Source organism: Brachybacterium sp. AG952, assembly GCF_004362645.1.
Taxonomy (GTDB): domain Bacteria; phylum Actinomycetota; class Actinomycetes; order Actinomycetales; family Dermabacteraceae; genus Brachybacterium; species Brachybacterium conglomeratum.
Genome location: NZ_SNXV01000006.1, coordinates 110905 through 168575 on the forward strand (window position 1 = coordinate 110905; position 57671 = coordinate 168575).

Genomic DNA, 57671 nt, shown 5'->3' on the forward strand with positions numbered 1-57671 from the left:
TTCACGGCCCCGGCGACCTCGACCCCGACCACGTCGGTCGAGGTATAGGCGCGCAGGTAGGGCGCGGAGCACCAGGAGGCGAAGGTCTCGGCGAGCTCCTCGTCCGGGGCGGCGACGACACTCGCGCAGGGTCGCCGCTCGGCGATCTCGCCGGAGAGGTTCGGGCCGGAGAGCACGCCCACGAGGGAGGGGTCCGCTCCCCCGGCCCGGGCGAGGATCTCGCTGATCCGGGCGTCGGTGCCGCGCTCGATGCCCTTGGTGAGGGAGAGCACCGGGACGGCGGGGAGGGCGGGCCAGGGGGCGAGGGTCGCGCGCATCGACTGGGCGGGGATCGCGACGACGACGCCGTCGGCGCCCTCGAGCGCGGCGGCGACATCGGCGGTGGCGCGGAGGGTCGCGGGGAGCTCGCGGTCGCCGAGATAGGCGCTGTTGCGGTGCTGCGTCCCGATCTCGCGGGCGACCTCCTCGCGGCGCGCCCAGAGGGTCACCTCGGCGCCGCCGTCGGCGAGGACCTGCGCGAAGGTGGTCCCCCAGCTGCCGGCGCCGAGGACGGTGAGGCGCGGGGCCCTGCGCGGCGCGCTCATCGTCGCGGCTCCGTCGGGGCGCGGAAGCCGGGATCGGTGCGGCCGATCTCGGGGCGGTGGGCGTCCGTGCGCGGGTCGTGGAGGTGATCGGGCGGGGTGAGGCCGCGCAGCTCGCCGAGCAGCGCGGCGATGCGCGCCATCAGCTCCTCGGTGACGCGCAGGGCGGCTTCGTGCTCCGTCTCGCCCTCGCCGACGGCTGCGGTGAAGGGCGCGCCGACGCGCATGCGCACGCGCCGTCCGCGCCCGGGGCGCGGGAGCGGGGAGCCGACGGGCCACAGCCCGCGTCCGCCCCAGGTCGCGATCGGCAGCAGCGGCGCGCCGGTGGACAGGGCGAGGCGGGCCGCGCCGAGCCGGGCCTGCATCGGCCAGAGCTCCGGATCGCGGGTGTAGGTGCCCTCGGGGAAGACCATCAGCAGCTCGCCCCGGGCGAGCGCCTCCCGGGCGGCGTCCAGGGCGTCCCCGGAGCGGCTCGTACCGCGCAGCACCGGGATCTGCCGGGCCGAGCGCAGCAGGGCGCCGAGCACCGGCACGCGGAACAGCGACTCCTTGGCCAGGAAGCGGGGCGCGATCCCGGAGGCCTGCAGGAGGTGACCGTAGCCGAAGGGGTCGAAGGCGCTGAGATGGTTGCCGCAGGCGATCACGGCGCCGGTGGCCGGGAAGTTCTCGGCGCCCTGCCACTGCGGGCGGGAGAGCAGCGTGACCAGGGGGCGCAGCGGGAGCTGCGCGAGGCCGATCACGAGCCCGGCACGACGGGCGGGCTCGCGGGCGGTGCCCACGTCCCAGCTGCGCAGGAGCGGCATCAGCGCGTCGAGGACGGACCGCGACCCAGGGCGCGGCGGGAGACCTGGGAGGTGAGGGAGGCCGCGCGCCGGTCGCCGGACAGCGCCCGGCGGCGGACCGTCGTCGGCGCCCGACGGGCGAGCGTGTTCACGGCCGCGGCGTGCATCAGGCGGCGCGGCGCGAAGGCGAGCCGTCCCCGCACGGTCTTGTACTTCACCGCCGTGGTCACCTGCAGCAGCTCCCCGCCAGGCAGGAGCGCCACGCCGATGCGGACGGCGAGCTTGTCGTCGTCGTCCACGATGAGGGCCTCCGAGCCCACCACCTCGTCGGCCACGAACTCCTTCTGCGGCGGCGGGACCATGTCGAACAGCCGCACCGCCTCGTCGCGCAGGGCGCGCAGGCCGCGGGAGCCGAGCGGGATGTTCTCGTGGGCGAAGATCGCCTCGGCCCACACCCGCGGATCCGACTCCTCGACCCCGCCGGTCGGGACGATCACGACGTCGCAGTAGTCCGGGATCGGGATGTCCCGCAGGGCGAGGGAGCCGGCCGCGCCGGCGATCGGGGTGCCCCCGGTCCCGAGCTCCGCGCGCTCCTCGCTCACTCCTCCCCCTCCCAGTACTCGGCCCCGAGGGCGGTGAGCTTGTCGCGGAAGGACTCGTAGCCGCGATCGATCAGGCCGATGCCGCGGATCGTGGAGACCCCCTCGGCACCGAGCGCCGCGATGAGGTACGAGAAGCCGCCTCGCAGGTCCGGGACGGTGATGTCCGCGGCGTGCAGCGACATCGGGCCCGAGACGACGGCGGAGTGGTTGTAGTTGGAGCGGCCGAAGCGGCAGGAGGAGCCGCCGAGGCACTCGCGGTAGACCTGGATGCGGGCGCCCATGTCGTTGAGCGCGCGGGTGAAGCCCAGGCGGTTCTCGTAGACCGTCTCGTGGAGGATCGAGATGCCGTCGGCCTGGGTGAGGGCGACCACGAGCGGCTGCTGCCAGTCGGTCATGAAGCCGGGGTGCACGTCGGTCTCGAGCGCGATCGCCTTCAGCGGGGTGCCGGGGTGGTAGAAGCGGATGCCGTCCTCGCGGATCTCGATCCCGCCGCCGACCTTGCGGTAGATGTTCAGGAAGGTCGACATCGGCTTCTGCTGCGCTCCGCGCACGAAGACCGAGCCCTTGGTGACCAGTGCCGCGCAGGCCCAGGAGCCCGCCTCGATCCGGTCCGCGAGGGCGACGTGCTCGTAGCCGCCGAGCTCGTCGACGCCCTCGATGGTGATGGTGCGGTCGGTCTGCAGGGAGATGATCGCGCCCATCTTCTGCAGCACCGCGATGAGGTCCTCGATCTCCGGCTCGACCGCGGCGTTGACCAGCTCGGTGACGCCCTGGGCGCGCACCGCGGTGAGCAGCACCTGCTCGGTCGCGCCGACGCTCGGGTACTCGAGGTGGATCTTCGTGCCCTTCAGGCCGTTCGGCGCGGTGATGTGGATGCCCATCTCGCGCTTGTCGACGTGGGCGCCGAAGCTGCGTAGCACGTCGAGGTGGTAGTTGATCGGCCGGTCGCCGATGCGGCAGCCGCCGAGGTCGGGGATGATCGCCTCGCCCAGGCGGTGCAGCAGCGGGCCGCAGAAGAGGATCGGGATGCGGGAGCTGCCGGCGTGGGCGTCGATGTCGGCCACGTGGGCCCGCTCGACGTTCGAGGGGTCCAGGCGCAGCTCGCCGCCGGCGACATCGTGCTCGATCTTCACGCCGTGGATCGACAGCAGGTTCGAGACGATCCGGACGTCGGAGATGTCGGGGACGGAGCGGAGCACGCTCGGCGAGGTGCCCAGCAGCGCGGCGACCATCGCCTTGGAGACCAGGTTCTTGGCGCCGCGGACGGTGATCTCGCCGTCGAGCGGGCGCCCGCCGCGCACGTGGAATGTGGAGCTCATGGTGTCCTTGCCTGGAGGGACGGACGTCAGCACGCCCATATCTGACCGGCTCACCATACCGGAGCGGCCTGCCCGCCCCGTGGGAGGGGCGGGCAGGCCGCGAGGATGAGGTGGGACCTCAGTGCGTATCGGCGGTGCGGGCCGGCAGCGTCTTCGGCATCCAGGAGGGGCGCTTCTGCTCGAAGGCGGTGATGTCCTCCTCGTGGCGGAGGGTGAGGCCGATGTCGTCCAGGCCCTCCATCAGACGCCAGCGGGTGTAATCGTCGATCTCGAAGCGGAACGTCGAGTCGCCCGCGCTGACCTGACGGTTCTCGAGGTCCACGGTCACCTCGGTGCCCGGGGTCTCCTCGAGGATCTTCCACAGCTGCTCGATGTCGTCCTGGGCGAGGATCCCGGCGACCAGGCCCTGCTTGCCGGAGTTGCCGCGGAAGATCTCCGCGAAGCGGGTCGAGAGCACCGCCTTGAAGCCGTAGTCGCGCAGCGCCCACACGGCGTGCTCGCGGGAGGAGCCGGTACCGAAGTCGGGGCCGGCCACGAGCACGGAGCCCTGCGCGTAGGCGGGCTTGTTCAGCACGAACTCGGGGTCGTTGGTGCGCCAGGCGTGGAACAGGCCGTCGTCGAAGCCGGTCTTGGTGACGCGCTTGAGGTAGACGGCGGGGATGATCTGGTCGGTGTCGACGTTGCTGCGACGCAGCGGGACGCCGATGCCGGTGTGCGTGGTGAAGGCTTCCATGGCGGGGCTCCTCAGGCGTGGGTCAGCAGGTCGGACGGGGAGGACAGGGTGCCGCGCACAGCGGTGGCGGCGGCGACGACGGGCGAGACGAGGTGGGTGCGCCCGCCCTTGCCCTGCCGGCCCTCGAAGTTGCGGTTGGAGGTGGAGGCGGCCCGCTCGCCCGGGGCGAGCTGGTCGGGGTTCATGCCCAGGCACATCGAGCAGCCGGCCTGGCGCCACTCGGCGCCGAAGTCGAGGAACACCTTGTCCAGGCCCTCCTGCTCGGCCTGGAGGCGCACGCGGGCGGAGCCCGGCACGACCAGGACGCGCACGTCGGGGTGCTTGGTGCGACCCTCGAGCACGGAGGCGAAGGCGCGCAGGTCCTCGATGCGGCCGTTGGTGCACGAGCCCATGAAGACGGTGTCGACCTTGATGTCCTTCAGCGCCGTGCCGGGGACGAGATCCATGTACTCCAGCGCCCGCTCGGCGGCGTAGCGGTCGGTCTCGTCGACGAAGTCCTCCGGGGCGGGGACCGCGGCGGACAGCGGCAGGCCCTGGCCGGGGTTGGTGCCCCAGGTGACGAAGGGCTCGAGCTCGTCGGCGTCGATGACGACCTCGGCGTCGAAGGTCGCGTCGTCGTCGGTGCGCAGGGTCCTCCAGTACTCGACGGCCTCGTCCCAGTCCTTCCCCTGCGGGGCGTGGGGACGGCCCTTGACGTACTCGAAGGTGGTCTCGTCCGGGGCGATCATGCCGGCGCGGGCGCCGGCCTCGATGGACATGTTGCAGATCGTCATGCGGCCCTCCATGGAGAGCTCGCGGATCGCCTCGCCGCGGTACTCGAGCACGTAGCCCGCGCCGCCGCCGGTGCCGATCTTCGCGATCACGGCGAGGATGATGTCCTTCGCGGTGACGCCCGGCTTCAGGGAGCCGGTGACGGTGACCGCCATGGTCTTGAAGGGGGTCAGCGGCAGGGTCTGGGTGGCCAGCACGTGCTCCACCTCGGAGGTGCCGATGCCGAAGGCCAGCGCGCCGAACGCGCCGTGGGTCGAGGTGTGCGAGTCGCCGCACACGACGGTGATGCCGGGCATGGTCAGCCCCAGCTGCGGTCCCACGACGTGGACGATGCCCTGATCCTTGTCACCGAGGGAGTGGATGCGCACGCCGAACTCCTCGGCGTTGCGGCGCAGCGTGTCGATCTGGGTGCGCGAGGTGATGTCCGCGATCGGCTTGTCGATGTCGATCGTGGGGGTGTTGTGGTCCTCGGTCGCGAGGGTCTGATCGATGCGGCGGGGCTCGCGCCCCTCCTGGCGCAGGCCGTCGAAGGCCTGCGGGCTCGTGACCTCGTGCAGGAGCTGGAGGTCGATGTAGAGCAGATCCGGCTCGCCGTTCTCACCGCGGCGGACCACGTGATCCGCCCACACCTTCTCCGCGAGGGTCCCCGCCATGTCGATCCTTCCCTGCATCCTTCGTGGGGATGCGTGCTGATGCGCCGTCGCACCCGGTCTCGGGCGCTGCACTCATCGTGGGCGGGTCCACGATCCGATGCACTTGCGTCTCACTCAATAAGACGGCAATATCGGAGCATGGACAACACCCCGGAGGAGAACGGAAGCGGCGTCGGCGTGCTCGACAAGGCCGCCGTCGTGCTCGGCGCCCTCGAGGCCGGCCCTGCCACCCTCGCCCAGCTCGTGCAGTCGACGGGACTGGCCCGCCCCACCGCGCACCGCCTCGCGGTGGCGCTCGAGTACCACCATCTGGTGGCCCGTGACATGCAGGGCCGCTTCATCCTCGGTCCGCGCCTCGGCGAGCTCGCCGCGGCCGCCGGCGAGGACCGGCTGCTGGCCTCGGCCGGGCCCGTGCTCGCGGCCCTGCGGGACCACACCGGGGAGTCCGCGCAGCTGTACCGCCGCCAGGGCGACCACCGCATCTGCGTGGCCGCCGCCGAGCGGCCGATCGGCCTGCGCGACTCGGTCCCGCTCGGGGCGGCGCTGACGATGCGGGCGGGCTCCGCCGCGCAGATCCTGCTGGCCTGGGAGGAGCCGGACCGGCTCCACCGGGGCCTGCTCGGGGCGCGCTTCACCGCGACCCAGCTCTCGGCGGTGCGCCGTCGCGGCTGGGCGCAGTCGATCGGTGAGCGCGAGCCGGGCGTCGGCTCCGTCTCCGCGCCGGTGCGCGGGCCGAACGGACGCGTGGTCGCGGCGCTGAGCATCTCCGGGCCGATCGAGCGGATCACCCGTCAGCCGGGCCGGCTCCATGCCCCGTCCGTGATGAGTTCGGCGAACCATCTCACCGAGCTGCTGCGCCGAGCCGGCGCCTGATCACCCGCGCCTCACTCCCGCTCGATCCACACGGGCGTGTTGGCGTAGCGCAGCACGTTCACGAGCTGGCGCGGCGCGGCGATCTTCCCGGAGCCGCCCTCGTCCCGCTCCCCCGCCACGACCATGACGCTCGCGTTCTCGCTGGCCTCGACCAGCTGCTTGGCGTTGTCGGAGGTCGCCACGGCCACGTCCTTCACGAAGACCGAGGGGTGGCTGAGCGCGATCCGCTGCGCCGTGGCGGCAAGGATCTCCTGGGCCTGCTCGGGCGAGGTGCCCGGCCGCACCACGAGGTGGATGTCCCGTCCGTAGGCCTCCGCGAGGTCGGCGGCGCGGGCCACCACCTCGGTCGAGCTCTCATGGTGCACGAGGCCGACGGGGCCGTCGCCGTCGATGTTCCCCCGCACCACCACGACGGGGCAGTGGGCGCGGGCGGCGAGGGCGAGACTCTTGGAGCCGACGATGAGGGTCATCAGCCGGCCCAGTCCCCGCCCGCCGAGGACCAGCAGGTCCGAGCCCTGGCTCGCGTGGACCAGGACCGGCACGGAGTTGCCGTCGATCACCTCGGTGGTGATCTCGACCTCGGGGGCCCGCTCCCGCGCGAGTTCGGCGGCCTCGCGCAGCAGGGTGTCGGCCGCACTGCGGAAGCCGGAGCCCGGCATCCCGGAGATCGGGTCGACGTTGACGTCGAGCTCGGTCCACACGAAGGCGTGGACGAGATGGAGGGCGCCGCCGACGGTGGCGGCATGGCGTGCGGCCCAGCGGACCGCCTGATCGGACTCGTCCGCGTCGAAGACGCCGACCGTGATCTTCGGAGCTTCTGTGTGCGTCATGTCACGACGATACTCTGTCGGGGCCGCCCGCCGACAGGACCTCGGAATGCAGAAGGAGCCGGCACCAGTGGTGCCGGCTCCTGCTCGTACCCCGTACCGGATTTGAACCGGTGTTACCGCCGTGAGAGGGCGACGTCCTGGGCCGCTAGACGAACGGGGCGGGTGCGAGATCCAGTGGATCTCGCCTCGTACCCCGTACCGGATTTGAACCGGTGTTACCGCCGTGAGAGGGCGACGTCCTAGGCCGCTAGACGAACGGGGCGCGGACCGCGCAGCGGATGATCGCTGCGAAGCGCTGGGGTACCAGGACTCGAACCTAGAATGACGGTACCAGAAACCGTTGTGTTGCCAATTACACCATACCCCATGGTAAGAAGCACTTTCCGCAGCCCTTCACGTTCCGTTCCCCGGTGGTTCCCGTGGACTTCCCGCGCTGTTCTGCGTGCCGTACCGAGTGAAGACTCTACCGGCTTCTCCCGCGGAGCACAAAGCGAGAGGGCCCTTTCGGGCTGTGAGGCTCGGCACGCTGTCCTGCCGGGCCCCACAGCCCTGCCGCTCAGGCCTCCGCCGCGAGGCGCTCGCGCAGGGCGCGCAGGCGCACGAGGCTCGAGGAGCGGCCCAGCAGCTCCATGGACTCGAACAGGGGCGGGGAGATGCGCCGGCCGGAGATCGCGGCGCGCAGCGGCCCGAAGGCGAGCCGGGGCTTGATGCCCATGTCGTCCACGATCGCGCCGCGCAGGGCCGGCTCGAGCGCCGCGGCCGTGAACGCGTCCTCCGCGATCGCCTCGACCTCCAAGATCGCGCGGTCGAGCACCGCGACGGGGTCGTCGCCGAGCTTCTTGGTCGCGTCGTCCTGGACCACGAGGTCCTCGTCGGCCACGAAGAGGAAGCCCATCAGGTCGCTCGCCTCGCCGAGGAGGTTCATGCGGGTCTGCACCAGCGGCGCCGCGGCGACGACGAGGGCTCGCTGCTCCTCGGTGACGGCCTCGCCGAGCACTCCCCCGGACTGCAGGTACGGGATGAGCCGCTCGACGAAGACGTCCTCGGGGAGCAGACGGATGTGGTCGGCGTTGATGGCGGTGGCCTTCTTCAGGTCCACGCGCGCCGGGTTCGGGTTCACGTCGGAGGCATCGAAGCGCTCGACGAGCTGCTCGCGGCTGAAGATGTCCTCGTCGGCGCTGAAGCCCCAGCCGAGCAGGGCGAGGTAGTTGACCATGCCCTCGGGGATGAAGCCCTGCTCCCGGTAGAGGAAGAGGTCAGCCTGCGGGTCGCGCTTGGAGAGCTTCTTGTTCCCCTCCCCCATCACGTAGGGGAGGTGGCCGAACTCGGGCACGCGCTCGGCGACGCCGATCTCGATCAGCGCCCGGTAGAGCGCGATCTGGCGCGGGGTGGAGGAGAGGATGTCCTCGCCGCGCAGCACATGGGTGATGCGCATGAGGGCGTCGTCCACGGGGTTGACCAGGGTGTAGAGCGGCTGGCCGTTCGCGCGCACGACGACGAAGTCGGGCGTGGAGCCGGCCTTGAAGGTGATCTCGCCGCGCACCATGTCGGTGAAGGTGATGTCCTCCTGCGGCATGCGCAGTCGCCAGGTGGGCTCGCGGCCCTCGGCGCGGAAGGCGGCCTTCTGCTCCTCGGTGAGGTCGCGGTCGTGGCCGTCGTAGCCGAGCTGCGGGTCGCGGCCGGCGGCGCGGTGGCGCTCGGCGATCTCCTCCGCGGTGGAGAAGGACTCGTAGATGTGCCCGGACTCCTTCAGCCTGGCGATCACGTCCTGGTAGATCTCGCCGCGCTGGGACTGGCGGTAGGGGCCGTCCGGGCCGCCGACCTCGACGCCCTCGTCCCAGTCGATGCCGAGCCAGCGCATGGCGTCGAGCAGCTGGTGGTAGGACTCCTCGCTGTCGCGGGCGGCGTCGGTGTCCTCGATGCGGAAGACGAGCTTGCCGCCGTGGTGGCGGGCGTGGGCCCAGTTGAACAGGGCGGTGCGCACCATGCCGACGTGCGGGGTGCCGGTAGGGCTGGGACAGAAGCGGACGCGGACCTCGTCGGGGGTCGAGGCAAATGCGGGGGTGGTGGTCACGAAGGGTTCTCCCTGGAGGTTCGGGGGCGGGCTCAGCGGCGCACGAGGGGGTTGGACAGGGTCCCGATCCCCTCGATCTCGACGTCGATCCGGGCGCCGGGCTCGACGGTGCGGACGCCGGCGGGGGTGCCGGTGAGCACGATGTCGCCGGGCAGGAGGGTCACGACGGAGGAGATCTCGGCGATCAGCTCGGGCACGCCGCGCACCATGTCGGCCGTGGAGCCGGACTGGGCGGTCTCGTCGTCGACGCGGGAGGAGATCGCCAGTCCTGCGGCAGGATCGAGATCGGTCTCGATCCAGGGCCCGATCGGGCAGGAGGTGTCGAAGGCCTTGGCGCGGAACCACTGGTCCTCGGCGCGCTGGGAGTCCCGGGCCGTGAGGTCGTTCGCGCAGGTGTATCCCAGCACGTGGTCGGCGACCTGCTCGGGCGCGAGGTCCTTGGCCATCCGCTTGATGACCACGGCCAGCTCCGCCTCGAGGCTCACCTCCTGGCTGTAGGAGGGGACGACCACGGGGTCGCCGGGGCCGACGACGGCGGTGTTGGGCTTGAGGAAGTACAGGGCCTGGTCGGGCACCTCGTTGCCGAGCTCGGCGGCGTGGGCGGCGTAGTTCCGGCCGACGCACACCACCTTCGAGCGCGGGATGACGGGGGCGAGCAGCCGCACGTCCTCGAGCGGGAGGATCTTCCCGGTGGGGCGGATCTCTGTGTACAGGGGATCACCGGTGATGCCGTAGACCATGTCCTGGCCGTCCTTCTCCTGGACGATGCCGAACATCGGGTCTTCGCCGGTGGTGAATCGGGCGATGCGCATGCGCGCCAGTCTAGGCGCTCGCCCGCGGCCGCCCCGAAGCGGGGGCGGCGGGATAGGCTCGCGCGCAGACGGACCGATCGCGCGACGGAGCGCGAGGAAGGCGGCAGACCGATGGATGTCGCAGGGAATGTCGCACTCGTGACCGGGGGCGCCTCAGGCCTGGGGCTCGCGACCGGGGAGGCACTGGCCGCGGCCGGCGCCCACGTGGTGCTCGTGGACCTGCCGGGCTCAGACGGCAAGGTCGTCGCCGAGCGGCTCGGCGGCGGGGCGCGCTTCGTCGCGGCCGACGTGACCGACGAAGCGCAGGTGCGGGAGGCCGTGGAGCTCGCTGTATCGCTCGGTCCGCTGCGAGTGGTCGTCAGCTGCGCCGGGATCGTGCAGGCGAAGCGGCTGGTGGGCCGCGACGGACTGATGCCGCTGACGGGCTTCGAGCAGGTGGTGCGCGTGAACCTGCTGGGCACGGTGACGGTGATGGGCGTCGCCGCCGAGGCGATGCAGTCGGTGCCGCAGCTGGGCGAGGAGCGCGGGGTCGTCGTGAACACGGCGTCGGTGGCCGCCTTCGACGGGCAGATCGGGCAGACGGCCTATGCGGCCTCCAAGGGCGCCGTCGCCTCGCTCACGCTGCCCGCCGCCCGGGAGCTCGCCGCCTCGAGGATCCGGGTGATGGCGATCGCGCCGGGCACCTTCGAGACGCCGATGATGGCGGGGCTGTCCGAGGAGGTGCGCGACTCCCTCGCGGCGCAGGTCCCGCATCCGAGCCGGCTGGGCCGGCCCGCGGAGTACGCGGCGCTGGTGCGGCACATCGTGGAGAACCCGATGCTCAACGGCGAGGTGATCCGTCTCGACGGGGCGATCAGGATGGGTCCGCGATGAGCGGAGGGGAGCTGGTGCTGACCGCACAGCACGAGCATGTCCGTGTGCTGACGCTGCACCGCCCAGAGGCGCTGAACGCGGTCGACGACGCCCTCGCCACCGCGCTCGGTGACGCGGTCGCGGAGGCCGAGGCGGATCCGGCGACGCGGGTGATCGTGCTGACCGGGGCAGGCCGGGCGTTCTGCGCCGGGATGGACCTCAAGGCCTTCGCCCGCGGGGAGAGCGCCCACTCCCGCACCCGGCCCGAGCGGGGCTTCGCGGGGATCGCGGGGCATCTGGTCTCCGTGCCCGTGATCGCGGCGGTGAACGGTCCGGCCGTCGGACTCGGGGCGGAGCTGGTGCTCGCGAGCGACCTGGCGCTGATCGATCCGGCGGCGCATCTGGCGCTGCCCGAGGTGCGTCGCGGGCTGATCGCGGTGGCGGGCGGGGCGATGCGCCTCCCGCAGCAGGTGCCGCCCAAGCTCGCGCTCGAGAAGCTGCTGACCGGGGACCGGATCTCGCCGCAGGAGGCCCTGGAGTGGGGGCTGGTCAACTCCGTGAGCGCGCCCGGTGCGGTCCTCGTGGAGGCGCTCGCGCTGGCTGAGCGGATCGCCGCGAACGCGCCGCTCGGGGTGCGGGCCACGAAGGATCTCGTGCACTCGACGGTGCACGAGGACAGCTGGGGGCGGCCGGCGTGGCGGCGGATCCGGGAGGCCCAGCAGCGCGTGTTCTCGAGCGAGGATGCCGCCGAGGGCGCGGCGGCCTTCGCCGAGAAGCGGGAGCCGCAATGGGAAGGGCGGTGAGCCCGCTGCGCGGCAGGGCGCAGGACCGTGGGCTGGACCCCGCCGCCGCACTCCCCTATGCTTGAATCGTCAATCATTCTAGCGGGGAGCGCAGTCAGATGAGCATCGATCCTGGATCCATCACCTTCGGCCTGGACACCTTCGGGGACGTCACCGTGGACGGCGCAGGAGATCCCGTCGCGCCGGCGCAGGTGATCCGCGACATCGTCGCCCAGGGCGAGCTCGCCGACCAGGTCGGCATCGACCACTTCTCGATCGGCGAGCACCACCGGCCCGACTTCGCGGTCAGCGCGCCCGACATGGTGCTCGCCTCGCTCGCGCAGCGCACCGAACGGATCACGCTGGGGACCGCCGTGATCGTGCTCAGCTCCGACGACCCCCTGCGGGTGGTCGAGCGCTTCTCCACGCTCGACGCGCTCTCGCAGGGCCGGGCCGAGCTCACCGTGGGCCGAGGCTCCTTCACCGAGTCCTTCCCGCTGTTCGGCTTCGCGATGCAGGACTACGAGACCCTCTTCGAGGAGAAGCTCGACCTGCTGGTGACGGCGCTCGCCGGCGAGCCGATCACCTGGTCCGGCACCACCCGCGCGCCGCTGAAGCAGCAGTCGCTGCACCCCGCGCTGGAGCGGGAGCTGCCCACCTGGGTCGCCGTCGGCGGGAGCCCGAACTCGGTGATCCGCACCGCCCGCCACGGACTGCCGCTGATGCTCGCGATCATCGGCGGGCCCGCGCAGCGCTTCGCGCCCTACGTCGACCTCTTCCACGAGGCGACCGCGAAGCTCGGCGGGCAGCGCCGCCCCGTCGGTGTCCACTCCCCCGGGCACGTCGCCGCGACCGACGCCGCCGCGCGCGAGCAGCTCGCCCCGCACTGGATCCACAACCGCAACGAGATCGGGCGCGAGCGCGGCTGGGGCCCCTCGGGGATCGGGGAGTTCCACGCGGAGGCGGACCACGGCGCACTGTACGTCGGCTCCCCGGAGACCGTCGCGCAGAAGATCGCGCAGACGATCACCTCGCTCGGCATCGACCGCTTCGACCTGAAGTACGCCAGCGGCCCCATGCCGCACGAGCAGCTGATGGAGTCGATCCGCCTCTACGGCACCGAGGTGATCCCGAGGGTGCGGGAGCTGCTGGCCGAGGCGCAGGTTCCTGAGGGATCGGCCTTCGACGAGGTCTGAGAACCTCTCCCCTCCGCCCCTCGCCGCGGCTCACCGGAACAGGAAGGCACGGATGCGCAGCTCGGCCTCCTCCCGGGTGATGCCGTCCAGGAGGTCGCGCCCGAGCGGGCTCTCGTTCGTGGGGTCCGGGCCGATCAGCGGGCGGAGGTCCCCGCGGGAGTGCACGAGGACCGGCACGGGGCCCGCATTCTCATAGCCCGGCAGCGCGCTCGCGAGACGGCCGGGGTAGACCGTGCGATAGCCGTCGTCCCCGAGGTGATCGAGGATGTCGATCACGTCGCCCTCGGCCAGGGACACCCATGGCGCGTACTCCATGCGGCGCTCGGGGTCGTCGAGGATCGGCACGTGCATCGACACCCGCACGTACTGCTCGGCCCCCTCGCGACGCTCGATCCAGCACAGGTCCTCGGTGATCTCGGCGTCACGGAGCTCGTGCGGGGCGAGCCGGAGCACGGGGTCCGGGACCGCGAAGGACAGCACCGGCCAGGGCCGGTCCCTGGTGCCGTCGGTGCCGAGGTGGGTCGCCGCGCAGGCATGGCAGTCGAAGTCGATGCCGGTCATCGGGGGCTCCTTGGGTGGGGCGGTCGAGGGGATGCCCGGCACGCTAGGGGTCCTCTCGCAGGCCCCGCGATGGCCCAGCCGCGGATGTGGACGGAGGGGTGCTGGGGAGGAAGCACTGCTCCACCCGACGACAGGGGCGGCGTCCTGGGTGATGGGCGAGCCAGGTCCTGCTCGCCTCGCCCAGCCACGCACCCTGCTCCCATGACCGATCGGGGGATCACCATGACCGAGAGCGCGGACTCGACCAGCACCACTCGTGAGCGACGCATCGCGACCGCGGCCGCCGCGCTCGCGCGGCACGCCGATCCCGGCCCCACGGCGCTGGGCAGCCTGACCGACGAGCAGCTGGTGGTGCTGCACGGGGCAGGGGATCCTCTGGCGCTGCTCACACCGTGGCTCGACCGATCGGCGGGAAGCGATGCCGAGCGCGACCTGCTCCTGTCCTCCGCAGTGCGCGGCCAGCTCGCGAGCGGCGGCGTGGCACCGGAGCGCACGCTCGCGTCGGTCGAGGGCCGCGAACCGATGGGCGATCCGGACGACCTCCTGCCCGCCGCGCTGCCGGCCGGGATCGTGGGGTGTCGGGTCTACTCACGACGACGCGCGACCCTGAGCGACCTCGACGACCCGACGCGCGGCGCGGTGCAGGCCTTCGCCGACCTCGACGGGTCGGTGATGCAGGAGCAGATCTCCGCCAACGGGATCCACCACTTCACGATGAGCACGGCCGACAGCGCCGCCCGGGTCCAGGCTCTCTGGATGCTGGGCGACCCGGAGCTCGACGGCGCACCGGTCGGCGAGACCGCCCCGGAGGTCCGCTCCGGGACCTTCGAGGAGCTCCTCGCCGACAGGGATCTCGGGGCGATCCTCGCCGCCCCCGTCCGTCGGGTGCAGGTCCTCGTCGAGGACCGCGCGGAGGGAGAACGTCGGATGCTCTGGGTGGTGCACGACGGCGCCTCCCCCGTCGCCCTCCAGCCCTCGGACCCGACGTCCGAGGGCCCGTCCCTGCAGCGCTCGGTGCTCGACGCCGTGCGAGTGGGGCGCGACGGCCTGCGCGCCCAGCTCTCGGAGTTCCTCAGCGCCGGCTGATCCGCCGGCGGCGAGCTCAGCCGAAGAGGAGGTCCCCGACGGCCTCGACGCCTCGCTGCGGCATGTCGATGATCGGGTCGAGGATGGGCACCGCGTCCCTGATGGCCTCGCTGCCGTCGCTGAAGAGGTCCTCGGCCCCGCCGAGCACGGTGTCGGTCCCCTCGCGGAGGCCGCTCCATCCCGTGAGCTGCTCGACCGTGTGCCCCGGCATCTCCAGCAGTGCTCGCGTCGGCGATCCGCCTCCGATCGAGTCCGGATTGTGCGCCGTCGCGACGGTCAGGGCGTTCCACCCGACATCCAGGGCCCCGGTGGCGATCCCGCCCGCACCGCCGACGATCTTCGTGACGGGGTGGGGGATCATGCCGACGGCCGTGAACGCCATGTCCAGCCCGTTGATGCCGTAGGTGATGCCCGCGTCGAGCACTCCGAACAGATCACCGTCCTGGAAGGCCTGGAGCCCGTCGTACATCGCGATGCCCATGGTGGCGGCGTCGCCCACGAGGTTGAGGACGTCACCGGCCGTGCCCAGGTCGAACATGCCGGCCACATCGATCGCAGAGGTGACCCCGGCGAAGATGTCCAGGCCCAGCAGGCCGTTGTCGCCGAGGAGATCACCCCAGAAGCCGTCGCTCTCGAGCGGCTCGTACTCCTCGAGCCACGTGCCGATGGTGTCCCAGAGCGACCCGCCGCCGTCCCCGTCGCTGGCCTGGTCCTGCTCCTCGGCCTCGCGCTGGAGCTCCTCGAGCCGTCGCCGCAGATCCTCCAGGGCCTCCTCGATGCGCTCCCGCACCCGGCTCTCGAAGTCGTCGCGGAACCGGTCGGCGTCGGGGCCGATCCAGGTCGCCGTGCGCACGGCGATGCCGATCCGGAGCGCCAGCCCCTCGAGCTGACGTGCCCCGTTCCCCGTGAGCTCCTCCTGTGCCCGAAGCGCCTCGGTGTCCGCTCCTAGGAAAGTCATGATCCCCACCCCGCCCTCTCATCGTGTCGTCGGGTGAGGCCTAGACAGCGAGGACCGCCGCCCGCGATGGGGAGCACTCCCCATCCGTTCGTGCGCTGGGGACCGTGCGGCATCATGGAGACGTGTTGTCGTCCCACCCCAGCACCCCGGTCGTCCTCTTCCGCACGCCGGAGCGCCCCTGGTCCCTGATCGTCGCGATCGCGCTCGCCGTGCTGGTCCTGCTGCCCCTGGCGATCCTGGTCGCTGTGCTCGGGGCGACCTCGGGCTCCACCGCAGGGATCGTGCTCGGCCTCGTCGCCGGACTCCTCATCCTGCTGGTCAGCTGCATGTTCGTGATCACCATGAGGCAGCGCTTCACCGTGACCACGGCGGGGATCGAGGTCGCCTCGCACCTCAGCACGCGTCGTCTGCCGTGGTCTCAGATCCGGCTGGTCCGTGTGGGACCCGCGACCTTCCGCGCTCCGCGCGCCACCGAGATCGTCCTCACGGACGGGTCCACCGTCAGGCCGCCCGCCACCTCGATGAACTTCGCCCTGTGGCGGGGAGAGATGCCGACGGCCCACGGCTCCGACGGGACGTCGCCGACCCGCTGCACCCTCGCGGCGATCGACGCGCATCGGCGCTATCTGGCCGGGGAGTTCGGGCGGTGACGGTGCTGACGGCCGCCGAGGCCGCTGCTGCGCGCACGGCGCACGAGGAGCGGGCCGATGCGCTGACGGCCGCGCATCGGCAGCGGAAGCAGCGCGGCGAGAAGCATGCGGTGGAGGACTTCCTGTTCACCTACTACCCCTTCTCCCCTGCTCGGCTGCGGCGCTGGCATCCCGGCTGGCGGGTGGGATACGAGGCGTCGGCCGATCTCGATGCCGACGGGAACCCGGTCATCGCCGACGTCGACGAGGCGGGGAGGCGGTCCTGGTACGTCGACGAGGCGGGGCCGGAGGGAACCCCGGCGGTGCGGCGGGCGGATGTCGCGCGGTATCTGGCGGAGCGGGCCTCTGCCTTCTCGTTCATGACGCGGCTGCTGCGGGCCTCGACGCTCACGCGGCGCCGGCCGGAGTTCGGCTGCTTCGGGCTGCACGAGTGGGCGATGGTGCACGGCCTGACCGAGGGGCAGCAGCGCCATGAGGACCTGCCCCTGCGCCTCACGCAGGCCGAGACCGACGCTGTCGTGGAGCGGGAGAACCTGATCTGCTCGCACCTGGACGCGTTCCGCTTCTTCACCCCGTCGGCCGCACCGCGCAACTCCATGGAGCCGACCCGTGCGACGCAGGTCGACCACGACAACCCGGCCTGCCTGCACGTGGGGATGGACCTGTACAAGTGGGCCATGAAGCTCACGCCGCTGCTGCCCTCGGACCTGGTGCTGGACTGCTTCGAGCACGCCCGCGCCACGCGGGTGCTGGACATGGAGGCGAGCCCGTACGACGTGCGGCCGCTGGGCTACGGGGTGGTGCCGATCGAGACCCCGCGCGGGAAGGCAGAGTACGTGCGGCGCCAGCGGGAGCTGGCCGCCGGGGCCGACGCGCTGCGCGAGCGGATCCTCGCCGAGCTCGAGGGGCTCGAGGCGAGCACGCCCGCTGGCCGCTGAGCACTGCGCGCTGAGACGCCGGAAGGGCCGGCACCCTCGCGGGGTGCCGGCCCTCCTCAGGAGTGGGGCTGCGCTCAGGCGGCCGCCTCGTCGTAGGCGGCCTGCGCCTCGGCGCCGAAGTACGGGCCGTACATCACGTTCGCCTGGCCGTTGTAGCCGAAGCTGTTCACGGAGTTCTGCGCCCCGTCGCCGAGGAACCAGGGACCGCCGGAGGAGCCGCCGGTCATGTCGCAGGAGATGCCCTGGGAGAGGGTGCCGCCGATGGTGTCGTCGCTCGCGGTGCCGGAGCAGCTCTCGAGGGACTCGCCGTCGAAGGGCGCGGCGGCCGGGTAGCCGTAGGCGTCGTAGTCGGCGCCCCGCTCGCGGTTGAAGGCGATCGAGGTGGAGCCGACGGCGTCCTCGAGGGTGCCGCTGCCGCTCTCGGGGCTCACGGTCGCGAAGGCGACGTCGTAGCTGATGTCCTCGCCGGAGACCCACTCGTCGGTGGAGACGAGATCGGTCGCGGCCCAGGTGCCGTAGGGGGCGTCGCCGTGGTCGTAGCCGGGCACGAAGACCCAGTTGGTGGCCCAGGTGCCGGCGTCGTTGACGCAGTGCCCGGCGGTCGAGACGGTCGAGCCGTTCGAGGAGGCGACGGAGTTGCCGGAGCAGACGTAGTCCTGGCCGCCCTGGGTGAAGAAGACCTTGCCGACGGTGTCCTTCGACTCGGCGGCCTTCTTGTTCTTGCCCGGCGCCTCGGCGCTGCGGCCCTGGACGGTGGTGGGCTCGCCCTTCTCGACGTCCGCGTGCGACGGGGCGTCCTCGGGCGCGAGGTCGTCGGCGGGGATCGCGGCCTCCATGCGCTCGGAGGTCCAGTAGCCGTGCGCGTCGGTCTGCGCGGTGCCGGAGAGCTCGGTGCGCTCGACGTCGGAGCCGTCCGCGGTGGCGGCGCCGGCGCCGCCGACGGCGAGGCCCGCGACGAGGGCGGCACCGCCCAGGAGTCTGGTGCAGCGACGGAGAACGGTGGAGTGCGTCACGGGAGTGCCTTTCGACAGCGGGACAACGAGGGTGGGATGACGACCCTGCAGGGCCGTGACGGCACGCTACGCGACGTGAGCGAGGTCACTCCGCCCGAGAGTTCCCGGTCGTCCGCTTCTGTCCGGTTCGACGTCCGGGACGCTTACTACTGGTCGGTAGCTTCCTGACCGCTGGAAGCTCCCGGGGCGTCCCCGTCGTCCTCGCAGGCCGCGACGGATTCGGCATCGTCGGCCGACAGGGCCCCGGAGGTGCCGTCCGCAGCATTGTCACGATCAGGTAACGATCGCTGGAGCGGGGTGGGGCGGGCGGCGGCGCGGGCGGCCTCGTCCCAGTGCTCCCGCGCCCCCTCGCTGCGCTTCTCGGCATCGGTGAGGGAGGGGTCCTCGGAGCGTCGTGCAGGCATCGTCGTCCTTCCGTCGGCGGGGCGGGCGCGTCGAGCGTAGCGCCGTCCGCCTGCGGAGCACCCTGGCAGACTGGGCCCATGCCGAGCCTGACGCCCTTCCTCCCCCCGCGCACCGCCGAGAACGCTCAGGACGCCATCGTCGACGGGTTCGTCTCCGCGCAGGAATCGGTCGGCCGCACCCTCTACCCCCACCAGGAGGAGGCGCTGCTCGCCATCGCGGCCGGGGACCACGTGATCGCCGCGACCCCCACCGGCTCGGGCAAGACCACGATCGCCTACGCCGCGATCTTCGCCGCGATGGCCCGCGGTGAGCGCTCCTACTACACCGCCCCCATCAAGGCGCTGGTGAGCGAGAAGTTCTTCGACCTCGTCGCGCAGTTCGGCGCCGAGAACGTGGGCATGATGACCGGCGACTCCGCGGTGAACCACGATGCGCCGATCATCGTGTGCACCGCCGAGATCTTCGCCAACCACGCCCTGCGCGACGGTCCCGGCTCCGAGGTGGGGCTCGCGGTGATGGACGAGTTCCACTTCTACGGCGACTCGCAGCGCGGCTGGGCCTGGCAGGTGCCGCTCGTGGAGCTGCCCCGCTGCCAGTTCGTGCTGATGAGCGCGACCCTCGGCGACGTCTCCTTCTTCGTGGAGGACCTCGAGGAGCGCACCGAGCGCGCCGTGACGGTGGTGGCCGATGCGCCGCGGCCCGTGCCGCTGGACTTCCGCTGGTCGCTCACTCCGCTGCCGGACACGATCACGACGATCCTCGAGGACCGCGACGCCCCGGTGTACATCGTCCACTTCACCCAGAAGGAGGCCCTCGAGCAGGCGCAGGCGCTGCAGGGCGGGAAGATCCTCAGCGCCGAGGAGAAGGAGCGGATCCGCGAGCTGATCGGCGACTTCCGCTTCTCCAAGGGCTTCGGACAGATCCTCTCCCGCCTGGTGCGCGAGGGCATCGGCGTGCACCACGCCGGCATGCTCCCGAAGTACCGGCGCCTGGTGGAGAAGCTCGCCCAGTCCGGGCTGCTGAAGATCATCTGCGGCACCGACACCCTCGGCGTGGGCATCAACGTGCCGATCCGCACCGTGCTGCTGACGGGGCTGGCGAAGTTCGACGGCAAGCGGATGCGCCTGCTCAACGCCCGCGAGTTCCACCAGATCGCCGGGCGGGCGGGACGAGCCGGCTACGACACCGTCGGCCACGTCGTGGTGCAGGCGCCGACGTGGACCATCGAGTTCGAGCGGGAGCGCGCCAAGCAGCGGGCCCGCGAGGAGGCCGGCAAGGCCCCCAACAGCGCGAAGAAGCGGAAGAAGGAGCCGAAGCCCCGCATCCCCGAGGGCGCCGTGAGCTGGTCCGAGGAGAACCTCACCAAGCTCGTCGAGAACCCGCCCGAGGCGCTGCGCCCGCACCTGCGGATCACCGCCTCGATGGTGCTCGCGCTGATCGCGCGGCCGGGCGATGCGGTCGCCGCCGGGCGCCACCTGATCATGACCAGCCACCAGACCCGCACCCAGAAGCTGAAGCTGGTGCGCGAGGCGGTGGAGATCTTCCGCGGCCTGCGGGACGCGGAGATCATCGAGGTGCTCGAGGAGGTGGATCATCTGGGGCGTCGCTTCTCCCTGGTCGAGGACCTCCAGCTCGACTTCACGATGAACCAGCCGCTGGCCCCCTTCGCGATCGCGATGATCGACTCGCTGGACGAGGAGTCCGAGACGCTCACCCTGGACACCGTCTCGATCCTCGAGGCCATCCTCGAGGACCCGCGCCAGATCCTGCTGGCCCAGCAGAACGCCGCCCGGGGCGAGCTGCTCGCCGAGCTCAAGGCCGACGGGGTCGAGTACACCGAGCGGATGGCGCGCCTGGACGAGGTGACCTGGCCGAAGCCGCTCGAGGAGGACCTCGAGGCCGCGCTCGAGATCTACGCCCGCAGCCGGCCCTGGGTGCGGGCCGAGGACCTCTCCCCCAAGTCCGTGGTGCGCGAGATCCACGAGACCGGGCAGACCTTCAGCGAGTTCGTGCAGCGCTACGGCCTGCAGCGCTCCGAGGGGATCGTGCTGCGCTATCTCTCCGACGCCTACCAGGCGATGCGGCGCACGGTCCCGCAGGACCTGCGCACCGAGGAGCTCGAGGACATGATCGAGTGGCTCGGGGTGCTGGTGCGCGGGATCGACTCCTCGCTGCTGGACGAGTGGGAGGCGCTGACCCATCCGGAGGACCTCGAGGACGGGGCCTCGGAGATCCGGCCGACGAGCCCCCGCGGCCTCTCCGCCCAGACGAAGGTGCTGCGCACGATGGTGCGGGCCGCCCTGTGGCAGCGCGTGGAGCACTTCGCCTTCGAGCGCGAGGAGCGGCTCGCCGAGCTCGACGGCGCCTCCGGCTGGGACCGGAAGCGCTGGGCGGAGGCGATGGACGCCTACTACGACACCTATGACGAGGTCGGCATCGACGGCTCCGCCCGCTCCCCGCAGCTGCTGCAGATCACCGAGGAGTCCCGGCTGTGGCGGATCCGGCAGGTGCTCGACGACCCGGAGGGGAATCACGACTGGGCGATCGAGGCGGAGCTCGACCTGGAGGCGACCGACGAGGCCGGCGAGCCGGTGCTCACGATCACCCACGTCGGCGACATCGCGGACCGCTGAGGACCCGCCCCGGCGCGCCGCCCCGGTCGACGACCAGGGACGACGACGGCCGATGCCCCGTGCGGGGCATCGGCCGTCGTCGTGGTCAGCAGCGACCTGCAGCGGAGACGCTCAGTACTGCGGGTTCGTCTCGATCCGCTTCTGCGGGTTGGTCTCGATCTGAGGGTTCGTCTCGATCAGAGGGTTCGTCTCGATCAGAGGGTTCGTCTCGATCAGAGGGTTCGTCTCGATCTTCAGCGGATTGGTCTCGATCCGCTTCAGCGGGTTGGTCTCGATCTTCTGCACGGAGACCGCGGCCTGGGGGTTGGCCTCGATCTTCTGCGGATTGGCCTCGATGGCGCCGGCGGTGCCGGCACCGGCGACGCCGAGCGCGCCGGCGAGCATGAGGCCGGCGGCGAACCTCGCCGCACGGCCGGCGTGAAGGGTGTTCTTGGACTGCGAAGGACGGAAGCTGATCACCGGACAGATCCTCTCGGTGGTGACGGGGGCGGCTGGATGGGGGAGCCCGCAGGTACCAGACTACCGTCTGTGAACGCAATCACAAGAGGTGACATGCGTGTCATCCGGGGACTTCCGCGTCCTCCGGGGACTTTCCTGTCCTCCGGAGGGAAGCGGGTCATCCGGGCCGGTGCCGCCCCGCCCTCTCCCGGGTGAGCGACTCGACCGCCGCGCAGGCCTCCTCGAGCCCGGCGCCGCGCGCGACCGCGGCGCCGACGAGGAACGCGGAGATCGGCGCCATCGAGCGCTGCACCCCGTCGGCGACCACGCCCGTCATCATGTGGACCCGGTCCACGTCGAGGTCCACGCCGCCCACCTCGAGGTGCGCGGCGATGTCCCGCATCCACGGCAGCAGCGTCGTCTCCCAGTCGCTCTGCAGCGTCACCGGTTCTCTCGTCGACATCAGAAGTCCACCTTCTCCCAGCCGCGGCGCTCGGACTCGCGGCGCGGGTCCTTGCTCCGGTAGACGATGTAGGGACGGGTCAGGTAGCCGACCGGTGCCGCGAAGACGTGCACGAGGCGCGTGAACGGCCAGACCGCGAACAGCAGCAGAGCGCTGAGCACATGGAGCTGGAAGAAGATCGGCGCCTGGCCCATCAGCTCCGTCGAGGGCTGCAGGGTCCAGAACTGCCGGAACCAGATCGAGACGCCCTCGCGGTAGTCGTAGTCGCCGAAGGTGGTGTGCACCAGCGTGGCGAGCACGCCGAAGACGATCACGAGGGAGAGCAGCAGGTACATGATCTTGTCGCCGACGGTGGTCGCGCCGAAGACGCGCGTGTTCGTGCGCCGGCGGTAGATCAGGATCAGCAGCCCGCCCACGCAGGCGACCGCCGCGGCGAGGCCGATCGTGACCGCCATGAGGTGGTAGACGTGATCGGAGATGCCGAAGAAGCGGGTCCAGGACTTCGGGATCCCGAGGCCCACCACGTGGCCGACGAAGATCCCGATGATCCCGAAGTGGAACATCGGCGAGCCGATCGAGAGCAGCTTCGACTCGTAGATCTGGCTGGAGCGGGTGGTCCAGCCGAAGCGGTCGGCGCGGAAGCGCCACACGTGTCCCAGCACGAAGACCGCCAGCACCATGTAGGGCAGCACCACCCACAGCAGCAGGTCGAGGGTCGAGGTGTCGTTCATGAGGGGCGTCCTCTCAGCAGGTCCAGCGGGACGGGTCCGGGGGCGGTGGCCCGGGAGTCGCAGCCGTTCGCGGCGAAGGTCTGACCGGCCAGCGCCCCGGCGTCGGCGTCGAGGCCGTAGCCGTCCAGGCCCACGGTCTCCTCCTCGGGGCCCTCCTCGGCCAGGCGGAGCACGGCGGCGCGGTCGTCGGCGTCCAGCGGCGGCAGCGTCCCGCACAGGGCGAGCAGCGCACCGTGCCAGGGCGAGGAGATCTCCTCCAGGTGGAGGCGCAGCAGCTCCACGCCCGGGCGGTTGCCGCGCAGGATCTTCGCGCCGCGCTCCGGGTCGTGGCCCGCGGCGAACTCGAGCACGAGCGGCAGATGGTCGGGCAGCTCCTGCTCGCCGACCTCGACCCCTGCGGCGCGGAAGTCCTGCTTGATGCGCAGCAGCGCCATCCCGCGGCGGCGGGTGTCGCCGTGGCTGAAGTAGGTCAGGTGCAGGCATCCCCGGCGGCGGGTGTCGAAGGTGTCGACGTACTGCTCCTGCACGAGGACGGGGTCCGCCTCCCGCAGGGCGTGGAGGGTGCTGCGCAGCTGGGTGCGGCCCGGTTCGGGCAGGTGCTCCACGAGCTCGGCCACCTGCCTGAGCCGCGAGACGGTCGCCTCGTCGGGGTAGGTCAGCAGCCAGGAGACCGCGAGCCAGGTGGCGCGCAGCTGCGGGGTCGTGAGGCCGGAGGCGTGCAGCAGGTCCTTCGGCGAGCGCACCCGCTTCGGGGCGAGGGTCGCGGTGCCCGCTCCCCCGCCGTCCGCCGCGGTCGCGCCGTCGGCCGAGCGCCTGCCGAGCAGGCGGGCGAGGGCGCCCATCAGGCACCTCCTGTCGCCGGCTCGGGGAAGAGCCCGTCGGGGCGGCCGCGGCCGTCCCAGTTCAGCAGGTTGATGCGCACGCCCTCGGGGCGCTCGGGCCCGTTCTGCTGGCGCTTGGTGGCGTAGCCGGGGCCGGACATGCCGAGGGACTCCTCGGGCAGGGACATGCTCATGCCCGGGCCGCCGGGGGCGTTCAGCGGGCAGTCTGTGCCCACGCCCTCCAGGTCGTGCGCGGACTCGTGGTGCCCGACGGGGATGACGTAGCGGTCCTCGTACTTCGCGATCGCGAGCAGGCGGTACATCTCCTGCATCGTCTCGCCGTCCATCCCGACGGCGTTCGCGATCCCCTCCCGGGGCTCGCGTCCGAGGTTGATGTCGCGCATGTAGGAGCGCATCGCCGCCATCCGGTACAGCACCCGCTCCACGGTGGGGACGTCCCCGGCGGTGAAGAGGTTCGCGAGGTACTCCACCGGGATGCGCAGCGCGTCGATCGCGGCGAAGAGGTTCTCGGCGTCCTCCGCGTCGTAGCCGGTGTCGCGGACGACGTCGACCACGGGCGAGAGCGGGGGGATGTACCAGACCATCGGCATCGTGCGGTACTCGGGGTGCAGCGGGAGTGCGACCTCGTAGTCCTTGATGAGCTTGTAGGTCGGGGACCTCTGCGCGGCCAGCAGCCAATCGTGCGGGATCCCCGCGGCCTTCGCGCCGGCGATCACCTCGGGGTCGTGGGGGTCGAGGATGATGTCGCGCTGGGCGCGGTAGAGCTCCTTCTCGTCCCGGGTCGAGGCGGCCTCGGTGACGCGGTCGGCATCGTAGAGGACCAGACCGATGTAGCGCAGGCGGCCGACGCAGGTCTCCGCGCACACCGTCGGCTCCCCCTGCTCGATGCGGGGGTAGCAGAACGTGCACTTCTCGGCCTTGCCGGTGCGGTGGTTGAAGTAGATCTTCTTGTACGGGCAGCCGGTGATGCACATCCGCCAGCCGCGGCAGCCGTCCTGGTCCACCAGCACGATCCCGTCCTCCTCGCGCTTGTAGATCGCGCCGGAGGGGCAGGAGGCGACGCAGGTGGGGTTCAGGCAGTGCTCGCAGATGCGGGGCAGGTAGAACATGAAGGTCTGGTCGAACTCGAACTGCACCTTGTCCTCGATGCCCTTCAGCATCGGGTCCTTGTCCTTGTGGAGGTAGGTGCCGCCGAGGTCGTCGTCCCAGTTGCCCGACCACTGGATCTGGGTGCGCTCGCCCGTGATCAGCGACTTCGGGGGCGCAGTGGGGATGTTCTCCTGCTGCGCGGGGGCGTTGAGCAGGTTGTCGTACTCGTACGTCCAGGGCTCGTAGTAGTCCTCGATGCCGGGCAGGCGCGGGTTGGAGAAGAGCTGCAGGAGCTTCTTCAGCCGACCGCCCGCCTTCGGAGTGAGACGCCCGGAGCCGGTCAGCTCCCAGCCGCCCTTCCACTTCTCCTGGTCCTCGTAGCCGCGGGGGTAGCCCTGCCCGGGCCGGGTCTCGACGTTGTTGAACCAGATGTACTCCGTACCGGAGCGGTTCGTCCACGCCTGCTTGCAGGTCACCGAGCAGGTGTGGCAGCCGATGCACTTGTCGAGGTTCATCACCATCGACATCTGGGCCATGACGCGCATGTCGTCTCTCCTCGTTCTCTCGGTGCTCAGTACTCGACGGGGGCGGTGCGCTTGCGGATCATCGTGACCTCGTCGCGCTGGTTGCCCGTCGGGCCGTAGTAGTTGAAGGCGTAGGACAGCTGGCCGTAGCCCCCGATGAGGTGGGAGGGCTTGAGCATGATGCGGGTCAGCGAGTTGTGGATGCCGCCGCGCATGCCGTCCCGCTCGGTCAGCGGCACGTTCACGGTGCGGTCCTGGGCGTGGTGCATGAAGGCGGTGCCCTTCGGCATGCGGTGCGAGACCACGGCCCGCGCGGCGACGACGCCGTTGCGGTTGGTGGCCTCGATCCAGTCGTTGTCGGTGATGCCGACGGCCTCCGCATCTTCGACGCTCATCCAGATGGTCTGGCCGCCGCGGGAGAGGTTCATCATGAAGAAGTTCTCCATGTACATCGAGTGGATCGCCCACTTGTTGTGCGGGGTCAGGTAGCGCACCGAGATCGAGGTGCCCGCCTTGTCCTTCTCCCCCAGCGCCCGCTCCCCGAACAGGGCGGTCATGTCCAGCGGGGGCCGGAACACGGGCAGCCCCTCCCCCATCTCGAGCATCCAGTCGTGGTCGAGGTAGTAGTGCTGGCGCCCGGTGAGGGTGTGCCAGGGCTTCTTCCGCTCGACGTTGATGGTGAAGGGGCTGTAGCGGCGCCCGCCGGACTCGGAGCCGGACCATTCGGGGCTCGTGATCACGGGGACCGGTGCGGCCTTCGTGTCGGCGAAGTGGATGCGCTTGCCCTCGTGCTCGGCGGCGAGGTCGTGCAACTGCGTGCCGGTGCGCTTCTCGAGGGTCTTGAACCCCTCGGTGGCCATGTGCCCGTTGGTGGTGCCGGACAGGCCCAGGATGAACTCGCAGGCCTGCAGGTCCGTCTCGAGCTTCGGCCGGCCCGCGGCGGGGCCGGTGCGGTGGACGCCGTTCAGGCGGCCGAGCTCGGCGACGTACTCCTTCACGTCGTAGGTGATGCCCTTGGTCGTCATCCCGAGGTTCTCGAGCAGCGGGCCGATGGAGGTGAACTTCGCGTGGATCTGCGTGTAGTCCCGCTCGACCTCGACGAGGGTGGGCATGGTCAGGCCCGGGACCGGCTCGCACTCCCCCTTCTTCCAGTCGCGGACCCGGCCGTGCGGGGTGGCGAGCTCGCCGGGGGTGTCGTGCTGGAGCGGGAAGGCGACGACGTCCTTGCGGGTGCCCAGGTGCGTCTGGGCCAGCTCGCTGAAGCGCCGCGCGATCCCGGCCCAGGTCTCCCAGTCGGTGCGGGACTCCCACGGGTTCGAGATGGCGGGGTTGAAGGAGTGGACGAAGGGGTGCATGTCCGTGGTGGACAGGTCGTGCTTCTCGTACCAGGTCGCCGCCGGCAGCACCACGTCGGAGTGGAGGGTGTGGCTGGTCATGCGGAAGTCGAGGGTGAGCATCAGGTCGACCTTCCCGATCGGCGCCTCCTCCCGCCAGCGCACGTCCCGAGGACGCAGGTGCTCCGGGGTCTCCTCCTCCGTGGCGGCGGAGTCGACGCCGAGCAGGTGGCGGAAGAAGTACTGGTCGCCCTTGGCGGAGGAGCCCAGCGTGTTCGCCCGCCAGATCGACCAGATCTTCGGGTGGTTCTGCGGGGCGTCCGGATCCTCCGCGGCGAAACTGATCCCGCCCTGCTTCAGCTGGTCGACGAGATACGGGATCGTCTCCTCGCCCGCGGCGGCGGCGCGGTCGGCGACGTCGAGGGAGGAGATGTCGAACTGGGGGTAGAAGGGCTGCCAGCCCAGGCGCTGCGAGAGGGCGACTGCGTCGGCGGTGGTGGTGCCCGCGAAGCGGCCCGCGCCGGTGGTGGCGGCGAGGGTGTCGGCGCCGAAGCGGTCGTAGCGCCACTGGTCGGTGTGCATGTACCAGTAGGTGGTCTGGGTCATCTGGCGCGGGGGCCGGGTCCAGTCCAGGGCGTTGGCGAGGTGGAGCCATCCGGTGATCGGGCGGACCTTCTCCTGGCCGACGTAGTGGGCCCAGCCGCCGCCGTTGACGCCCTGGGTGCCGCAGAGGTTGGTCAGGGTGAGGAAGGAGCGGTAGATGGTGTCGGAGTGGAACCAGTGGTTGGTGCCCGCGCCCATGATGATCATCGAGCGGCCGCCGGAGTCGATCGCGTTCTGCGCGAACTCGCGGGCGATGCGCGCCGCGGCCACGCCCGGCACGCCGGTGATGGTCTCCTGCCAGGCGGGGGTGTAGAGCGCCTCGGTGTCGTCGAGGCCGCGCGCCCACAGCCCCGGCAGGCCCTCGCGGCCCACCCCGTACTCGGCCAGCAGCAGGTCGAAGACGGTGGTGACGATCCGGCCGTCGATCTCGCGCACGGGCACGCCGCGAGCGACGTCGCCGCGGCCCCCCTGCCCGGCCGTGTCGAAGCGGGGCAGCAGCACCTCGGCGACGTCCTCGTGGTGGCCCAGCAGCGACAGGGCCGGGTCGAGGTCGCCGAGCTCGAGGTTCCAGCGGCCCTCCCCGTCAGCGCTGTAGCGGTGGCCGAGGGTGCCGTTCGGGACGACGATCCCGCCGCTCGCGCGGTCGAACATCATGGGCTTGAAGTCGGCGTGCTCGGTCGCGGCCTCGGCGGTGCGGTGCTCCCCCGCCTCGCTCGCGACGAGGAACTTGCCGGGCACGAGATTCCCGTCCTCGCGCCGCTCGAGCTGCACCAGGAAGGGCAGGTCGGTGTACTGGCGGGAGTACTCCTGGAAGTAGGGCACCTGCTTCTCGACGTAGAACTCGCGCAGGATCGTGTGGCCCATCGCCATGGCGAGCGCGGCGTCGGTGCCGGGGTGCGGGGCGAGCCACTCGTCGGCGAACTTGACGCTCTCGGCGTAGTCGGGGGCGACGGAGATGACCTTCTGGCCGCGGTAGCGGGCCTCGGCCATCCAGTGCGCGTCCGGGGTGCGGGTCAGCGGGACGTTCGAGCCCCACATGATCAGGTAGGCCGCATCCCACCAGTCCCCGGACTCGGGCACGTCGGTCTGGTCGCCGAAGACCTGCGGGGAGGCGGGCGGGAGGTCCGCGTACCAGTCGTAGAAGGACAGCATCGAGCCGCCGATGAGCTGGTGGAAGCGGGCGCCGGAGGAGAAGGAGACCTGGCTCATCGCGGGGATCGGCGAGAAGCCGGTGGCGCGGTCGGGGCCGAACTCCTTCACGGTGTGGACGTAGGCGGCGGCGACGAGCTCCTCCGCCTCCTCCCAGCTCGCGCGCACCAGGCCGCCCTTGCCGCGGGCGCGCTTGTATCGCATGGCCTTCTCCGGGTCGGAGACGATCGCCTTCCACGCCTCGACGGGGTCGCCGCCGGGGGCCTTGGCCTTCTCCTCGCGGAACAGGCGCAGCAGCTCGGAGCGCACGTAGGGGTAGCGCACGCGCGTGGGCGAGTAGGTGTACCAGGAGAAGGAGGCGCCGCGGGGGCAGCCGCGGGGCTCGTACTCGGGCTTGTCGGGGCCGGCGGAGGGATAGTCGGTCTCCTGCGACTCCCAGGTGATCACGCCGTCCTTGACGTACACCTTCCAGGAGCAGGAGCCGGTGCAGTTCACGCCGTGGGTGGAGCGGACCACCTTGTCGTGGCTCCAGCGCTCGCGGTAGAAGGAGTCGCCGCCGCGGCCGCCGACGCGATGGGTCTCGCGGTTGTCCTCGCTGATCCGCTCGGAGCGGCTGAACATCTTCCGCGCCCCGATCAGCGCGTCGAACACCGGTGAGTCCATGCCCGGCTCGGCGGGGTCCTGGCGGTCCTGGATGGTCATGGGAAGGCTCCTCCTGGGCGGGGACGGGTCAGCGGTGAGGGATCAGGCGGTGGCGGCGGCCCGGCGGGCGCCGCGGCCGACGAAGAGGGTGACGACGACGGCGCCGAGGGTGGCGATCAGCAGCAGCACGATCCCGAGGGAGTAGCTGCCGCTGCCGGCGTGGATCGCGGCCATCACCAGCGGCGGGACGAAGCCGCCGAGGCCGCCGGCGGCGCCGACGAAGCCGGTGACGGAGCCGACGACGGACGGGTCGGCGGCCTGGGCGACCAGGGCGAAGACCGCGCCGGAACCGAGGCCGAGGCCGGCGGCCATGACGATGAAGTCGATCGTGCCCAGCGGCATCAGCGCGGGCTGGAAGGCGAGCATGAGCGCGGCGAGGGCCACGGCCACGTAGGAGATCAGCAGCGTGCGCACGGCGCCGATCCGGTCCGAGAGGGTGCCGCCGAGCGGGCGCATGATCACTGCGACGATGACGAAGCCGGCCATGCGGAAGGAGGCGTCGGCCGTGGTGAGGCCGTACCAGTTCTTCAGCATCGTGGGCAGGAAGACGGAGAAGGCGACGTAGCCGCCGAAGGAGAGGGCGTAGAGGTAGCAGGCCTGCCAGGTGACCTTCTGCCGCATGGCGAGCAGGGTCTGGGAGAGCATGCTCTTGCCCGAGGGCTTCCAGGTGGGGGCGTCGTGCATGAACAGCCAGGCGAGAACGGCGTAGAGGACCAGCGCGACCGCGGTGACGATGAAGGGGGAGGCGCTGCCGGCCGCGTCCACGAGCGGCACCGTGGTGAAGGCGCTGATGGCGGTGCCGCCCATGCCCACCCCGTACAGGCCCGTGGCCATGCCGCGCTTGGCGGGCGGGAACCACGAGTTCACGAAGGGGACGCCGATCGCGAAGGTGGTGCCGGCGATGCCGAGGAAGAATCCGCCGAGCAGCAGCGTGGAATAGGAGTACTGGCCGGCGAGACCGAGGAACAGCACCGGGATCACGGTCAGCAGGGACACCAGCGGGAACATGAGGTGCCCGCCGAACCGGTCGGAGAGGCCGCCCATCAGGATCCGGCCCAGGGAGCCGACCAGGACCGGCAGCGCCACGATCAGCGAGGCATCCTGCGCCAGACCCTGCTCGACATAGACCGGGCCCAGCGGGCTGAGCAGCGCCCAAGCCCAGAAGTTCACGCCGAAACCGAGGGTGACCAGCAGGAGCGCTCTCCAGGCTCCGGGCGGGACGGTGTCCTGGGCGGTGGTCGTCGTGGCGGCGGAGGACGGGGACCCGGTCATCGAGTGGCTCCTCGGACGTGTGCGGACACGAAGGTCGAGCACTGCTCGACGACGCACCGCAGAGGGGAACTGTACGTCGTAAGCATTCTCGGCCCGTGCGGCCACCCTAGGGGACTTCAGTCCCGGAAAAGACTGTTCCCGGAGAAACCCGCAAGTTTCCACCGGAATGCAACGAATTCCGCGACCCAAGGGTCACGGAATTCGTCAGCATCGGGCCCTCACGGACTCATCCCGGGGCGTCGAGCTCCAGGTCCACCATCAGCTCCGCAGCGATCGTCTCGAGCGCCTCGCGCACGTCCGCCTCGTCGGACTCGGTCGGGAGGCGGAGCTCGGCCTCGGCCTCGAAGAGCATGCCGCCGCCCTCGGGCGCCTCACGGGTCCAGGAGCGCAGTCCGTCGATGGTCGCGCCCTGAGAGCGCAGTGCCGTGGTGACCTCGCGGACCATGCCGGTGCGGTCCTGGCCCAGCAGGTGCAGGCGGAGGGCGCGGGCGGGACCGGGCGGAGCGGTCTGCTCGGCGACGGCGGCCTCCACCGCGAGCCCGACCTCGGCCTCGAGGCCCTCGAGCGCGGAGAGGAAGTCCTGGACCGCCTCGTCGGGGAGGTCCACCTGCACGATGCCGGCGAACTTCCCGGCGAGGAGCGCGAGCTGGCTGTCCACCCAGCTGCCGCCGTGCTCGTCGACGGCGGCGGCAAGGGCGGCGACGAGGCCCGGTCGGTCGTCCCCGATGGCGGTGAGCACGTAGGTCGTCATGCACCCAATCTAGCGCCGAATCACCCGAGTGATGGCGAGTGCGGCGAGGCAGGCCGCTCCGAGCAGCAGCAGCGCCCCTGAGTAGCTGCCGGTGCGCTCGAGAGAGGCGGCCAGCAGCAGCGGGGGCAGGAACCCTCCCAGTCCGCCGGCTGCTCCCACCAGCCCGGTCACCGCGCCCACACGATCCGGGGGCGTCACCTGGGCGACCAGCGCGAAGACGGCCCCCGCACCGAGACCCGCACCGACGGCGATCGCCGCGAGGGCAGCCGATCCCGGCCCCCACAGCGGGGGGTGCACGGCCAGCAGCAGCGCACCCGGCAGCAGCGTGAGGTACGAGACGGCCAGCGTCGCCCTGCTCCCGAACCGGTCCGAGAGAACCCCTCCCAGCGGCCGCACCAGCACTGCCACCAGCACGAAGGCGCCCATCCAGAGGGACGCCGCGGCGCTGCCGAGGTCGTACCAGGTGGTGAGCAGCGTCGGCAGGGACACGCTGAAGGCGACGTAGCCGCCGAAGGAGACCGCGTAGAGGTAGGAGGCCTGCCAGGTGATCGGCAGTCGGGCGGCGGCCGCGCAGCGCGATGCCGCTCCCCCGGGGCTGGGGCTCCAGGTCGGGGACGTGGGCATCCAGCGCAGGGCGATCAGCGCATAGAGCACGAGCACCGCGGCCACCAGCAGGAACGGCGCCTCCTCCCCGACCGCTCCGACGAGGGGGACGGTGGTCAGGGCGCTGATCGCGGTGCCTCCCATCGAGGCGCCGAAGATCCCTGTCGCGAGCCCGCGCCGCCCCGCGGGGAACCACGAGTTCACGTAGGGGATGCCGATCGCGAAGGAGGTGCCGGCGATGCCGAGCGCGACGGCGCCGAGCAGCAGGCCCACCGCGGAGTCCTGCCCCACCAGCCCCAGGAACAGCACCGGGACCACGGCGGCGAGAGACACGGCCGGGAACATCACCCGTCCGCCGAGACGATCGGTGAGCGCGCCGACGGGGATCCGTCCGAGGGAGCCCACCAGCACGGGAAGGGCCACCATCAGGGAGGCCTCCGGGAGGGTGCCGCGGGCGACGATCACCGGGCCGAGCGGGCTGAGGAGCGCCCACGCCCAGCAGCTCAGCGCGAAGCCGAGGGTCGCCAGGACCAGTGCCCGCACGGCGCCCTCGGCCGGCGGGGCCGGGGCGCCCGGGACGGCGGTGGGCGCGGCGGATCGGGGGAGGACGGACATGGGGTGCTCCGCTCCGGGCGGGTCGAGCCGTCCGGGGGTCCGGACCGACCGACGGGCGATGTGGTGGTCGACGCCCACCCTGCCCGCGGCGCCGCCCACCGCCCATCGGTCACGACGTGTCGAGATCCCCCATCACGGTTCGGTCACGTCCGGTGCGCGGCCTTCACACACCCGACTTGTACAGCCCGTAGGTGTACGCGTCGTAGATCGCCTCCCAGGAGGCCTCGATGACGTTCGGTCCCACACCCACGGTCTGGAACTCCAGGCCGCGGCCCGAGGTGCGCACGAGCACGCGCACGGTCGCGTCGGTGCCGTGCTGGGAGTCGAGGATCCGCACCTTGAAGTCCTGCAGCTCGAACTCGTCGACCTCGGGGTGCCGCTCGCGCAGCGCCTCGCGCAGGGCGAGGTCCAGGGCGTTGACCGGGCCGTTCCCCTCGGCGATCGCGACCTTCCGCCCGTGCTCGCCCCCGCCGTCGGCCCGCAGCTTCACGGTCGCCTCGGTCTCGAGGGTCCCGTCGCGGCCGAGCTGCGAGGTGGCGCGCCAGGACTCGACCGAGGAGTAGCTCGGCACGCGGCCGAGCTCGTCCAGCAGGAGCAGCTCGAAGGAGGCGTCGGCCGCCTCGTAGGAGTAGCCCTCCGCCTCGCGCTGCTTCACGGTCCGGGCGAGGCGCGAGAGGAGCTCCGGCTCGTCGGCGAGCTCGAAGCCGAGCTCGCGGCCCTTGAGCTCGATCGAGGCGCGGCCGGCCATGTCGGAGATGATCATGCGCATGTCGTTGCCGACCGCGCGGGGATCGGTGTGCTGGTACAGGTCCGGGTCCACCCGGATCGCGCTCGCGTGCAGCCCGGCCTTGTGCGCGAAGGCGCTCGCCCCGACGTAGGGGGCGCGCGGGCTGACGGGCATGTTCACGATCTCGCCGATCGCGTGGGAGATCCGGGTGGCCTCGGCGAGGGTCTCCTCGGGCACCAGGTCCATGCCCATCTTCAGCTGGAGGTCGGCCAGGAGCGTGATCAGGTCGGCGTTGCCGGTACGCTCCCCGTAGCCGTTCACACAGCCCTGGACGTGGGTGATCCCCGCTCGGACGGCGCTGATCGCGTTCGCGACCGCGCAGCCGGTGTCGTTGTGGGTGTGGACGCCGAGCCGGGCCGCGCCCGCACCGGCCGTCCTGAGACGGGAGCGCAGGTCCTCGATGATCTCGGTGACCTGGTGCGGGAGCATGCCGCCGTTGGTGTCGCACAGCACCAGCACCCCGGCGCCGGCCTCGTGCGCCGCCACCAGCACGGAGGTCGTGTAGTCGGGGTCGTGGAGGAACCCGTCGAAGAAGTGCTCCGCGTCGACGAACACCTCGCGGCCGAGGCCGACGAGATGCGCGACCGTGTCGCGGACCATCGTGAGGTTCTCCTCGGCGGTGGTGCGCAGCGCACCGGTGACGTGGCGGAGATCGGACTTCGCGACCAGGGTGATCGTCGGCGCACCGGAGTCGACGAGCGCGCGCACCTGCTGGTCCTCGGTGACGTCGACGCCCGCCTTGCGGGTCGCGCCGAAGGCGGCCAGACGCGCCGTGGACAGCTCGAGCTCGGTCGCCGCGCGGGCGAAGAACTCCGTGTCCCGCGGGACGGCGCCCGGCCAGCCGCCCTCGATGTAGGTCACGCCGAGGTCGTCGAGATGGCGGGCGACGGCGAGCTTGTCGGTCACCGAGAGGGTCAGCCCCTCCTGCTGCGAGCCGTCGCGCAGGGTGGTGTCGTAGAGGTGGAAGGCCTCGATCGTGGGAGTGGTCATGACCTGCTCACACCAGCCGGGTCAGCCAGCCGTGACGGTCCGGGATCCGGCCGTACTGGATGTCGGTGAGCTCCTTGCGCAGCGCCAGGGTGACCTCCCCCGAGCCGCCGTCGCCGACGGTCCAGGAGCCCTTCTTCGAGCGGAACTCGCCGATGGGGTTGATGACGGCGGCGGTGCCGCAGGCGAACATCTCGGTGATCTCGCCGGACTCGAGCTGCTGCTCGACCTCGCTCATCACGAGCTTCTGCTCGTGGACCTCGACGCCGCGGTCCTCCGCGAGGCGCAGGATGGACAGGCGGGTGACGCCCTCGAGGATCGAGCCGGTCAGCGACGGGGTGAGCAGGCGGCCGTCCTTCGTGATCGCGACGACGTTCATGCCGGAGAGCTCGTCGATCGAGGTGTGGGTCTCGGAGTCGAGGAAGAGCACCTCGTCGGCGCCGTTCTCCGCGGCCTCCCGCTTGCCCAGCAGCGAGGAGGCGTAGTTGCCGCCGCACTTCGCGGCGCCGGTGCCGCCGGCGCCGGCGCGGGCGTACTCGTCGGTGATCCACACGACCAGCGGCTGGACGCCGCGGGGGAAGTAGGGACCGGCCGGGGAGGCGATGACGTAGTAGTCCACGGTGTGCGCGGCCCGCACCCCGAGGAACTCCTCGCTGGCGAACATGAAGGGTCGCAGGTAGAGGGACTCCTCGCTGGTCGCCTCGGGCACCCATGGCTCGTCGGCCGCGACGACGGCCTTCAGCGAGGTCAGGAAGTCCTCGACCGGCAGCTCGGGCAGGGCCAGGCGCCGGGCGGAGCGCTGCATGCGCTCGGCGTTCGCCTCGGGGCGGAAGGTCCACACCGAGCCGTCGGCGTGGCGGAACGCCTTGAGGCCCTCGAAGATCTCCTGGCCGTAGTGCAGGACGGCGGAGGCGGGCGAGAGCTCGAGCGGGCCGTAGGGCACGACCTCGTCCCGGCCCCAGCCGCCCTCGACGGTCCAGCGGGCGCGGGCCATGAAGTCGGTGTAGTGCTGGCCGAAGCCCGGGGCGGCGAGGATGCTGGCGCGCTCGTCGTCGCCCACGCGACGGGTGGTGCTGGTCTGGGGGAAGGCGAGTGCGCTCACGGGGATCTCCTCGGCGGGGTTCGGCAGGGTCAGTGTGTCAGGTGCGGGCTCTCAGCGCCCGGTGATCGCGGCGACGAGGTCGTCGCCGATGCGGGCGGTGCCACGAGAGGCGAGCGACGCATCCGCCGCGCGGGCGGCCAGGTCGTTCTCGACCGCGGCGCGGACCGCGGCGGCGGGCTCGACGTGGCCGAGGTGGTCCAGCAGCAGCGCGACCGAGAGCACGGTCGCGGTGGGGTCTGCCTTGTCCTGGCCGGCGATGTCGGGGGCGGAGCCGTGGACGGGCTCGAACATCGAGGGGAAGGCACCGGTGGGGTTCACGTTCCCGCTCGCCGCGAGGCCGATGCCGCCGCCGATCGCGCCGGCGAGGTCGGTGACGATGTCGCCGAAGAGGTTGTCGGTGACGATGACGTCGAAGCGGGAGGGGTCCTGGACCAGGTAGATCATCATCGCGTCGACGTGGGCGTAGTCGACCTCGACGCCCGGGTGCTCGGCGCCGACCTCCTCGACGATGCGGCGCCACAGGTGCCCGGCGTGGACGAGCACGTTGTGCTTGTGGACGAGGGTGAGCTTCTTCCGACGGGCCTCGGCCTGCTCGAAGGCGTAGCGGACCACGCGCTCGACGCCGACGGCGGTGTTCAGGGAGACCTCGGTGGCGACCTCGAGCGGGGTGCCGGTGCGCATGGAGCCTCCATTGCCGACGTAGGGGCCCTCGGTCCCCTCGCGCACGACGAGGAAGTCGACCTCGCCCGGCTCTGCCAGCGGGGTGGAGACGCCCGGGAACAGGCGGGTGGGGCGCAGGTTCACGAAGTGGTCGAAGCCGAAGCGGAGCTTCAGCAGCAGGCCCCGCTCGAGCACACCGGAGGGGACGCCGGGGTCGCCGACGGCGCCGAGCAGGATCGCGTCGTGCTTCGCGAGCGCCGCCATGTCCTCGTCGGTCAGGGTCTCCCCCGTCCGGTGCCAGCGCCCCGCCCCGAGGTCGTAGTCCGTGGTGCGGACCGCGACGCCGGCGGGCTCGAGAGCGGCCTCGAGGGCGCGCAGGCCCTGGGGGACGACCTCCTTGCCGATGCCGTCGCCCTCGATGACGGCGAGATCGAGGGTGCTCGGGGCGGGGGTGGTGCTCATTGCTGGTGCTGCTCCTGAGAAGGGGGTGGGATCAGTAGACGAGATCGACGGCGTGGATCGAGCGCGCGTCGATCGCGGCGCCCAGCTCCTCGGCGAACTCGCGGGAGACGGACTCGTCGAGGTCCAGGACCACGAGGGCCTCGGCGCCCTGGGCGCGGCGGACGCGGGAGACCTGCATGCCGGCGATGTTGATGCCGGCCTCGCCGAGGAGGGCGCCGTACTTGCCGATCAGGCCCGGCCCGTCCGAGTAGCGCAGGATCAGCAGGTGGTCGCTCAGCGGCACGTCGAGCGCATGGCCGAAGACGTCGATGAGCTTGTGCTCCTGGTCCACGCCGCTGAGCGTGCCGGAGACGGCCACGACGCCGCCGCCGCGCAGCGTGCCGCGCAGGGTGATGACGTTGCGGAAGCGCTCGGTGGTCTCGTCGGTGACGAGGTTGACGGCGATGCCGCGCTCCTCGGCGAGGACGGGGGCGTTGACGTAGCTGACCTGCTCGGTGACCACGGAGCGGAACATGCCGCGCAGGGCGGAGAGCTTCAGCGCGGTGACGTCGCGGGAGGCGATCTCGCCGTGGACCTCGATGTCGAGCACCTCGGGGGCCTCGCCGGCCAGGGCGGTGAAGAGCTGGCCGAGCCGGTCCGACAGGGCGACGCCCGGGCGGACCAGGTCGTCGATCGCGCCGCCGGCGACGTTGACCGCGTCGGGGACGAGCTCGCCCGCGAGCGCCAGGCGCACGGACTTCGCCACCGCCACGCCGGCCTTCTCCTGCGCCTCGGCGGTGGAGGCGCCGAGGTGCGGGGTGAGGGTGATGTTCTCGAGCTCGAGCAGCTTCGCGGCGGTCTCGCTCTTCGCGGGCGGCTCGGAGGAGTACACGTCCAGGCCGGCCCCGGCGATCTGCCCGGTGCTCAGCGCGGTGTACAGCGCCTCCTCGTCGATCAGGCCGCCGCGGGCGGCGTTGACGACGTGGAGGTTCGGCTTCGCGAGCGCGAACTCCTCGGCGCCGATCAGGCCCGTGGTCTCAGGGGTCTTGGGCATGTGGACGGTGAGCACGTCGGCCTCGCGCATCAGCTCGTCGAGCTCGACGACGCGTGCGCCGAGCTCGGCGGCGCGGGCGTGGTTGACGTAGGGGTCGTAGGCCAGGAGCGTCACGCCGAAGGGGCGCAGGCGCTCGGCGACGAGCTGGCCGATGCGGCCGAAGCCCACCACGCCGACGGTCTTCTCCAGCAGCTCCACGCCGGTGAGCTGCTTGCGCTCCCAGCGGCCGGCCTTCACGGAGGAGTCGGCACGGCCGAGGTTGCGCAGCGAGGCGAGGATCAGCGCGATCGCAAGCTCCGCAGCGGAGACGATGTTGGAGGTCGGGGCGTTGATGACCATGACGCCCGCGGTGGTGGCGCCGGGGACGTCGACGTTGTCCAGGCCCACGCCGGCGCGGGCGACGACCCGCAGCTTCGGGGCCGCGGCGTACACCTCCGCGTCGACCTGGGTGGCTGAGCGGACCAGGAGGGCATCGGCCTCCGCCACTGCGGCGAGCAGCGCGGTACGGTCGGTGCCGTCCACGCTGCGAACCTCGACGTCGGGGCCCAGGACCTCGACGGTGGCGGGCGACAGCTCCTCAGCGATGAGCACGACAGGACGCGTCACGGAATCTCCTCCGGTACGGATGGCGGTCGTCGCTCACGCCCTCGGGTGCGACGGGTTTCAGGGGACAGCGTAGTCCCGTGTCCGCCATGCGGGAACGCGGGTCAGGATGCGAGATCCTCCCGGCTTCGCCGTACGGGGCGGTGCGCCCTACTGTGGTGCCGACTGCGACGTCCACTCCCACCAGTCCCCGGAGGATGCTCCATGCCCGTCCCGACGCCCGACGCGCTGCGCGCCGGCCTCGGCCGTCTGCTGGCGGAGCGCGGCACGCCGCTGGTGCTCGCACATCGCGGCACCACCCTGGGCAGCTTCCCCGACAACACCGTGCGCTCCGCGATCGGTGCGCTGCGCTCGGGCGCCGACGTGATCGAGCTGACCGGCCCCATCTGCTGCGCGCCTATCTCACGGCGCGGTGACAGCGCCGGCGGTCAGCCCGGCAGCTTCTCGAAGGACCCCATGTCGGGGAACCGCTCGGCGAGGAACGCCCGCACCTGCCGATTGACGACATCCGACGGGAGCTCCTGCACCGCGTCGTTCAGGCAGAAGGTCTGCAGAGTGTCCCTGTCCGCGATCAGCCGTCGCAGCTCAGCGGCCGCAGTCTGCTCCCCGATGCCGACGTAGCGGTAGCGGATGCCGCGCGTGACCGCTCGCGAGGTGGCATGGCCGTGGTTCAGATGGAGACCGCCTGCCAGCGTGACGTCCTCGAGCCGACGCAGCTGCGAGTCGCGGGGGCGCTGGACGATCTCCGGCCAGCGCTCCTCGATATCGTAGGAGCAGGCGGCACGGAGACCGTCATCGTGCGTCCGTACTTCACTCCGCGCCAGGGGCTCGCGCTGAGCGTTGTGAGCTACAGGTAAACACCGCCGTCTCACCGACGCAGCCGAGCAGCGTCTCACCCCTCCACCCGCAGCCCCGCCAGCACCTGGTGGGCGATGACGGGTGCCTCCTCCTCGCTGAGCCCGTTGACCTGGACGTGGTACTCCTCCTCCCCCACGTGCACGCGCACGGTGAGGATCAGTCCCGCCTCGCCGCCGGCGGTGAGCTCGGCGGTGACCAGGTCCGCGCCGCCCACCTCCACACGGGCGGCGTGCTGCGCGGGTCCGAGCTGATACGGACTCGCCACGGGCAGGCGGTAGAGGGTGATCGCAGCGACGGCGCTGCCGCTCTCGTCGCGAACGCTCGCGCTGAGCTCCACCTCCTCGACCTGCCCCAGCCCCGAGGGAACGGCCGCGACGAGACGTCCGAGAGTCAGCTCCTGCCAGTCCTCGGGCACCTCGGTCGGCTCGATGAGCGGCAGCTCCTCGGCGTCGGCGATCGCGAGTGCCGGGCCGGTGCTGATCACGTAGCTCATCAGTGCGTTCATCCCGCCGTCCTCGATGCCGAGGAGGAAGGAGACCTCGCGCCGCAGCACTGCCTCCTCGCCCTCGCGCACGATCGGCACCGCACCGCGCACACTCGCGATCATGGCGGCGCCCGCCGCGGAGAACGGGGCACCTGCCGGCAGCCGCGACAGGAGGCTCGAGGTCTCCAGCACGCTCATCCGCGGACCGCCCTCGGGATAGGGAGCGGGCTCGAAGTCGTAGACCTCCGGCAGACCCTCCCCGGGCACGGGCGTGCCGCTGAGCGGGACCTCCTCGAACATCGGGGCGAAGGCCGCCGGATCGAAGGCGTCCAGGCCTAGCGCCTCCATCAGCGGGGGCGCCACCTCCTCGGAGCGCGAGTTGTCGGACTCGAGCAGCAGTGGGCTGTCGGCGATCTCGATGATCGCCTGGACCAGCACGCCGCGCAGGGCGTCGCGCGCGACGGCATCCCCGCCGAGGGCCTCGGCCGCCTCGGGATCCAGGGCGAGCGGCTCCGCCGATAGCACCGGCGAGTCCTCCGGGAAGCCCGGCGATGCCCACGCTCCGAAGCGGTCCTTGCGCTCGAGCTCCCCCGGCCCGAGACCCGTGCGCTCGTCGGCCGCGGCGAGGTCGAGCTCGACGGTCCGCAGATCCTCCCGTGCGGCCCATTCGCCGAAGGTGGTGCCGGGCTCCGGGGCGGGCTCCGTGGTGGCGCCTCCCCCGTCGCTTCCGGCGTCGCTCGTCGTCGGGTCCGCTCCTCCGGCTGGTGTCTCGTCCTCGCCGGGCAGCAGGGAGCAGGCCCCCGCCGTCGTCATCACGCCCAGGGCCCCCAGCCCCGTCAGCGCCGTGCGTCGCGTGGTCGTGCGTGCGGTCGCCATCGTGTTCATCCCTGATTCCCCCTGCTCGGCCCGTCGGCCGACTTCTCGTGCATGTGTTCAGAACAGCATGATGCACGAAAGACGGCGGCGGGAGCACCTCGAGGGTGCTCCCGCCGCTGTGTGGGGACCGGGTGGGTCAGCGCGCGGCGCTGCCCTCGACGTAGTCCGAGTCGATGGACTGCGCGCTCCAGGAGAACATCTTGCGCAGATCCTTGCCGACCTTCTCGATCGGGTGCTCGGCCTCCTCGGCACGGAGCTTCTTGAACTCCTCGGCGCCGTTGTCCTGGTCGTCGATGAAGCGCTTGGCGAAGGCGCCGGACTGGATGTCGGCGAGGATCGCCTTCATGTCGGCCTTCGTCTGGTCGGTGACCACGCGGGGGCCGGAGACGTAGTCGCCGTACTCGGCGGTGTCGGAGATCGACCAGCGCTGCTTGGCGATGCCGCCCTCGTTCATGAGGTCGACGATCAGCTTGAGCTCGTGGAGGACCTCGAAGTACGCGATCTCCGGCTGGTAGCCGGCGTCGGTGAGGGTCTCGAAGCCGGCCTGGACGAGGTGGCTCATGCCGCCGCACAGCACGGCCTGCTCGCCGAAGAGATCGGTCTCGGTCTCCTCGGTGAAGGTGGTCTTGATGACGCCGGCGCGGGTGCCGCCGATGCCCTTGGCGTAGGACAGGGCGAGGTCCCAGGCGGAGCCGGTCGCGTCCTGCTCCACGGCGACGATGTCCGGGATGCCGCGGCCGGCGACGAACTCGCGGCGCACGGTGTGGCCGGGGGCCTTCGGGGCGATCAGCAGCACGTCGACGCCCTCGGGGACCTCGATGTAGCCGAAGCGGATGTTGAAGCCGTGCGCGAAGGCGATCGCCTTGCCCTCGGAGAGGTGGGGCGCGATCGAGTCCGCGAAGACCTTCCGCTGGTCCTGGTCGGGGGTGAGGATCATGATCAGATCCGCCCACTCGGCGACCTCGGCGACGGTCCCGACGGTCAGGCCCTCCTCCTGGGCCTTCGCGGCGGACTTCGAGCCCTCGCGCAGGCCCACGCGGACCTCGACGCCGCTGTCGCGCAGGTTCAGCGCATGGGCATGGCCCTGCGAGCCGAAGCCGACGACCGCGACCTTCTTGCCCTGGATGATGGACAGATCGGCGTTGTCGTCGTAAAAGATCTCAGCCACGTTGTGCTCCTTCGATGGTCGGCTGCGGGCGTCGAGGCGATCGTATCGCCCCTCGTCCTGCGATGTGAGAAAGGGTCTTGCTATTCGGTCAGCGGGGCGGGGTCAGGACAGCAGCGCGCGGTCGGTGATCGCCCGACCGCCGCGCCCGATCGCGACCTCGCCGGACTTCACGATCTCGCGGATCCCGAACTCCTCGAGCATGCCGAGGAGGGCGGTGAGCTTGTCCTGGGTGCCGGTCGCCTCGATCGTCACCGAGTCCGAGGCGGCGTCGACGACCTTCGCGCGGAACATCTGCACGATCTCCAGCACCGGGGTGCGGGTGGAGCTGTCGGCGGTGACCTTGATGAGGATCAGCTCGCGCTGGACCGTCTGGCGGGGGTCGAGCTGGACGATCTTGAGGACGTTGACGAGCTTGTTGAGCTGCTTGGTGATCTGCTCGAGCCGGTGCTGCTCGACGTCGACCACGACCGTGATGCGGGAGATCTCCGGATGCTCGGTGGGTCCCACCGCGAGCGAGGAGATGTTGTAGCCGCGACGGGAGAACAGTGCGGTGACGCGGGTGAGCGCACCGGGCTTGTTCTCCACCAGCACCGAGAGGGTCTGGCTGTTCGGCGACATGACGTAGTCGGGGGTCCCGGTCGGGGCCTGCTGCTGGTTGGTGGTCATGCTCAGATGTCCCTCTCCCACTCGGGGCTCATGCCCTGGGCGATCTGGATCTCGTCGTTGGACACGCCGGCCGGCACCATCGGCCACACCATCGCGTCGGCGCTGACGGTGAAGTCCACGATCACGGGGCGGTCGTTGATCTCCATCGCCTGGCGGATGGTGTCGTCGATGTCCTCGTCCCGCTCGCAGCGCAGGCCCACGCAGCCGTAGGCGTCGGCGAGCTTGACGAAGTCGGGGATGCGGCGCGAGCCGTGGCCGGTGTTCAGCTCGGTGTTCGAGTAGCGCTGGTCGTAGAACAGGTTCTGCCACTGGCGCACCATGCCCAGCGAGCTGTTGTTGATGACGGCGACCTTGATCGGGATGTCGTTGATGACGCAGGTGGCGAGCTCCTGATTGGTCATCTGGAAGCAGCCGTCGCCGTCGATGGACCACACCGTCTTCTCCGGCATGCCCACCTTGGCGCCCATCGCCGCGGGCACCGAGTAGCCCATGGTTCCCAGCCCCCCGGAGTTGATCCAGGTGCGCGGGTTCTCGTACTGGACGAACTGGGCCGACCACATCTGGTGCTGGCCCACGCCCGCGACGTAGATCGAGTCGGGCCCGGAGATCGCGCCGATGCGGGAGATCACCTTCTGCGGGGCGGTGAAGCCGTCCTCGGTCGCGGTCCAGCCCAGCGGGTAGTTCTCCCGGAGCATGTCCAGCGTGCCCCACCAGCCCTCGTAGTCGCGGGGGTCGGACTCGGCCAGGCGGGCGCGGAGCTCCTCGGTCAGCGCCTTGGCGATCTGGCCGGCCTGCCCGACGATCGGCACGTCGGCGACGAGGTTCTTCGAGATCTCGGCGGGGTCGATGTCCGCGTGGATGATCTTCGCGCCGGGCGCGAAGGAGTCCAGGCGGCCGGTGACCCGGTCGTCGAAGCGGGCGCCGATGTTGATCAGCAGGTCCGCGCGCTGCAGGGCCGAGACCGCGGCGACAGTCCCGTGCATGCCGGGCATCCCGAGGTGGCTCGGGTGGGAGTCCGGCAGGGCGCCGCGCGCCATGAGGGTGGTGGTGAAGGGGATGCCGGAGGAGTCCACGAGCTCGCGCACCTCGTCGGTGGCGCTGCCGCGCAGCACGCCGCCGCCGAGCAGGAACACCGGGCGCTTCGCCTCGAGCATGAGGCGCACCGCCTCGCGGATCTGCTTGCCGTGAGGGCGCGGCTCGGGGCGGTAGCCGGGCAGGTCGAGGGTCTCGGGCCAGACGAACTCCATCATGTCCTGCTGGGCGTCCTTGGTGACGTCCACCAGCACCGCGCCGGGCCGGCCGGTCGAGGCGATGTGGAAGGCCTGCTTGATGACCTTCGGGATCTCCGCGGCGTCCTTGACCAGGAAGTTGTGCTTGGTCACCGGCATCGTCATGCCGACGATGTCCGCCTCCTGGAAGGCGTCGGTGCCGATGAACATCGAGCCGACCTGGCCGGTGATCGCGACCAGCGGGATCGAGTCCATCTGGGCGTCGGCGATCGCGGTGATGAGGTTGGTGGCGCCGGGGCCGGAGGTCGCCAGGCACACGCCGACCTTGCCGGTCGCGTGGGCGTAGCCGGAAGCGGCGTGGCCGGCACCCTGCTCGTGCCGGACCAGCACGTGACGGAGCTTCTTCGCGTCCATCAGCGGGTCGTAGGTGGGCAGGATCGCGCCGCCGGGAAGGCCGAAGACGACCTCTGCCCCGGCATGCTCGAGGGACTCGACCAGCGCCTGCGCGCCGGTCATCTGCTGTCCGGTCATCGGAACTCCTTCGTCGTCTCGGACGGTGGGCGGTGGCGGTGAGTGGAACATGCTCCCCGTCCCTCCCGTCGCGCCGTCCCGCGGGCCGGGCACGAAAAAGCCCCTCCGCCTGGGGCTCGGGGAGGGGCGCGGATGACGTCTCGAAGCGACGAGTGGGCGTCAGCCGCGCTCGGGAACTACGAGAAGGATCGTCTGCATGCGCCCACCATAGGCCCCGGGGCGTGGCCGGGGCCACCTGTCCGGATCGCGAGACCCTGCGGGCAGCCGTCGCAGCGGCGCGGGCGCGATGCGCTTCGCGAGTCCGCGGGGGAAAGTCCGGAGGGGCCCCGCGGCGAGGCCCGACGGAGCGACGAAAGTCCTGCGCACGGCGTCCGGTCCCGCCTACTGTATGGACGAGGTCACCCGCTCCAGAGAGGACCGTGCGCACAGCCATGAACGCCACCGGCCATTCCCCCCTCGCCCCCGCCGCCGGGACGCCGTTGCCGCCGGGCACCCGCATCGTCGTGATCGGCGGCGGCATGACCGGGCACCGCTTCGCGGCCCGGATGCAGTCCCAGGACCCCACCGGCGATTGGACCCTCACCGTGATCGGCGAGGAGACCCAGCAGCCCTACGACCGCGTGCACCTCTCGGACTGGTTCGGCCACCGCCGCGCCGAGATGCTCGCCCTGGACACCGGGGTCTGGGCCGACCCGAGGATCACGCTGGTCACGGGCGACGCCGCCGAGAGCCTGGACCGCTCCGCGCACACCATCACCTGCGCCTCCGGCACCGTGCACGAGTACGACCGGCTCGTGCTCGCCACCGGCTCCTGGGCCTGGGCGCCCCGCGCCGAGGGCAACGACCTTCCCGGCTCCTTCAGCTATCGCACGGTCGACGACGTCGAGTCCCTCGCCGCCTGGGTCGCCGAGCGCGGCGAGGCGCTGGGCCGCGAGGTCCGCGGCGTCGTCGTCGGCGGCGGCGTGCTCGGCCTCGAGGCCGCGGCCGCGCTGCAGGACCTCGGCGCCCGATCCACCGTGGTCGAGTTCGCGGACCGGCTGATGGCCGTCCAGCTCGACGACGGCGGCGGCGAGATGCTGCGGCTGCTCATCCAGGACAAGGGCATCGAGGTGCGCACCGGCGTGGGCGCCACCGCCTTCCGCCCCGCCGCCGACGGCGCGATGGGCACCGCGGAGCTCACCGACGGCAGCGAGCTGCCCGCCGACGTCGTCGTCTTCTCCACCGGCATCCGCCCCCGCGACCGGATCGGCCGCGAGGCCGGCCTCGCCGTCGGCGATCGCGGCGGCATCGTCGTGGGCGAGAGCTGCCAGACCTCCGACCCGGACATCTGGGCGATCGGCGAGTGCGCCTCCTTCGACGGGGTGTGCGCGGGCCTGATCGCCCCCGGCAACGACATGGCCGACGTGGTCGCCGACCGATTCCTCGGCGGCACCCGCACCCACCAGCGGGGCGAGGACGGCACGAAGCTCAAGGGCGTGGGCGTGGACGCCGCCGCCTTCGGCGACGTCAACGCCATGACCCCCGACGCGCTCGAGGTCTCCTTCGTCGACCCCGTGCACCGCCAGTACCGCAAGCTCGTGATGAGCGACGACGCGACGACCCTGCTCGGCGGCGTGTTCGTCGGCGACATCGCCCTGTACTCGCAGCTGCGCCCGATGACCGGGCGGGCGCTGGGCGCCGACCCCTCCGCGGTGATCGCGCCGGAGGGCGGGGGCGATGCGCTCGCGGGCGCGGAGATGCCGGACGACGCGGTGATCTGCTCGTGCAACAACGTCTCCGCGGGCACGGTGCGCCACGCCGTGAACGAGCAGGGCTGCCACACGATCGGCGCGATCAAGGAGTGCACCACCGCCGGCACCGTGTGCGGCTCCTGCGTCCCGTCGCTGACGAAGCTGCTGAACCAGGAGCTGGCCAAGAGCGGCATCGAGGTCTCCCGCGCGCTGTGCGAGCACTTCGACCACTCCCGCGCCGAGCTGTACAGGCTCGTCGAGGAGGGCGGCCAGGAGACCTTCACCGAGGTCGTCGCCGCGCACGGCACCGGCGCGGGCCGCGGCTGCGCGGTCTGCCGCCCCACGGTCGCCTCGATCCTGTCCTCGCTCGGCGCCCTCTCCGGCAAGCGTCACAGCCCGGTGGGCCGTCAGCTCGGCTCGCTGCAGGACACCAACGACCACGTCATGGCGAATATCCAGAAGGACGGCACCTACTCGGTGATCCCCGCGATGCCCGCCGGCGAGGTCACCCCCGAGAAGCTGCTCGTCTTCGCTCAGGTCGCGAAGGACTACGGCCTGTACGTGAAGGTCAACGGCGCCCAGCGGATCGGCATGTTCGGCGCCCGGCTCGAACAGCTGCCGGAGATCTGGGAGCGCCTGGTCGAGGCCGGCTTCGAGTCCGGCCACGCCTACGGGAAATCGCTGCGGATGGTGAAGAGCTGCCTGGGCACCAACTGGTGCCGCTACGGCGTGGGCGACTCGACCGCGATGGCCTCGCACCTCGAGCGCCGCTATCGGGGGCTGCGCTCCCCGCACAAGATCAAGATCGGCGTCTCGGGCTGCGCCCGCGAGTGCGCGGAGGCGCAGGCGAAGGACGTCGGCGTGATCGCCACGCACCGCGGCTGGAACCTGTACGTCGGCGGGAACGGCGGCGCCCAGCCCGCCCATGCGCAGCTGCTCGTCGAGGACCTCGACGACGAGACCCTGCAGCGCTGCATCGACCGCTTCCTCATCCTCTACATCCGCGAGGCGGACAAGCTCCAGCGCACCGCCCGCTGGGTCGAGGAGTACCCCGGCGGCATCGACGAGCTGCGCCGCGTGATCGTCGAGGACTCCCTCGGCATCGGCGAGGAGCTCGAGGCCGCCATGCAGCGCCACACCGACACCTACGTCGACGAGTGGGCCGAGGCGGTGCACGATCCGGAGCGGCGCGCGAAGTTCGTGTCCTTCATCAACGCCCCGGACCTGCACGACAAGACGCTGCGCTACGTGCTCGAGCGCGAGCAGGTGCGCCCTGCCCGGCCGGAGGACGCCCCGGAGACCACCTTCCCGACCCCGCTCGCGGCGAAGGAGCACGCCCTCGCCGGCGCCGCCCACATCTCGCAGGAGGACCAGTGATGACCGCCCCCGCCGACGCCCTCGTGCCGATCTGCCCGCTCGGCGCGCTGACCCCGGAGCGGGGCGCCGCGGCGCTCCTGCCGGACGGCACCCAGATCGCGGTGTTCCTGCTGGACGACGGGAGCGTGCGCGCCGTGCAGCAGCACGACCCCTACTCCCGCTCGAATATCCTCTCCCGCGGCCTGGTGGGCACCCACCTGCTCACGGTCGAGGGCGAGGAGGAGGGACGGCTCGTCCCCACCCTCTCCTCCCCCATGTACAAGCAGAGCTGGGACCTCGACACCGGCGCGGTGCTCGACTCCGGCGGCGGGGAGAAGCTGCCGATCGCGGTGTTCGACGTCGAGGTGCTCGACGGGCACGTGCACGTCGCCGCCGCGCCGCGACCCGGCACGGGCGGGGAGGCGTGAGCTGCCTGACCGGCGCCCGCCTCGAGCCCGGGGCCGTCGCCCTCGTGGGCGGCGGCCCCGGCGCCTGGGACCTGATCACGGTGCGGGGCCTGGACCTGCTGCGGCAGGCCGACGTGGTGGTCGCCGACCGGCTCGGTCCGCGCGCGCTGCTGGACGAGCTGGGCGCGGACGTCGAGGTGATCGACGTGGGCAAGCGGCCCGGTGCGCACTCCATGCGGCAGGACGACATCGGCGCGCTGCTGGTCGCGTTGGCCCGCGAGGGGCGGCGCGTGCTGCGGCTGAAGGGCGGGGACCCCTTCGTGCTGGGCCGCGGCGGCGAGGAGGTCCTCGCCTGCCGCGCCGCGGGCATCGACGTGCAGGTGGTGCCCGGGGTGACCTCGGCGCTGGCCGGTCCGGCGGCCGGGGACATGCCCGTCACCCATCGCGGCACCGCGGTCGCCGTGCACATGGTCAACGCCCACGGCGACCTGGGGCCCGCGGATCTCGCGGCGCTCGCCGATCCGGGGACCACCACCGTGCTGATGATGGGGGTGGAGTGGCTGCCGCGGCTGGTCGCCCAGGCGCTGCTGAACGGGATCGACCCCGCGACCCCGGTCGCGGTGGTGCAGGAGGCGACCCTGCCGGGCCAGCGCCAGGTGCGCGGCACCCTCGCGGACATCGAGCAGGCCGCCTTGGAGGCGGGCATCGGGCATCCGGCCGTGATCGTGGTGGGCCGGACCGCTGCCGAGGGGTTCCTGCGCCCGGAGCAGCCGGCCGCCGCGGCGGAGGCCCCGGAGCACGGCTCGGGCCGGGAGGCCGTCGACCTGCCGGAGCACGGGCCCGCTTCCGACCGCTCCCCCGCCCCGGTGCTGATCGGCTGCTCGCACGGCACCCGCTCGCGGGAGGGACGGGACGTGCTGCGCGCCCTGCTGCGCCGGATCGCCGCGCAGGCGCCGGGTGCGGTGCGGGAGGCGTTCGTGGACGTGCAGTCCCCGGACGTGGCCGCGGTGGTCGCCGCCCATGCCCGGCCCACCGAGAGGCGCACCCGCGAGGGCGAGGAGGTCGAGGCGGTGGTGGTGCCGCTGCTGCTCTCCCTCGGCTATCACGTCAAGGACGACATCGGCGGGGCGGTCGCCGGCCGTGCCGCGACGGCCGCCGCGCCGCTCGGCCCGGATCCGCGGCTCGCGGAGGTGATGGCGCAGCGCCTCGCCGAGGCGGGCCTGCGGGACGGCGATGAGGTGGTGATGGCGGGCTCCGGCACGCGGGATCCCGAGGGCGTCGCGCAGGTCGAGGAGATGGCGCGTCTGCTGTCCGAGCGGCTCGGGCGGGAGGTGACGACGGGGTTCGCCTATGCGGCCACACCACCAGTGGCCGACGCCGTCGCCGCGGCGCGGGAGGGCCTGGCCGACGACGCACGGGTGGTGGTGGCGAGCTATGTGCTCGCCCCCGGCCACTTCCACGACCTGGTCGCCGCCTCGGGGGCCGACGTGGTCACCGCCCCTCTCGGCGATCATCCGCTCGTCGCCGAGATCGCGCTGGAGCGCTACGAGGCCGCGCTCGGGGCGTGACCCGTCCCGGCACGCGGAACGGCCGTCGGCCCCGGAAGGGGTCGACGGCCGTTGGTCTCGGACGCAGGCGCCGCGGTCAGTCCAGCGGGCGGCGGGTCGCGCCGTAGGTCGCCGAGCGGGCGAGGTGCGCGTAGACCTTCAGGGCCTGGGAGACCTTCCGGTCGCGGTTCTCCGGCCGCCACGGCAGGGCGCCCTTGTCCTCGCGGCGGCGGGCCAGCTCGTCCTCGGGCACATCGAGCTCGAGCAGGCGCTTGTCGACGTCGATGATGATCCTGTCGCCGTCCTCGATGAGGCCGATGAGCCCGCCCTCGGCCGCCTCCGGGGAGATGTGGCCGATGGAGACGCCGCTGGTGCCGCCGGAGAAGCGGCCGTCGGTGATCAGCGCGCAGGTCTTCCCGAGGCCCCGTCCCTTGAGGAAGGAGGTGGGGTAGAGCATCTCCTGCATGCCGGGGCCGCCCTTGGGGCCCTCGTAGCGGATGACCACCACGTCGCCGGCCTTCACGGTCTTGTCCAGGATCTTCTGGACCGCCTCCTCCTGGGAGTCGCAGACCACCGCGGTGCCCTCGAAGTGGAAGAGGTCCTCGGTGACGCCGGCGGTCTTGAACACGGCGCCGTCGCGGGCGAGGTTGCCCTTGAGCACGGCGAGGCCGCCGTCCTTGGTGTGGGCGTGGGGGACGGCGCGGACCACGCCGTTCTCGCCGTCGAGGTCGAGCTCGTCCCAGGTGTTCGTGGTGGAGAAGGCCTGGGTGGTGCGCACGCCGCCGGGGGCGGCGTGGAAGAGGGCCTCGGCCTTCTTCGAGGCCCTACCGCCGCGCACGTCCCACTCGGCCAGCCAGCTGGTGAGGTCCGGGGAGTGGACGGTGTGGACGGTGTGGTCCAGCAGCCCGGCACGGTCCAGCTCGCCGAGGATCGCGGGGATGCCGCCGGCGCGGTGGACGTCCTCGACGTGGGCGGTGCCGTTGGGGGCGACCTTCGACAGCGTCGGCACGGAGCGGGAGATGCGGTCGATGTCGTCGAGGCCGAAGTCGACGCCGGCCTCGATCGCGACGGCGAGGATGTGCAGGATCGTGTTGGTCGAGCCGCCCATCGCCACGTCCATGGCCATCGCGTTGGAGAACGCGGCCTTGGTCGCGATCGCACGGGGCAGGACCGACTCGTCGTCCTCCTCGTAGTAGCGCGTGGCGAGCTCGACGATCTTCCGCCCCGCCTCGAGGAAGAGCTCCTTGCGGAAGGCGTGGGTGGCGAGGGTGGTGCCGTTGCCGGGCAGGGACAGGCCCAGCACCTCGGTGAGGCAGTTCATCGAGTTCGCGGTGAACATGCCTGAGCAGGAGCCGCAGGTGGGGCAGGCGTTCTCCTCCACCTCGGCGAGCTGCGCGTCGGTGATCGAGTCGTTGGCGGACAGCGACATCGCATCGACCAGGTCGATCCGGTTCTCGGTGACGCCCTCGACGGGCTTGCCGGACTCGGAGGGACCGCCGGAGACGAAGATGACCGGGATGTTCAGGCGCATCGCGGCCATGAGGTGGCCGGGGGTGATCTTGTCGCAGTTCGAGATGCACACCAGCGCGTCGGCGGTGTGGGCGTTGACCATGTACTCGATCGAGTCGGCGATGAGGTCGCGGCTGGGCAGCGAGTAGAGCATGCCGCCGTGGCCCATGGCGATGCCGTCGTCGACGGCGATGGTGTTGAACTCCTTGGAGACGCCGCCGGCCTCCTCGACCGCGCTCGCGACCAGGTCACCCATGTTCTTGAGGTGGACGTGGCCGGGGACGAACTGCGTGTACGAGTTCGCGATCGCGATGATCGGCTTGCCGAAGTCGCCGCTCTTCATGCCGGTGGCGCGCCAGAGGGCGCGGGCGCCTGCCATGTTGCGGCCGTGGGTCGAGGTGCGGGAACGGAGCTGAGCCATGCCCGTCATGCTACGCCGCCATTCGAGATGGCGGTGTCACCATCCGGACGCCGGACGGGGATCACACTGGTCACCGCTCAGACGATCGCCCCCACCCTCGCGACGGGGTTGCCCATCCTCCCGGCGTACAGCAGCGAGGAGGCCTGGTCGCCGAGATCCACCATCTGCAGGGTGTTGCGCAGCTGGAGACGGTTCAGGCAGGAGTGGGCGAAGGAGCCGGCGCGGAGGTCCACATCGCCGGCGAGGCCGCGGGCGAGGCCGGGGTGATCGGCCTCGTACTCGTCGAGCACGCTCGCGACCTGGCCCCAGAACCGGTCGGAGGGGAGGATCCCGTCGGCGTCGAGGATCCCGGCGAGGTGACGCAGCACCCCGTCGAAGACGTCGGTGAAGATCGACAGCGCCTTCTCCTCCCCCGGCACCACGGCCCGCACCCGCTCCATGCCCTCCGGCAGGGCACGGCGGCCCACCACCGCCATCTCCTCGCCGATGTCCTTGTAGAACGCGCCGATCACCTGCTGCTCCCGCACGCGCAGGATGAGGTTCTCTCCGTGGGGCATCACCACCACGTCGTGGGCGAGCAGCAGGTGGACCATCGGGCGGAGGTAGGCGCGCAGGTATCCGGCGAGCCACTGCTCGGGCGGCAGGCCGGAGGCGCGTTGCACCGCCGCGGCGACGGAGCGGCCCTCGTGGTCGCGGTGCAGGAGCGCAGCCATGGTGAAGGCCCGCTCCCCCGGTGCGAGCTGCGCGACCGGGTTCTCGCGCCAGAGCGCGGCGAGCATCTTGCGGTGGGGGTTCGTGGTGCGGGTGCGGTGGTAGGCGTCGCCCGTGTACCCGATCGCGGCGCGCTCGCGCAGCACGCGGAAGCCCTGGTCCGAGAACTCCGCATCGCCGGCGACGAGTGCGGCGAGCCAGTCGTTGATGGCGGGGGTGTCGCGCATGTAGTGCGGGGACAGGCCGCGCAGGAAGCCCATGTTCTGGATGGCGAGGGCGACCTTGACGTAGGGGGCGCCCTCGCGGGTGCGGTTGACGAAGGTGCGCAGGGACTGCTGGGGCTGCATCTCGTCGCCGCCGGCGCCGAGGGGGACGAGGTCGCCGCGGGCGATGTCGGGTGCGAAGGTGATCGGCAGGCGGTGGCCGGCCTGCCAGGGGTGCAGCGGCATCAGGTAGTAGTCCGTGGGGTCGAGGCCGCGGCCCGTGAGCCGTGCGGTGAAGGCTGCGCGCTCCTCCGCCGACAGCGACCAGGCGGCGTGGTCCTCCTCGGTGAGGCCCTCGCCGAGGGCGAGGTGGCCGTGCTCGCGCCGCACCGCGACCCATTCCAGGCGGGTGGTGCGGCCCTGCTCGGGGGCAAAGGCGCGGTAGTCGGGCAGGGAGAAGCCGATGCGGCCGTTGCCCGCGAGGAAGCCGGGATGCCCCTCGGTCATCGCCGCCTCGATCCGCGGCAGGTCCGCGTCCAGGAGCTCCTCGGCCGACGGCCGCTCGCCGCGGCTCGCCTCCTCGAGGGTCGCGCAGCGGGCCGCGAGGGTGGAGGCCAGCTCCTCGAGATAGGTGGAGAGGAGATCGTCCGGGATGCCGAGGAGGTCCTGCAGCTCGGCCACGAGGACCTGCACGTCCAGCGGGGTGGGCGTCCCGTCCTCGACGCGGGCGATCGAGGCGGGGTCGACGAGCCAGTGCTCGAGCGGCAGCACCCGGGCGGTGAAGCGGTAGCGGATATCGGCGCCGGGGACGACGAGCTCCCAGGCACCCTCGCCGCGCCGCTCGGGGGCGAGGACGCGCTCGTGGGAGAGCTCGGCGAGCGCCTTGGCGATCAGGTGACGGTGGGCCTGCTCGGCGATGTCGGGGCGGAGATGGACGGTGGACGCGGTGCCGGGGCCGAGGGGCGAGGCGGCGAAGTCGGCGCGGGTGCAGACGCTCAGCGCGGCACGCTTGGTGCCCTCGCCGTCGGGGATCTCCACATGGCGCAGGACCCGGAAGCCGGCCGCGGCGTTCTTGGCGAGCACGGCGCGGTTGCGCTCGTCGGGCTCGACGACCACGCGGGCGGCGCCACGCTCGTACAGGCACCAGGAGATCACCTCCCCCATCACCGCGGCGGTGAGCCCGTGCGCGGGCGCACCGGCGGGCGGGGCGATCAGCAGGTGCATGCCGAGGTCGCCGGGCTCCGGGTCGAGCAACCCTTCCGGGAGGAGGCGGGCGGGGTCGTAGGTCTCGACGTAGACCAGCGGAGTCCCGGCGCGGGAGCCGATCCAGCCCTGCTCGTCGGCGGAGGCGTCGACGCGCTCTAGATAGGCGCGCACCTGGGCAGGGCTGTGCGCGGTCATGCCCCAGAAGCGGGCGCGGTCGGTGGTGAGCCAGCCGTGCAGCAGCTCGGCGTGGGCGGCGGGGTCCAGCGGGGTGAAGGTCAGGTCCATCGTGGTTCTCCTGGTCTGTGCGCGGCCGGCGGTCAGTGCGCGGCCGGCAGGCCGAAGGTCTGGAAGGCGATCGCTCGCTCGATCGGGTAGGGCTCGCGGCCCAGCACGGCGGCGAGCACCACGGAGGCGCGCCAGGCGCCGAAGCCGAGGTCCGGGGCGGTCACGCCGTGGGTGTGCTCCTCGGTGCCGAGCACGTGGAGACGGCCCGGTTCGTCGACCGTGTAGTCGCGGGCGACGTCGAGGCGGCCCGATGCGTCCCGTCGGACCCGGTCGCCGAGCGGGGCCAGGAGGTCGGCGTCGCGGGGGCGGTAGCCGGTCGCGGCGACCATGGCGCCGGTGCGGTGCTCGGCCGTCTCCCCCGTGAGCGAGTGGGCGAGGTCCAGGACGATCTCGTCGCCGTCCGTGCGGGCGCCGGTGACGGCGGTGGCGGTGAGCAGGCGCGAGGGGAGCTCGCGTCCGCCGGCGGTGAGGCCGTACAGCAGCTCGTGGATCTCGTCGATCAGGTCCGCGCTGATGCCCTTGTGCAGGGCGCGCTGGGTGCGGGAGAGACCGTCGCGGACGTCCTCGGGCAGCGCCCGGTGCAGGTCGGTGTACTCCGGGGAGGTCATCTCGAGGGTGAGCTTGGTGTACTCCATCGGGAAGAACCGCTCCGAGCGGGTCACCCAGTCCACCCTGGTGCCGCGCGGGGCGGCAGCGGCGAGCAGGTCGCGGTAGACCTCGGCGGCGGACTGGCCGCTGCCCACGACGGTGACGGAGCCCGCTTCCAGCAGGTCCTGCTTGCGGTCGAGGTAGTCGGCGCTGTGCAGGACCGGGGCGGGGCCGCCCTCCCCCGCGAGCGCCTCGAGCGGGGGCGGGAGGTGCGGGGCGGTGCCGAGGCAGAGCGCGACGTGGCGGGTTCGCAGCTGCTCGAAGCGCGTGGTCGCGCCATGGTCGTCGAGCACGGCGAGGGTGACCAGCAGGTGGTCACCGTCCTCCTCGATCGCGAGGGCGCGGCGGCCCCAGCGCAGGCTCTCCAACCGTTCCGCGACCCAGCGGCAGTAGGCGTCGTACTCGCTGCGCAGCGGGGCGAAGGACTCGCGGATGTAGAAGGAGTAGAGGCGCCCGGTGGCCTTGAGGAAGGCGAGGAACGAGTAGGGAGAGGTCGGGTCCGCCATGGTCACCAGGTCGGCGAGGAAGGGGACCTGCAGGGTGGTGCCCTCGAGCATCATGCCGGGGTGCCAGGAGAAGCCGTCCGCCTGGTCGACGAAGACGGCGTCGAGGTCGTCGAGGGGGTCGGCGAGCGCGGCGAGGCCCAGGCCGAAGGGACCGATGCCGATGCCGACGAGGTCGTGGACGTGCTGCGGGGCGGGGGTGGTCATCGGGTCTGCTCCGTGGCGGCGAGGCGGCTGCCGGCGAGCAGGCCGCGGCCGGTCGCGCGGACGAGGTCGAGCACGGCTGCGACGTCCAGCAGCGTGGTGTCGGGGTTCAGGAGGGTGAGCTTCAGCCAGGGGGTGCCGTCGATGGTGGTGCGGGCGACCATGGCGCGGCCGGAGTGGAACAGGATCCGACGGATCAGGGGCTGCAGCGCGTCGGTGCGGGCGTCGTCGAGCCCTTCGGGGCGGAAGCGGAAGATGACGGTGGAGAGGTCGGTGGTGCCCAGCACGTGCAGGTCGGGATCCTCGGCGAGCAGCTCCCGCACCTCGGCGGCGAGGTCGCAGCAGGCGTCGACCATGTCCCCGATCGCGTCCGGCCCGAGGGAGCGCAGCGTGGTCCACAGCTTCAGCGCGTCGAAGCGCCGCGTGGTCTGGAGGGACTTGTCGACCTGGTTCGGCTCGGCGTCCTCGGAGGCTGCCTCCGCGGCGGGGTTGAGGTAGTCGGCGTGGTGCGCGGTCGCGGCGAGGTCCGCGCTCTCCCGCACGATCAGGGCGCTCGAGGAGACGGGCTGGAAGCAGGTCTTGTGGTAGTCGACGGTGACGGAGTCGGCGTGCTCGATGCCGTCCAGGAGGTGGCGGCGGGTGCGGGAGAGGAGCAGGCCTCCGCCGTAGGCGGCATCGACGTGGAGCCAGGCGCCGTGGGCACGGGCGGCCTGGGCGATCTCGGGCAGCGGGTCGATGAGGCCTCGGTCGGTGGTGCCGGCGGTCGCGACGATCGCCATGGGCAGCTTGCCTGCCGCCTCGAGGGCGGCGAGCGACTCCCGCAGCGCGGCTGCGTCCATGCGTCCCGCGGCGTCGGCGGGGACGGCGACGACGGCGTCCTCGCGCAGTCCGAGCAGGCGCGCGGAGCGGGTGACGGAGAAGTGGGCGGCCTCGGTGGCGAGGACCCGCAGACGGGGCAGCAGGGCGGCGCGGTCCTCGTCCGCCGTGCGCTCGGCGCGGGAGCGGGCGAGGAAGAGGGCCTGGAGGTTGGACTGGGTGCCGCCGGAGGTGAACACGCCGTCGCCGGCGGTGAAGCCGATCCGCTCGGCGGTCCAGTGCACCAGGCGCTGCTCCATCAGGGTCGCGACCAGGGACTGGTCAAAGGTGTCCACGGAGGTGTTGATCGCGGCGAGCATCGCCTCGGCGGCGACGGCGGGCAGCACGACGGGGCAGTTGAGGTGCGCGAGATAGGAGGGGTGGTGGAACCAGACGGCGTTGCCCGCGTAGAGGGAGTCAGCCTCGGTCAGGGCGGCGGCGTCCCCCACGCCGGGGCCGTCGAGGTCGACGCCCTCCACGAGCTGCTCGAGCCGCCGGCGGTCGGGGCCGACGGAGGGGGCGCGCACCGTGCGGAGCCGCTCGGCGACGTCGCGGGTGACCTGGCCGAGCAGGTCCTGGTAGGCGTCGGCGGTGCGAGCGGTGAGCAGTCCGGTCTCCGCGGCGGCGGTCCCGTCGGGGGCCGAGGCCGCCGGTCGCGTTGCGAGTGAAGCCATGGGGAGGACCTCCTGGGGCGGCGGGCCATCCGGACCCGCCGGGGTAAGGGTTGCCTACCCTAAATACGCAAACGTGTCGTTTCGCAAACCCCGGAGCCGCCCGGATGAGAAGCGCCACGACGGTGCCGGATCGGGCAAAAGCCGTGGACACGGGCTCGCCGAGGTGCTTATCCGATGGGTCCCGTGATGGACGGATGTCCGTCAGCCGTGCTCATGACGAGGGGCCGCCCCGGTGCGTCCGGAACGGCCCCTGTCTTGCAGGACGGGTGCGGGGTCAGACCCCGGCAGAGCTGCGCTCCGCCTGCGGGTCGGCGTCGCCCCCGCGCTCGGGATCCTGGCCCCAGACGTCGTAGTCCGTCTCCCCCATCGGCGAGGCGAGGTCGTCGTCGTGGTGGTCGGCGCGGACCGGGAAGTCGGGGTCCTCGGCGAGCTGGCGGTGGAGGTCCGCCAGGCGCAGCTCCTCGGTCAGGGTGCGGTGCTCCTCGGCGGCAACCTGCTCCGCCGTGGGCTCGTGGGAGCCCATGCCCACCTGGAGGTCCGGCTCGACCTCGGAGAGGGCGCCGACGCTCACTCGGTAGCGGTGGCGCAGGATCTCCAGGCGCAGCACGCGGGCGAGGAAGTAGATGCCCAGCAGGTTCGGGACCGACATGAGGAAGAACATCGCGTCGGAGAAGGCGATCACGGAGTCCAGCGAGATCGCGGCTCCGACGATCACGGCGAGCACCCAGGCGATGCGGAAGGCGTTCTGCACCAGCGCGGAGCTGCCGAAGAGGAACTTGGCGCTGAGCTCGCCGTAGTAGGCGTAGGCCAGCACGGTCGAGAAGCCGAACAGGGCGACGGCGACGGTGAGGAGGTAGGGGAACCAGCCCGCGACGGTGCCGAAGGCGGCCGCGGTCAGCGCCACGCCGTCCTCCCCGCCGCCCTGGTAGACGCCGGTGATGACGACCGCGATCGCGGTCAGCATGCACACGCCGATGGAGTCGACGAGCGGCTCCCACAGGGCGGTGAAGCCCTCGGTGGCGGGCTCCTTCGTCTTCGAGGCGCTATGGGCCATGCCCGCGGAGCCGACGCCCGCCGCATTGGAGAACAGCGCGCGCTGGATGCCGATGACGGCCACGCCGATGATGCCGCCGGTGACGCCGTCGGCCGTGAAGGCGCTGGTGAAGATCGTTGCGACCGCCGCGGGCAGCGCCTCGATGTTCACCAGGATGATCGCGAGCGTGCACAGCACGTAGAGCACGGCCATCGCCGGCGTGATCGCGGAGGTCCACCGGGCGATCTTCGTGACGCCGCCGAGGATCACGATCGCGGTGAGCACGGCCATGACCGCGCCGATCAGCCACTGGTTGCCCGAGAGGAACTCGCTGCCGGTCGAGGAGGCGACGATCGCGGCGACCTGGTTGGACTGGAAGAGGTTGCCCGCGCCGAACACGCCGACGAGGGTGAAGATCGCGTACAGCACCGCGAGCACGCGTCCCAGGCGCCTGCGGCCGATCTGCGCGAGGCCGTCGCGCAGGTAGTACATGGGGCCGCCCTCGGTGGTGCCGTCGGCGTTGACCGTGCGGTACATGACGCCGAGGGTCGCCTCGGCCATCTTCACGCTCATGGCGAAGAAGCCGAAGATCGCGATCCAGAGCGCGGCGCCGGGGCCGCCGGCCGCGATCGCGACCGCGACGCCGGCGATGTTGCCGAGGCCGACGGTGCCGGAGAGCTCGGTGGCGAGCGCCTGGAAGCTGGAGACCTCGC

Annotated in this window: 47 protein-coding genes and 3 tRNA genes (2 of these 50 only partly in view); 11 read left to right on the top strand and 39 right to left on the bottom strand. The window is 71.8% G+C overall.

Going from position 1 to position 57671, the window contains the following annotated elements; translation table 11 throughout:
• The 6 genes from DEU31_RS14305 to leuC all read right to left on the bottom strand — a co-directional run.
• Positions 1–584: the 5' portion of an NAD(P)H-dependent glycerol-3-phosphate dehydrogenase gene (locus DEU31_RS14305; protein ID WP_133677627.1), read on the bottom strand. The gene continues 424 nt to the left of window position 1, outside the view; 584 of the gene's 1008 nt are visible here — the first part of the coding sequence; the start codon lies at positions 582–584; its stop codon lies beyond the left edge, outside the window.
• Entirely contained in the window at positions 581–1384 is an 804-nt protein-coding gene (locus tag DEU31_RS14310) for a lysophospholipid acyltransferase family protein (protein ID WP_166649525.1), read from the bottom strand. The genes DEU31_RS14305 and DEU31_RS14310 overlap by 4 nt, the downstream gene beginning before the upstream one ends.
• A complete protein-coding gene (locus tag DEU31_RS14315; RefSeq protein WP_166649526.1) occupies positions 1384–1965 on the bottom strand; it encodes a DUF2867 domain-containing protein in 582 nt (193 codons plus the stop codon). The genes DEU31_RS14310 and DEU31_RS14315 overlap by 1 nt, the downstream gene beginning before the upstream one ends.
• The gene (murA, locus tag DEU31_RS14320; RefSeq protein ID WP_126985166.1) at positions 1962–3284 is read right to left on the bottom strand and encodes a UDP-N-acetylglucosamine 1-carboxyvinyltransferase; all 1323 of its coding nucleotides are present in this window, start codon (positions 3282–3284) and stop codon (positions 1962–1964) included. Before murA ends, DEU31_RS14315 begins: the two co-directional genes overlap by 4 nt.
• Positions 3285–3402: 118 nt before the next feature.
• Positions 3403–4017 (bottom strand): 3-isopropylmalate dehydratase small subunit, encoded by a 615-nt coding sequence (gene leuD / locus DEU31_RS14325; protein WP_010552251.1) that lies wholly within the window; start codon positions 4015–4017, stop codon positions 3403–3405.
• 11 nt (positions 4018–4028) lie between these two features.
• A complete protein-coding gene (gene leuC / locus DEU31_RS14330; protein WP_126985164.1) occupies positions 4029–5441 on the bottom strand; it encodes a 3-isopropylmalate dehydratase large subunit in 1413 nt (470 codons plus the stop codon).
• A 138-nt stretch (positions 5442–5579) separates the two neighbouring features.
• Here leuC and DEU31_RS14335 point away from each other — a divergent pair, with 138 nt between their 5' ends.
• Positions 5580–6314 carry an IclR family transcriptional regulator gene (locus tag DEU31_RS14335; RefSeq protein ID WP_010552253.1) on the top strand — a complete coding sequence of 245 codons (735 nt, stop codon included), beginning with the start codon at positions 5580–5582 and terminating at the stop codon, positions 6312–6314.
• A gap of 11 nt (positions 6315–6325) precedes the next feature.
• Here the strand turns inward: DEU31_RS14335 and DEU31_RS14340 are convergent, their stop codons facing one another.
• The 6 genes from DEU31_RS14340 to DEU31_RS14365 all read right to left on the bottom strand — a co-directional run bounded on the left by DEU31_RS14340 (position 6326) and on the right by DEU31_RS14365 (position 10030).
• Positions 6326–7144 (bottom strand): universal stress protein, encoded by an 819-nt coding sequence (locus DEU31_RS14340; protein WP_133677628.1) that lies wholly within the window; start codon positions 7142–7144, stop codon positions 6326–6328.
• Between the two features lie 87 nt (positions 7145–7231).
• Positions 7232–7304, bottom strand: a tRNA-Glu gene (locus DEU31_RS14345).
• Positions 7305–7333: 29 nt separating this feature from the next.
• Positions 7334–7406: transfer RNA gene (locus tag DEU31_RS14350), tRNA-Glu, on the bottom strand.
• Between the two features lie 33 nt (positions 7407–7439).
• Positions 7440–7511, bottom strand: a tRNA-Gln gene (locus DEU31_RS14355).
• A 189-nt stretch (positions 7512–7700) separates the two neighbouring features.
• The gene (gene gltX, locus DEU31_RS14360; RefSeq protein WP_133677629.1) at positions 7701–9218 is read right to left on the bottom strand and encodes a glutamate--tRNA ligase; all 1518 of its coding nucleotides are present in this window, start codon (positions 9216–9218) and stop codon (positions 7701–7703) included.
• 32 nt (positions 9219–9250) lie between these two features.
• The gene (locus tag DEU31_RS14365) at positions 9251–10030 is read right to left on the bottom strand and encodes a fumarylacetoacetate hydrolase family protein (protein ID WP_053916783.1); all 780 of its coding nucleotides are present in this window, start codon (positions 10028–10030) and stop codon (positions 9251–9253) included.
• A 111-nt stretch (positions 10031–10141) separates the two neighbouring features.
• On the opposite strand from DEU31_RS14365, the gene DEU31_RS14370 reads away from it, so the two are divergent.
• The 3 genes from DEU31_RS14370 to DEU31_RS14380 all read left to right on the top strand — a co-directional run bounded on the left by DEU31_RS14370 (position 10142) and on the right by DEU31_RS14380 (position 12860).
• On the top strand, positions 10142–10903 hold the full coding sequence (locus DEU31_RS14370) for an SDR family NAD(P)-dependent oxidoreductase (RefSeq protein WP_133677630.1): 762 nt from the start codon (positions 10142–10144) through the stop codon (positions 10901–10903).
• Positions 10900–11685, top strand: a complete 786-nt coding sequence (locus tag DEU31_RS14375) for an enoyl-CoA hydratase-related protein (protein ID WP_010552258.1) — start codon at positions 10900–10902, stop codon at positions 11683–11685. Before DEU31_RS14370 ends, DEU31_RS14375 begins: the two co-directional genes overlap by 4 nt.
• 98 nt (positions 11686–11783) lie before the next feature.
• Positions 11784–12860, top strand: coding sequence for an Atu2307/SP_0267 family LLM class monooxygenase (locus tag DEU31_RS14380; RefSeq protein WP_133677631.1), 1077 nt, complete (start codon positions 11784–11786; stop codon positions 12858–12860).
• Positions 12861–12890: 30 nt separating this feature from the next.
• Here the strand turns inward: DEU31_RS14380 and DEU31_RS14385 are convergent, their stop codons facing one another.
• Positions 12891–13421, bottom strand: a complete 531-nt coding sequence (locus DEU31_RS14385) for a DUF2199 domain-containing protein (protein WP_133677632.1) — start codon at positions 13419–13421, stop codon at positions 12891–12893.
• Positions 13422–13622: 201 nt separating this feature from the next.
• Between DEU31_RS14385 and DEU31_RS14390 the strand changes: the two genes are divergently transcribed.
• Positions 13623–14507 (top strand): hypothetical protein, encoded by an 885-nt coding sequence (locus DEU31_RS14390; protein WP_133677633.1) that lies wholly within the window; start codon positions 13623–13625, stop codon positions 14505–14507.
• 16 nt (positions 14508–14523) lie between these two features.
• Here DEU31_RS14390 and DEU31_RS14395 read toward each other — a convergent pair whose 3' ends face one another.
• Positions 14524–15465: a hypothetical protein gene (locus DEU31_RS14395; protein WP_133677634.1), complete on the bottom strand. Its 942-nt coding sequence runs from the start codon at positions 15463–15465 to the stop codon at positions 14524–14526.
• A 122-nt stretch (positions 15466–15587) separates the two neighbouring features.
• Here DEU31_RS14395 and DEU31_RS14400 point away from each other — a divergent pair, with 122 nt between their 5' ends.
• Both DEU31_RS14400 and DEU31_RS14405 read left to right on the top strand, forming a co-directional pair.
• A complete protein-coding gene (locus tag DEU31_RS14400) occupies positions 15588–16115 on the top strand; it encodes a PH domain-containing protein (RefSeq protein WP_133677635.1) in 528 nt (175 codons plus the stop codon).
• Complete coding sequence (locus tag DEU31_RS14405) at positions 16112–17053, top strand: 3-methyladenine DNA glycosylase (protein WP_133677636.1); 942 nt, start codon at positions 16112–16114, stop codon at positions 17051–17053. The genes DEU31_RS14400 and DEU31_RS14405 overlap by 4 nt, the downstream gene beginning before the upstream one ends.
• Positions 17054–17127: 74 nt before the next feature.
• Here DEU31_RS14405 and DEU31_RS14410 read toward each other — a convergent pair whose 3' ends face one another.
• Together DEU31_RS14410 and DEU31_RS14415 are read right to left on the bottom strand one after the other, a co-directional pair.
• Positions 17128–18066, bottom strand: a complete 939-nt coding sequence (locus tag DEU31_RS14410) for a trypsin-like peptidase domain-containing protein (RefSeq protein WP_010552265.1) — start codon at positions 18064–18066, stop codon at positions 17128–17130.
• 146 nt (positions 18067–18212) lie between these two features.
• Complete coding sequence (locus DEU31_RS14415) at positions 18213–18470, bottom strand: hypothetical protein (RefSeq protein WP_133677637.1); 258 nt, start codon at positions 18468–18470, stop codon at positions 18213–18215.
• A gap of 78 nt (positions 18471–18548) precedes the next feature.
• Between DEU31_RS14415 and DEU31_RS14420 the strand changes: the two genes are divergently transcribed.
• Positions 18549–21104 (top strand): DEAD/DEAH box helicase, encoded by a 2556-nt coding sequence (locus DEU31_RS14420; protein ID WP_133677638.1) that lies wholly within the window; start codon positions 18549–18551, stop codon positions 21102–21104.
• 111 nt (positions 21105–21215) lie between these two features.
• Here DEU31_RS14420 and DEU31_RS14425 read toward each other — a convergent pair whose 3' ends face one another.
• The 18 genes from DEU31_RS14425 to DEU31_RS14510 all read right to left on the bottom strand — a co-directional run bounded on the left by DEU31_RS14425 (position 21216) and on the right by DEU31_RS14510 (position 43666).
• Positions 21216–21563, bottom strand: a complete 348-nt coding sequence (locus tag DEU31_RS14425) for a hypothetical protein (RefSeq protein ID WP_133677639.1) — start codon at positions 21561–21563, stop codon at positions 21216–21218.
• Between the two features lie 157 nt (positions 21564–21720).
• Positions 21721–22005 carry a DUF6457 domain-containing protein gene (locus tag DEU31_RS14430; RefSeq protein WP_133677640.1) on the bottom strand — a complete coding sequence of 95 codons (285 nt, stop codon included), beginning with the start codon at positions 22003–22005 and terminating at the stop codon, positions 21721–21723.
• Positions 22005–22736 carry a respiratory nitrate reductase subunit gamma gene (gene narI, locus DEU31_RS14435; protein WP_133677641.1) on the bottom strand — a complete coding sequence of 244 codons (732 nt, stop codon included), beginning with the start codon at positions 22734–22736 and terminating at the stop codon, positions 22005–22007. The genes DEU31_RS14430 and narI overlap by 1 nt, the downstream gene beginning before the upstream one ends.
• Entirely contained in the window at positions 22733–23578 is an 846-nt protein-coding gene (gene narJ / locus DEU31_RS14440) for a nitrate reductase molybdenum cofactor assembly chaperone (protein ID WP_133677642.1), read from the bottom strand. The genes narI and narJ overlap by 4 nt, the downstream gene beginning before the upstream one ends.
• Positions 23578–25212, bottom strand: coding sequence for a nitrate reductase subunit beta (gene narH / locus DEU31_RS14445; protein WP_133677643.1), 1635 nt, complete (start codon positions 25210–25212; stop codon positions 23578–23580). Before narH ends, narJ begins: the two co-directional genes overlap by 1 nt.
• Positions 25213–25238: 26 nt before the next feature.
• Entirely contained in the window at positions 25239–28979 is a 3741-nt protein-coding gene (locus DEU31_RS14450; protein WP_133677644.1) for a nitrate reductase subunit alpha, read from the bottom strand.
• A 42-nt stretch (positions 28980–29021) separates the two neighbouring features.
• A complete protein-coding gene (locus tag DEU31_RS14455) occupies positions 29022–30251 on the bottom strand; it encodes an MFS transporter (protein ID WP_133677645.1) in 1230 nt (409 codons plus the stop codon).
• A 226-nt stretch (positions 30252–30477) separates the two neighbouring features.
• The gene (locus DEU31_RS14460) at positions 30478–31002 is read right to left on the bottom strand and encodes an ACT domain-containing protein (protein WP_133677646.1); all 525 of its coding nucleotides are present in this window, start codon (positions 31000–31002) and stop codon (positions 30478–30480) included.
• Positions 31003–31011: 9 nt separating this feature from the next.
• A complete protein-coding gene (locus tag DEU31_RS14465; RefSeq protein WP_133677647.1) occupies positions 31012–32220 on the bottom strand; it encodes an MFS transporter in 1209 nt (402 codons plus the stop codon).
• Positions 32221–32383: 163 nt separating this feature from the next.
• Positions 32384–33997, bottom strand: a complete 1614-nt coding sequence (gene cimA, locus DEU31_RS14470) for a citramalate synthase (RefSeq protein ID WP_133677648.1) — start codon at positions 33995–33997, stop codon at positions 32384–32386.
• Positions 33998–34004: 7 nt separating this feature from the next.
• Positions 34005–35096 carry a branched-chain amino acid aminotransferase gene (locus tag DEU31_RS14475; protein WP_133677649.1) on the bottom strand — a complete coding sequence of 364 codons (1092 nt, stop codon included), beginning with the start codon at positions 35094–35096 and terminating at the stop codon, positions 34005–34007.
• A 51-nt stretch (positions 35097–35147) separates the two neighbouring features.
• Entirely contained in the window at positions 35148–36218 is a 1071-nt protein-coding gene (locus DEU31_RS14480; protein ID WP_010552279.1) for a 3-isopropylmalate dehydrogenase, read from the bottom strand.
• A gap of 31 nt (positions 36219–36249) precedes the next feature.
• Positions 36250–37857: a phosphoglycerate dehydrogenase gene (gene serA / locus DEU31_RS14485; protein ID WP_010552280.1), complete on the bottom strand. Its 1608-nt coding sequence runs from the start codon at positions 37855–37857 to the stop codon at positions 36250–36252.
• 425 nt (positions 37858–38282) lie between these two features.
• Positions 38283–38726 carry a hypothetical protein gene (locus DEU31_RS14490; protein ID WP_133677650.1) on the bottom strand — a complete coding sequence of 148 codons (444 nt, stop codon included), beginning with the start codon at positions 38724–38726 and terminating at the stop codon, positions 38283–38285.
• A 20-nt stretch (positions 38727–38746) separates the two neighbouring features.
• Positions 38747–40072 carry a hypothetical protein gene (locus DEU31_RS14495; RefSeq protein ID WP_133677651.1) on the bottom strand — a complete coding sequence of 442 codons (1326 nt, stop codon included), beginning with the start codon at positions 40070–40072 and terminating at the stop codon, positions 38747–38749.
• Positions 40073–40208: 136 nt separating this feature from the next.
• On the bottom strand, positions 40209–41240 hold the full coding sequence (gene ilvC, locus DEU31_RS14500) for a ketol-acid reductoisomerase (protein WP_010552284.1): 1032 nt from the start codon (positions 41238–41240) through the stop codon (positions 40209–40211).
• A 102-nt stretch (positions 41241–41342) separates the two neighbouring features.
• Complete coding sequence (ilvN, locus tag DEU31_RS14505) at positions 41343–41858, bottom strand: acetolactate synthase small subunit (RefSeq protein ID WP_029360997.1); 516 nt, start codon at positions 41856–41858, stop codon at positions 41343–41345.
• 50 nt (positions 41859–41908) lie between these two features.
• Positions 41909–43666 (bottom strand): acetolactate synthase large subunit, encoded by a 1758-nt coding sequence (locus DEU31_RS14510; protein ID WP_133677652.1) that lies wholly within the window; start codon positions 43664–43666, stop codon positions 41909–41911.
• Between the two features lie 431 nt (positions 43667–44097).
• Here DEU31_RS14510 and nirB point away from each other — a divergent pair, with 431 nt between their 5' ends.
• Genes nirB through cobA form a run of 3 tightly spaced genes read left to right on the top strand, consistent with a single transcriptional unit; the run spans position 44098 to position 48727 of the window.
• Positions 44098–46773: a nitrite reductase large subunit NirB gene (nirB, locus tag DEU31_RS14515; RefSeq protein ID WP_133677653.1), complete on the top strand. Its 2676-nt coding sequence runs from the start codon at positions 44098–44100 to the stop codon at positions 46771–46773.
• On the top strand, positions 46773–47180 hold the full coding sequence (locus DEU31_RS14520) for a nitrite reductase (NAD(P)H) small subunit (RefSeq protein ID WP_010552288.1): 408 nt from the start codon (positions 46773–46775) through the stop codon (positions 47178–47180). The genes nirB and DEU31_RS14520 overlap by 1 nt, the downstream gene beginning before the upstream one ends.
• Positions 47177–48727 carry a uroporphyrinogen-III C-methyltransferase gene (gene cobA, locus DEU31_RS14525; RefSeq protein ID WP_133677654.1) on the top strand — a complete coding sequence of 517 codons (1551 nt, stop codon included), beginning with the start codon at positions 47177–47179 and terminating at the stop codon, positions 48725–48727. The genes DEU31_RS14520 and cobA overlap by 4 nt, the downstream gene beginning before the upstream one ends.
• Before the next feature lie 76 nt (positions 48728–48803).
• On the opposite strand, the gene ilvD is transcribed toward cobA, so the two are convergent.
• The 5 genes from ilvD to DEU31_RS14550 all read right to left on the bottom strand — a co-directional run.
• On the bottom strand, positions 48804–50636 hold the full coding sequence (ilvD, locus tag DEU31_RS14530) for a dihydroxy-acid dehydratase (protein ID WP_133677655.1): 1833 nt from the start codon (positions 50634–50636) through the stop codon (positions 48804–48806).
• A gap of 77 nt (positions 50637–50713) precedes the next feature.
• Positions 50714–53041, bottom strand: coding sequence for a GNAT family N-acetyltransferase (locus tag DEU31_RS14535; RefSeq protein WP_133677656.1), 2328 nt, complete (start codon positions 53039–53041; stop codon positions 50714–50716).
• A gap of 32 nt (positions 53042–53073) precedes the next feature.
• Positions 53074–54399, bottom strand: a complete 1326-nt coding sequence (locus DEU31_RS14540) for a SidA/IucD/PvdA family monooxygenase (protein ID WP_133677657.1) — start codon at positions 54397–54399, stop codon at positions 53074–53076.
• Positions 54396–55925, bottom strand: coding sequence for an aminotransferase class V-fold PLP-dependent enzyme (locus tag DEU31_RS14545; RefSeq protein WP_010552293.1), 1530 nt, complete (start codon positions 55923–55925; stop codon positions 54396–54398). Before DEU31_RS14545 ends, DEU31_RS14540 begins: the two co-directional genes overlap by 4 nt.
• A 274-nt stretch (positions 55926–56199) precedes the next feature.
• On the bottom strand, positions 56200–57671 hold the 3' portion of the coding sequence (locus DEU31_RS14550) for an amino acid carrier protein (protein WP_133677658.1). The gene runs 229 nt beyond the window's last position; the window shows 1472 of its 1701 coding nt (coding positions 230–1701); the start codon falls outside the window, past its right edge; its stop codon occupies positions 56200–56202.

Coding starts and splice junctions, on each gene's coding strand:
- DEU31_RS14495 (WP_133677651.1), bottom strand. CDS start 40,072: ATGGCGACCGCACGCACGACCACGCGACGCACGGCGCTGACGGGGCTG.
- DEU31_RS14385 (WP_133677632.1), bottom strand. CDS start 13,421: ATGACCGGCATCGACTTCGACTGCCATGCCTGCGCGGCGACCCACCTC.
- DEU31_RS14540 (WP_133677657.1), bottom strand. CDS start 54,399: ATGACCACCCCCGCCCCGCAGCACGTCCACGACCTCGTCGGCATCGGC.
- DEU31_RS14380 (WP_133677631.1), top strand. CDS start 11,784: ATGAGCATCGATCCTGGATCCATCACCTTCGGCCTGGACACCTTCGGG.
- DEU31_RS14310 (WP_166649525.1), bottom strand. CDS start 1,384: ATGCCGCTCCTGCGCAGCTGGGACGTGGGCACCGCCCGCGAGCCCGCC.
- DEU31_RS14415 (WP_133677637.1), bottom strand. CDS start 18,470: ATGCCTGCACGACGCTCCGAGGACCCCTCCCTCACCGATGCCGAGAAG.
- ilvD (WP_133677655.1), bottom strand. CDS start 50,636: ATGGCTCAGCTCCGTTCCCGCACCTCGACCCACGGCCGCAACATGGCA.
- DEU31_RS14510 (WP_133677652.1), bottom strand. CDS start 43,666: ATGACCGGACAGCAGATGACCGGCGCGCAGGCGCTGGTCGAGTCCCTC.
- DEU31_RS14395 (WP_133677634.1), bottom strand. CDS start 15,465: ATGACTTTCCTAGGAGCGGACACCGAGGCGCTTCGGGCACAGGAGGAG.
- cimA (WP_133677648.1), bottom strand. CDS start 33,997: ATGACCACTCCCACGATCGAGGCCTTCCACCTCTACGACACCACCCTG.
- murA (WP_126985166.1), bottom strand. CDS start 3,284: ATGAGCTCCACATTCCACGTGCGCGGCGGGCGCCCGCTCGACGGCGAG.
- narI (WP_133677641.1), bottom strand. CDS start 22,736: ATGAACGACACCTCGACCCTCGACCTGCTGCTGTGGGTGGTGCTGCCC.
- DEU31_RS14465 (WP_133677647.1), bottom strand. CDS start 32,220: ATGTCCGTCCTCCCCCGATCCGCCGCGCCCACCGCCGTCCCGGGCGCC.
- leuD (WP_010552251.1), bottom strand. CDS start 4,017: ATGGAAGCCTTCACCACGCACACCGGCATCGGCGTCCCGCTGCGTCGC.
- DEU31_RS14480 (WP_010552279.1), bottom strand. CDS start 36,218: ATGAGCACCACCCCCGCCCCGAGCACCCTCGATCTCGCCGTCATCGAG.
- DEU31_RS14335 (WP_010552253.1), top strand. CDS start 5,580: ATGGACAACACCCCGGAGGAGAACGGAAGCGGCGTCGGCGTGCTCGAC.
- narH (WP_133677643.1), bottom strand. CDS start 25,212: ATGCGCGTCATGGCCCAGATGTCGATGGTGATGAACCTCGACAAGTGC.
- leuC (WP_126985164.1), bottom strand. CDS start 5,441: ATGGCGGGGACCCTCGCGGAGAAGGTGTGGGCGGATCACGTGGTCCGC.
- ilvN (WP_029360997.1), bottom strand. CDS start 41,858: ATGTCGCCGAACAGCCAGACCCTCTCGGTGCTGGTGGAGAACAAGCCC.
- DEU31_RS14545 (WP_010552293.1), bottom strand. CDS start 55,925: ATGGCTTCACTCGCAACGCGACCGGCGGCCTCGGCCCCCGACGGGACC.
- DEU31_RS14375 (WP_010552258.1), top strand. CDS start 10,900: ATGAGCGGAGGGGAGCTGGTGCTGACCGCACAGCACGAGCATGTCCGT.
- DEU31_RS14520 (WP_010552288.1), top strand. CDS start 46,773: ATGACCGCCCCCGCCGACGCCCTCGTGCCGATCTGCCCGCTCGGCGCG.
- DEU31_RS14455 (WP_133677645.1), bottom strand. CDS start 30,251: ATGACCGGGTCCCCGTCCTCCGCCGCCACGACGACCACCGCCCAGGAC.
- narJ (WP_133677642.1), bottom strand. CDS start 23,578: ATGGGCGCCCTCGCCCGCCTGCTCGGCAGGCGCTCGGCCGACGGCGCG.
- DEU31_RS14460 (WP_133677646.1), bottom strand. CDS start 31,002: ATGACGACCTACGTGCTCACCGCCATCGGGGACGACCGACCGGGCCTC.
- DEU31_RS14370 (WP_133677630.1), top strand. CDS start 10,142: ATGGATGTCGCAGGGAATGTCGCACTCGTGACCGGGGGCGCCTCAGGC.
- DEU31_RS14535 (WP_133677656.1), bottom strand. CDS start 53,041: ATGGACCTGACCTTCACCCCGCTGGACCCCGCCGCCCACGCCGAGCTG.
- DEU31_RS14365 (WP_053916783.1), bottom strand. CDS start 10,030: ATGCGCATCGCCCGATTCACCACCGGCGAAGACCCGATGTTCGGCATC.
- DEU31_RS14450 (WP_133677644.1), bottom strand. CDS start 28,979: ATGACCATCCAGGACCGCCAGGACCCCGCCGAGCCGGGCATGGACTCA.
- DEU31_RS14340 (WP_133677628.1), bottom strand. CDS start 7,144: ATGACGCACACAGAAGCTCCGAAGATCACGGTCGGCGTCTTCGACGCG.
- DEU31_RS14430 (WP_133677640.1), bottom strand. CDS start 22,005: ATGTCGACGAGAGAACCGGTGACGCTGCAGAGCGACTGGGAGACGACG.
- nirB (WP_133677653.1), top strand. CDS start 44,098: ATGAACGCCACCGGCCATTCCCCCCTCGCCCCCGCCGCCGGGACGCCG.
- DEU31_RS14390 (WP_133677633.1), top strand. CDS start 13,623: ATGACCGATCGGGGGATCACCATGACCGAGAGCGCGGACTCGACCAGC.
- DEU31_RS14420 (WP_133677638.1), top strand. CDS start 18,549: ATGCCGAGCCTGACGCCCTTCCTCCCCCCGCGCACCGCCGAGAACGCT.